Annotated in this window: 55 protein-coding genes and 3 pseudogenes (2 of these 58 cut by a window edge); 38 read left to right on the plus strand and 20 right to left on the minus strand. The window is 70.6% G+C overall.

The features are described 5' to 3' along the window. From ACFHW1_RS03070 to ACFHW1_RS03105, 8 genes and pseudogenes are all read left to right on the plus strand, one after another. On the plus strand, nt 1-125 hold the end of the coding sequence (locus ACFHW1_RS03070) for an acetyl-CoA carboxylase biotin carboxylase subunit (protein WP_416552363.1). 1,246 nt of this gene lie to the left of the window's left edge; 125 of the gene's 1,371 nt are visible here — the last part of the coding sequence; its start codon lies off the left edge, out of view; the stop codon is at nt 123-125. A gap of 24 nt (nt 126-149) precedes the next feature. Next, on the plus strand, nt 150-944 hold the full coding sequence (locus ACFHW1_RS03075; RefSeq protein WP_416568522.1) for an SRPBCC family protein: 795 nt from the start codon (nt 150-152) through the stop codon (nt 942-944). Continuing rightward, nucleotides 941-1,312 (plus strand): annotated as a pseudogene (locus tag ACFHW1_RS03080) (cupin domain-containing protein); the annotation flags it as partial. The gene ACFHW1_RS03075 and the pseudogene ACFHW1_RS03080, both read left to right, overlap by 4 nt. 116 nt (nt 1,313-1,428) lie before the next feature. Then, on the plus strand, nt 1,429-2,712 hold the full coding sequence (locus tag ACFHW1_RS03085; RefSeq protein WP_416568523.1) for a beta-ketoacyl-[acyl-carrier-protein] synthase family protein: 1,284 nt from the start codon (nt 1,429-1,431) through the stop codon (nt 2,710-2,712). A 44-nt stretch (nt 2,713-2,756) separates the two neighbouring features. Next, nucleotides 2,757-3,998, plus strand: a complete 1,242-nt coding sequence (locus tag ACFHW1_RS03090) for a beta-ketoacyl synthase N-terminal-like domain-containing protein (protein ID WP_416552362.1) — start codon at nt 2,757-2,759, stop codon at nt 3,996-3,998. A gap of 82 nt (nt 3,999-4,080) precedes the next feature. Then, nucleotides 4,081-4,500, plus strand: a complete 420-nt coding sequence (locus tag ACFHW1_RS03095) for a hypothetical protein (RefSeq protein WP_416614747.1) — start codon at nt 4,081-4,083, stop codon at nt 4,498-4,500. Further along, the gene (locus ACFHW1_RS03100; RefSeq protein WP_416552138.1) at nt 4,497-7,211 is read left to right on the plus strand and encodes a KGGVGR-motif variant AAA ATPase; all 2,715 of its coding nucleotides are present in this window, start codon (nt 4,497-4,499) and stop codon (nt 7,209-7,211) included. Before ACFHW1_RS03095 ends, ACFHW1_RS03100 begins: the two co-directional genes overlap by 4 nt. A 139-nt stretch (nt 7,212-7,350) precedes the next feature. Further along, nucleotides 7,351-8,313 (plus strand): TIGR03557 family F420-dependent LLM class oxidoreductase, encoded by a 963-nt coding sequence (locus ACFHW1_RS03105; RefSeq protein WP_416552137.1) that lies wholly within the window; start codon nt 7,351-7,353, stop codon nt 8,311-8,313. Between the two features lie 33 nt (nt 8,314-8,346). On the opposite strand, the gene ACFHW1_RS03110 is transcribed toward ACFHW1_RS03105, so the two are convergent. The 4 genes and pseudogenes from ACFHW1_RS03110 to ACFHW1_RS03125 all read right to left on the minus strand — a co-directional run. Then, nucleotides 8,347-8,565, minus strand: a complete 219-nt coding sequence (locus ACFHW1_RS03110; RefSeq protein ID WP_278174201.1) for a hypothetical protein — start codon at nt 8,563-8,565, stop codon at nt 8,347-8,349. Nucleotides 8,566-8,701: 136 nt separating this feature from the next. Further along, complete coding sequence (locus ACFHW1_RS03115; RefSeq protein ID WP_416552136.1) at nt 8,702-9,466, minus strand: enoyl-CoA hydratase-related protein; 765 nt, start codon at nt 9,464-9,466, stop codon at nt 8,702-8,704. A 50-nt stretch (nt 9,467-9,516) separates the two neighbouring features. Then, nucleotides 9,517-10,854 (minus strand): hypothetical protein, encoded by a 1,338-nt coding sequence (locus ACFHW1_RS03120; protein ID WP_416552361.1) that lies wholly within the window; start codon nt 10,852-10,854, stop codon nt 9,517-9,519. Beyond that, nucleotides 10,840-12,453 (minus strand): annotated as a pseudogene (locus ACFHW1_RS03125) (amino acid adenylation domain-containing protein); the annotation flags it as partial. The gene ACFHW1_RS03120 and the pseudogene ACFHW1_RS03125, both read right to left, overlap by 15 nt. A gap of 238 nt (nt 12,454-12,691) precedes the next feature. Here ACFHW1_RS03125 and cobF point away from each other — a divergent pair. Genes cobF through ACFHW1_RS03140 form a run of 3 tightly spaced genes read left to right on the plus strand, consistent with a single transcriptional unit; the run spans nt 12,692 to nt 15,322 of the window. Continuing rightward, complete coding sequence (gene cobF / locus ACFHW1_RS03130) at nt 12,692-13,519, plus strand: precorrin-6A synthase (deacetylating) (protein ID WP_416552135.1); 828 nt, start codon at nt 12,692-12,694, stop codon at nt 13,517-13,519. Then, entirely contained in the window at nt 13,512-14,300 is a 789-nt protein-coding gene (locus ACFHW1_RS03135; RefSeq protein WP_416552134.1) for a GntR family transcriptional regulator, read from the plus strand. Before cobF ends, ACFHW1_RS03135 begins: the two co-directional genes overlap by 8 nt. 2 nt (nt 14,301-14,302) lie before the next feature. Continuing rightward, a complete protein-coding gene (locus ACFHW1_RS03140) occupies nt 14,303-15,322 on the plus strand; it encodes a helix-turn-helix transcriptional regulator (protein WP_416552133.1) in 1,020 nt (339 codons plus the stop codon). Here ACFHW1_RS03140 and ACFHW1_RS03145 read toward each other — a convergent pair. After that, nucleotides 15,313-16,227: an SDR family oxidoreductase gene (locus tag ACFHW1_RS03145; protein ID WP_416552132.1), complete on the minus strand. Its 915-nt coding sequence runs from the start codon at nt 16,225-16,227 to the stop codon at nt 15,313-15,315. The two genes, ACFHW1_RS03140 and ACFHW1_RS03145, sit on opposite strands and share 10 nt — an antisense overlap. A 272-nt stretch (nt 16,228-16,499) precedes the next feature. Between ACFHW1_RS03145 and ACFHW1_RS03150 the strand changes: the two genes are divergently transcribed. Continuing rightward, nucleotides 16,500-18,092 carry an RICIN domain-containing protein gene (locus tag ACFHW1_RS03150; RefSeq protein ID WP_416552131.1) on the plus strand — a complete coding sequence of 531 codons (1,593 nt, stop codon included), beginning with the start codon at nt 16,500-16,502 and terminating at the stop codon, nt 18,090-18,092. Between the two features lie 45 nt (nt 18,093-18,137). Here ACFHW1_RS03150 and ACFHW1_RS03155 read toward each other — a convergent pair whose 3' ends face one another. The 3 genes from ACFHW1_RS03155 to ACFHW1_RS03165 all read right to left on the minus strand — a co-directional run bounded on the left by ACFHW1_RS03155 (nt 18,138) and on the right by ACFHW1_RS03165 (nt 21,653). Next, nucleotides 18,138-19,025, minus strand: coding sequence for a hypothetical protein (locus tag ACFHW1_RS03155; RefSeq protein ID WP_416552130.1), 888 nt, complete (start codon nt 19,023-19,025; stop codon nt 18,138-18,140). Further along, nucleotides 19,022-20,044 carry a WxL protein peptidoglycan domain-containing protein gene (locus ACFHW1_RS03160; protein ID WP_416552129.1) on the minus strand — a complete coding sequence of 341 codons (1,023 nt, stop codon included), beginning with the start codon at nt 20,042-20,044 and terminating at the stop codon, nt 19,022-19,024. Before ACFHW1_RS03160 ends, ACFHW1_RS03155 begins: the two co-directional genes overlap by 4 nt. A gap of 100 nt (nt 20,045-20,144) precedes the next feature. Continuing rightward, a complete protein-coding gene (locus ACFHW1_RS03165; protein WP_416552128.1) occupies nt 20,145-21,653 on the minus strand; it encodes an HtaA domain-containing protein in 1,509 nt (502 codons plus the stop codon). Nucleotides 21,654-21,870: 217 nt separating this feature from the next. Between ACFHW1_RS03165 and ACFHW1_RS03170 the strand changes: the two genes are divergently transcribed. Genes ACFHW1_RS03170 through ACFHW1_RS03200 form a run of 7 tightly spaced genes read left to right on the plus strand, consistent with a single transcriptional unit; the run spans nt 21,871 to nt 27,241 of the window. Continuing rightward, entirely contained in the window at nt 21,871-22,779 is a 909-nt protein-coding gene (locus ACFHW1_RS03170) for a hypothetical protein (protein WP_416552127.1), read from the plus strand. Further along, on the plus strand, nt 22,776-23,819 hold the full coding sequence (locus ACFHW1_RS03175; RefSeq protein ID WP_416552126.1) for a heme/hemin ABC transporter substrate-binding protein: 1,044 nt from the start codon (nt 22,776-22,778) through the stop codon (nt 23,817-23,819). The genes ACFHW1_RS03170 and ACFHW1_RS03175 overlap by 4 nt, the downstream gene beginning before the upstream one ends. Before the next feature lie 4 nt (nt 23,820-23,823). Then, the gene (locus ACFHW1_RS03180) at nt 23,824-24,873 is read left to right on the plus strand and encodes a FecCD family ABC transporter permease (protein WP_416552125.1); all 1,050 of its coding nucleotides are present in this window, start codon (nt 23,824-23,826) and stop codon (nt 24,871-24,873) included. After that, entirely contained in the window at nt 24,870-25,748 is an 879-nt protein-coding gene (locus ACFHW1_RS03185) for a heme ABC transporter ATP-binding protein (RefSeq protein ID WP_416552124.1), read from the plus strand. The genes ACFHW1_RS03180 and ACFHW1_RS03185 overlap by 4 nt, the downstream gene beginning before the upstream one ends. Further along, on the plus strand, nt 25,741-26,418 hold the full coding sequence (locus ACFHW1_RS03190) for a heme oxygenase (biliverdin-producing) (RefSeq protein ID WP_416552123.1): 678 nt from the start codon (nt 25,741-25,743) through the stop codon (nt 26,416-26,418). Before ACFHW1_RS03185 ends, ACFHW1_RS03190 begins: the two co-directional genes overlap by 8 nt. After that, nucleotides 26,415-26,723, plus strand: a complete 309-nt coding sequence (locus ACFHW1_RS03195; RefSeq protein ID WP_416552122.1) for a DUF2470 domain-containing protein — start codon at nt 26,415-26,417, stop codon at nt 26,721-26,723. The genes ACFHW1_RS03190 and ACFHW1_RS03195 overlap by 4 nt, the downstream gene beginning before the upstream one ends. Nucleotides 26,724-26,767: 44 nt before the next feature. Then, nucleotides 26,768-27,241 carry a hypothetical protein gene (locus ACFHW1_RS03200; RefSeq protein ID WP_278174184.1) on the plus strand — a complete coding sequence of 158 codons (474 nt, stop codon included), beginning with the start codon at nt 26,768-26,770 and terminating at the stop codon, nt 27,239-27,241. A gap of 164 nt (nt 27,242-27,405) precedes the next feature. Here ACFHW1_RS03200 and ACFHW1_RS03205 read toward each other — a convergent pair whose 3' ends face one another. After that, entirely contained in the window at nt 27,406-29,034 is a 1,629-nt protein-coding gene (locus ACFHW1_RS03205; protein ID WP_416614749.1) for a PQQ-dependent sugar dehydrogenase, read from the minus strand. Nucleotides 29,035-29,149: 115 nt separating this feature from the next. Between ACFHW1_RS03205 and ACFHW1_RS03210 the strand changes: the two genes are divergently transcribed. Then, entirely contained in the window at nt 29,150-30,307 is a 1,158-nt protein-coding gene (locus ACFHW1_RS03210; RefSeq protein WP_416552120.1) for a tetratricopeptide repeat protein, read from the plus strand. Between the two features lie 33 nt (nt 30,308-30,340). On the opposite strand, the gene ACFHW1_RS03215 is transcribed toward ACFHW1_RS03210, so the two are convergent. Beyond that, entirely contained in the window at nt 30,341-30,607 is a 267-nt protein-coding gene (locus ACFHW1_RS03215) for a GlsB/YeaQ/YmgE family stress response membrane protein (protein ID WP_416552119.1), read from the minus strand. 238 nt (nt 30,608-30,845) lie between these two features. On the opposite strand from ACFHW1_RS03215, the gene ACFHW1_RS03220 reads away from it, so the two are divergent. The 5 genes from ACFHW1_RS03220 to ACFHW1_RS03240 all read left to right on the plus strand — a co-directional run bounded on the left by ACFHW1_RS03220 (nt 30,846) and on the right by ACFHW1_RS03240 (nt 36,821). Further along, nucleotides 30,846-31,976, plus strand: a complete 1,131-nt coding sequence (locus tag ACFHW1_RS03220; protein ID WP_416552118.1) for an LCP family protein — start codon at nt 30,846-30,848, stop codon at nt 31,974-31,976. An 86-nt stretch (nt 31,977-32,062) separates the two neighbouring features. Then, on the plus strand, nt 32,063-32,767 hold the full coding sequence (locus ACFHW1_RS03225; protein ID WP_416552117.1) for a Crp/Fnr family transcriptional regulator: 705 nt from the start codon (nt 32,063-32,065) through the stop codon (nt 32,765-32,767). Between the two features lie 216 nt (nt 32,768-32,983). Then, nucleotides 32,984-33,853, plus strand: a complete 870-nt coding sequence (locus ACFHW1_RS03230) for a hypothetical protein (protein WP_416552116.1) — start codon at nt 32,984-32,986, stop codon at nt 33,851-33,853. Beyond that, complete coding sequence (locus ACFHW1_RS03235; RefSeq protein WP_416552115.1) at nt 33,850-36,111, plus strand: hypothetical protein; 2,262 nt, start codon at nt 33,850-33,852, stop codon at nt 36,109-36,111. Before ACFHW1_RS03230 ends, ACFHW1_RS03235 begins: the two co-directional genes overlap by 4 nt. Continuing rightward, a complete protein-coding gene (locus ACFHW1_RS03240) occupies nt 36,111-36,821 on the plus strand; it encodes a hypothetical protein (RefSeq protein ID WP_416552114.1) in 711 nt (236 codons plus the stop codon). The genes ACFHW1_RS03235 and ACFHW1_RS03240 overlap by 1 nt, the downstream gene beginning before the upstream one ends. Nucleotides 36,822-36,836: 15 nt before the next feature. Here the strand turns inward: ACFHW1_RS03240 and ACFHW1_RS03245 are convergent, their stop codons facing one another. Together ACFHW1_RS03245 and ACFHW1_RS03250 are read right to left on the minus strand one after the other, a co-directional pair. After that, the gene (locus tag ACFHW1_RS03245) at nt 36,837-37,466 is read right to left on the minus strand and encodes a LuxR C-terminal-related transcriptional regulator (protein WP_416552360.1); all 630 of its coding nucleotides are present in this window, start codon (nt 37,464-37,466) and stop codon (nt 36,837-36,839) included. Continuing rightward, nucleotides 37,445-38,259 (minus strand): annotated as a pseudogene (locus tag ACFHW1_RS03250) (sensor histidine kinase); the annotation flags it as partial. The pseudogene ACFHW1_RS03250 and the gene ACFHW1_RS03245, both read right to left, overlap by 22 nt. Between ACFHW1_RS03250 and ACFHW1_RS03255 the strand changes: the two are divergent. The 3 genes from ACFHW1_RS03255 (at nt 38,225) to ACFHW1_RS03265 (ending at nt 39,449) form a co-directional block, all read left to right on the plus strand. Then, nucleotides 38,225-38,425 carry a hypothetical protein gene (locus ACFHW1_RS03255; protein ID WP_416552377.1) on the plus strand — a complete coding sequence of 67 codons (201 nt, stop codon included), beginning with the start codon at nt 38,225-38,227 and terminating at the stop codon, nt 38,423-38,425. The pseudogene ACFHW1_RS03250 and the gene ACFHW1_RS03255 sit on opposite strands and share 35 nt — an antisense overlap. Further along, entirely contained in the window at nt 38,412-39,128 is a 717-nt protein-coding gene (locus ACFHW1_RS03260; protein ID WP_416552113.1) for a hypothetical protein, read from the plus strand. Before ACFHW1_RS03255 ends, ACFHW1_RS03260 begins: the two co-directional genes overlap by 14 nt. A gap of 114 nt (nt 39,129-39,242) precedes the next feature. Next, complete coding sequence (locus tag ACFHW1_RS03265; protein WP_416552112.1) at nt 39,243-39,449, plus strand: hypothetical protein; 207 nt, start codon at nt 39,243-39,245, stop codon at nt 39,447-39,449. 13 nt (nt 39,450-39,462) lie between these two features. Here ACFHW1_RS03265 and ACFHW1_RS03270 read toward each other — a convergent pair whose 3' ends face one another. Further along, a complete protein-coding gene (locus ACFHW1_RS03270; RefSeq protein WP_416552111.1) occupies nt 39,463-39,930 on the minus strand; it encodes a PPOX class F420-dependent oxidoreductase in 468 nt (155 codons plus the stop codon). 69 nt (nt 39,931-39,999) lie between these two features. Between ACFHW1_RS03270 and ACFHW1_RS03275 the strand changes: the two genes are divergently transcribed. Further along, nucleotides 40,000-40,464 (plus strand): DUF2071 domain-containing protein, encoded by a 465-nt coding sequence (locus ACFHW1_RS03275; protein WP_416614750.1) that lies wholly within the window; start codon nt 40,000-40,002, stop codon nt 40,462-40,464. Here the strand turns inward: ACFHW1_RS03275 and ACFHW1_RS03280 are convergent. The 4 genes from ACFHW1_RS03280 to ACFHW1_RS03295 form a co-directional block, all read right to left on the minus strand. Further along, nucleotides 40,400-41,278 carry a helix-turn-helix domain-containing protein gene (locus tag ACFHW1_RS03280; RefSeq protein ID WP_416568533.1) on the minus strand — a complete coding sequence of 293 codons (879 nt, stop codon included), beginning with the start codon at nt 41,276-41,278 and terminating at the stop codon, nt 40,400-40,402. The genes ACFHW1_RS03275 and ACFHW1_RS03280 overlap by 65 nt on opposite strands. Nucleotides 41,279-41,282: 4 nt before the next feature. After that, the gene (locus tag ACFHW1_RS03285; RefSeq protein WP_416568534.1) at nt 41,283-42,092 is read right to left on the minus strand and encodes an SAM-dependent methyltransferase; all 810 of its coding nucleotides are present in this window, start codon (nt 42,090-42,092) and stop codon (nt 41,283-41,285) included. Between the two features lie 424 nt (nt 42,093-42,516). Further along, the gene (locus ACFHW1_RS03290; RefSeq protein ID WP_123603598.1) at nt 42,517-42,804 is read right to left on the minus strand and encodes a HesB/IscA family protein; all 288 of its coding nucleotides are present in this window, start codon (nt 42,802-42,804) and stop codon (nt 42,517-42,519) included. Nucleotides 42,805-43,004: 200 nt separating this feature from the next. Next, the gene (locus ACFHW1_RS03295) at nt 43,005-43,490 is read right to left on the minus strand and encodes a winged helix-turn-helix domain-containing protein (RefSeq protein ID WP_416614752.1); all 486 of its coding nucleotides are present in this window, start codon (nt 43,488-43,490) and stop codon (nt 43,005-43,007) included. A gap of 45 nt (nt 43,491-43,535) precedes the next feature. Here ACFHW1_RS03295 and ACFHW1_RS03300 point away from each other — a divergent pair, with 45 nt between their 5' ends. Further along, the gene (locus ACFHW1_RS03300) at nt 43,536-44,792 is read left to right on the plus strand and encodes a CobW family GTP-binding protein (protein WP_416552106.1); all 1,257 of its coding nucleotides are present in this window, start codon (nt 43,536-43,538) and stop codon (nt 44,790-44,792) included. Nucleotides 44,793-44,864: 72 nt separating this feature from the next. On the opposite strand, the gene ACFHW1_RS03305 is transcribed toward ACFHW1_RS03300, so the two are convergent. Next, nucleotides 44,865-45,446 (minus strand): hypothetical protein, encoded by a 582-nt coding sequence (locus ACFHW1_RS03305; RefSeq protein WP_416614780.1) that lies wholly within the window; start codon nt 45,444-45,446, stop codon nt 44,865-44,867. Nucleotides 45,447-46,123: 677 nt separating this feature from the next. Between ACFHW1_RS03305 and ACFHW1_RS03310 the strand changes: the two genes are divergently transcribed. After that, a complete protein-coding gene (locus ACFHW1_RS03310; RefSeq protein ID WP_416557338.1) occupies nt 46,124-46,741 on the plus strand; it encodes a hypothetical protein in 618 nt (205 codons plus the stop codon). A gap of 2,628 nt (nt 46,742-49,369) precedes the next feature. On the opposite strand, the gene ACFHW1_RS03315 is transcribed toward ACFHW1_RS03310, so the two are convergent. Then, nucleotides 49,370-49,915 (minus strand): GNAT family N-acetyltransferase, encoded by a 546-nt coding sequence (locus ACFHW1_RS03315; protein ID WP_416614754.1) that lies wholly within the window; start codon nt 49,913-49,915, stop codon nt 49,370-49,372. A 15-nt stretch (nt 49,916-49,930) separates the two neighbouring features. Next, nucleotides 49,931-51,247, minus strand: a complete 1,317-nt coding sequence (locus tag ACFHW1_RS03320) for a hypothetical protein (RefSeq protein ID WP_416614756.1) — start codon at nt 51,245-51,247, stop codon at nt 49,931-49,933. Between the two features lie 663 nt (nt 51,248-51,910). Here ACFHW1_RS03320 and ACFHW1_RS03325 point away from each other — a divergent pair. From ACFHW1_RS03325 to ACFHW1_RS03355, 7 genes are all read left to right on the plus strand, one after another. Further along, nucleotides 51,911-52,243: a hypothetical protein gene (locus ACFHW1_RS03325; protein WP_416614758.1), complete on the plus strand. Its 333-nt coding sequence runs from the start codon at nt 51,911-51,913 to the stop codon at nt 52,241-52,243. Beyond that, nucleotides 52,212-52,451, plus strand: a complete 240-nt coding sequence (locus tag ACFHW1_RS03330; RefSeq protein WP_199757671.1) for a hypothetical protein — start codon at nt 52,212-52,214, stop codon at nt 52,449-52,451. Before ACFHW1_RS03325 ends, ACFHW1_RS03330 begins: the two co-directional genes overlap by 32 nt. A 277-nt stretch (nt 52,452-52,728) precedes the next feature. Beyond that, complete coding sequence (locus tag ACFHW1_RS03335) at nt 52,729-53,460, plus strand: GntR family transcriptional regulator (protein ID WP_416614760.1); 732 nt, start codon at nt 52,729-52,731, stop codon at nt 53,458-53,460. A 137-nt stretch (nt 53,461-53,597) separates the two neighbouring features. Then, complete coding sequence (locus tag ACFHW1_RS03340; protein ID WP_416614761.1) at nt 53,598-54,023, plus strand: hypothetical protein; 426 nt, start codon at nt 53,598-53,600, stop codon at nt 54,021-54,023. Between the two features lie 100 nt (nt 54,024-54,123). Then, a complete protein-coding gene (locus tag ACFHW1_RS03345; RefSeq protein ID WP_416614762.1) occupies nt 54,124-54,297 on the plus strand; it encodes a hypothetical protein in 174 nt (57 codons plus the stop codon). After that, nucleotides 54,290-54,520, plus strand: coding sequence for a hypothetical protein (locus ACFHW1_RS03350; RefSeq protein WP_416614764.1), 231 nt, complete (start codon nt 54,290-54,292; stop codon nt 54,518-54,520). Before ACFHW1_RS03345 ends, ACFHW1_RS03350 begins: the two co-directional genes overlap by 8 nt. A gap of 222 nt (nt 54,521-54,742) precedes the next feature. Beyond that, nucleotides 54,743-56,051, plus strand: partial view of an FtsK/SpoIIIE domain-containing protein gene (locus ACFHW1_RS03355; RefSeq protein WP_416614766.1) — the 5' portion only. Its footprint extends 164 nt past the window's final position; 1,309 of the gene's 1,473 nt are visible here — the first part of the coding sequence; the start codon lies at nt 54,743-54,745; its stop codon lies off the right edge, out of view.

A 56,051-nucleotide genomic window follows, 5' to 3' on the forward strand; every position in this document is an offset into this window, starting at 1 on the left:
GCGTCCACACCACCGTCCCGTTCCTGCGCCGCGTGCTGGACGACGCCATGTTCCGCAAGGGACGGCTCTCGACCGGCCTGGTCGGCCGGCTGCTCGACGAGCCGTCGCAGACCCGTACGGCCTGACCACACACACCCGAGGAGGAGCGGATGAGCATCACCGATGATCAGCAGAAGGTCACCGCCGCGGACATCACCGCGATCCTGGTACGCAACTGCGGGCTCGACCCGGCCGGCGCCGCCGACGCGCCGACGGCGTCCCTGGCCGAACTCGGCCTGGACTCGCTGGCGTTGCTGGAACTTCAGGCCGTGGTGGCCGACCGGTACCAGGTGCGGATCCCGCCGGAGAGCGCGGACCTGACCATCGTCGAGATCGCCGAACTGGTCGCCGACGAAATCACCGGCGAAGCCAACTCGGCTACCGACGCCGATGCGGCCGCCGGGGTCGGCGCGACCACCACCGGGCCGCCCCCCGGACACACCGAGAACAGCGTGGTGATCGCCGCCCCGTTGGACCTCGTCTGGGCGGTCACCAACGACGTCGACCGGTGGCCCGACCTGTTCACCGAGTACGCGTCGGTGCAGATCGTGCACCGGCAAGGGGACACCGTGCGGTTCCGGTTGACCATGCACCCGGACGAGAACGGAACGGTCTGGAGCTGGGTCAGCGAACGCACCGCCGACCGGAGCCGCCGCCGGGTGCTTGCCCACCGGGTGGAGACCGGACCGTTCGAGTACATGCGGATCCGCTGGGACTACGCCGAGGTCCCCGGCGGCACCCGGATGACCTGGGTGCAGGACTTCGCCATGCGACCGACCGCGCCGCTCGACAACGCCGGCATGACCGAACGGATCAACACCAACAGCCGGATCCAGCTGGACATCATCCGCGACCGGATCGAAACCCTCGCCCGCACCGCAGACCCCGCCGGAGGCACCCGATGAACGATCCACGGCTCGTCGCCGCCCGCGACCTCGCCGCCGACCGGCGACGCGGCGGCGAACTGCGCGTCCTGCTCGGTCCACGGACGGTCGGCAGCACCTCCGGCTTCCTCGGCCTGGCGGTGCTGCGCCCCGGCGAACGCATCGCCGAGCACTACCACCCGTACAGCGAGGAGTTCCTCTACGTCGCGCGCGGTGAGATTGTCGTCGACCTGGACGACCTGCCGGTGGCGGTGCACCGCGCCGAAGGGCTGTTCGTGCCGATGAACACCCGGCACCGGCTGCGCAACGTCAGCAGAGGGCCGGCCGAAGTGGTCTTCCACCTCAGCCCGCTGGCGCCGCGTCCCGAACTCGGCCACGTCGACACCGAGGGACCGGCGGTGCTCGGCCCCGGTCCGGACACCGCCGGGGCGGGTCGGGACTCCGCCAGGTCCGGCCCCCGGCCGATGCCGCGCACCCGGACCACCACACCCAACGGGCACCGGCCGTGACCGCGGCCGGGTCGTCCCGGCGTACGGTCGTGACCGGTGTCGGGGTGGTCGCCCCGGGCGGCGCCACCCGGGAGGCGTTCTGGGCGACGATCACCGCCGGGCGTACCGCGACCCGCCGGATCACCGTCTTCGACCCGTCCCCGTTCCGGTCCCAGATCGCCGCCGAATGCGACTTCGACCCGACGGGCGCCGGGCTCGGCCCGCGCGAGCGGCGACGGGCCGACCGGTACGTCCAGTTCGCCCTCGCCTGCTCGATCGAGGCGGTCGCCGACGCCGGGCTGTGCCTCGACGACGCCGGCCGGCAGCGGGCCGGGGTGGCGCTCGGCTCGGCGGTCGGCGGCACCGTGGCTTTGGAGCAGGAGTACGTGGTGGCCAGCGACGCGGGCAGCCACTGGCTGGTCGACCCGGACTGCACCATGCCGTACCTCTATCAGGCGCTGGTGCCCAGCAGCCTGGCCGCCGACGTGGCCTGCCGGCACGGGCTGCACGGGCCGGCGCAGGTGATCTCCACCGGCTGCACCTCCGGCATCGACGCGATCGGCTACGCCCACCAGTTGATCGTCGACGGGGACGCGGACGTGATGCTCGCCGGTGCCGCCGACTCGCCGATCTCCCCGGTCACCGTCGCGTCGTTCGACGCGATCGGGGCGACCAGCCCGGACAACGACGACCCGGCGCACGCCAGCCGGCCGTTCGACAACGACCGGCACGGGTTCGTGCTCGCCGAGGGGGCCGCCGTGCTGGTGCTGGAGGAGCTGGGCCACGCGCGGCGGCGCGGCGCGCGGATCTACTGCGAGATCGGCGGGTACGCCACCCGCAGCAACGGCTACCACATGACCGGGCTGCGGCCGGACGGCGCGGAGATGGCACTGGCCATCGTGGACGCGATGGACCAGGCCCGGCTCAACCCGGACGACGTGTCGTACGTCAGCGCACACGGCTCCGGCACCCGGCAGAACGACCGGCACGAGACAGCCGCGTTCAAACGGGCGCTCGGGGACGCGGCGTACCGGGTGCCGGTCAGCTCGATCAAATCGATGATCGGGCATTCGCTCGGCGCGATCGGCTCGATCGAGATGGCGGCCTGCGCGCTCGCCATGGCGCACGGGATGGTCCCGCCAACCGCGAACTGGCGCACCCGCGACCCGGAATGCGACCTGGACTACGTCCCGAACACCGCTCGTGAGCTACCGGTCGACGTCGCGTTGTCGGTCGGCAGCGGATTCGGCGGATTCCAGTCGGCGATGGTCTTCGCCCGACCGGACAGGACAGTACGGTGAGCGCCGACGGCCCCCCGGCCGCGCTGCCCGGTCAGCGGGCCGCGGTGCCCGGCCGCCGGGCGGTGGTCACCGGGATCGGCGTGGTGGCGCCGACCGGACTCGGTGCCGACGCGCACTGGAAGGCGACCCTGGCCGGGCAGGTCCGCACCGGGCGGATCACCCTGTTCGACCCGGCGCCGTACCCGGTCACCCTGGCCGGCGAGGTGACCGACTTCGACGCGCTGCAGTGGACCGACAACCGGCGGGCGGTGCAGACCGACCGGTGGACCCATCTCGGTTTCGCCGGCACCCGGCTGGCGCTGGCCGACGCCGGGCTGCCGGACACCGCCGACGACCCCGACCGGTACGCGGTGGCACTGGCCAGCTCGTCCGGGGGCAACCTGTTCGGCCAGCGGGAGCTGCAGCGGCTGTGGAGCCGGCCCGGCCGTACCGTCGGGGCGTACCAGTCGATCGCCTGGTTCTACGCCGCCAGTGTCGGCCAGCTCTCCATCGCCCACCAGTTCAAGGGTGCCTGCGGGGTGCTGGTCGCCGAGGCGGCCGGCGGGCTGGACAGCCTGGCGCACGCCGCCCGGACCATCCGGCGGGGCGCCGACGTGGTGCTGGCCGGTGCCACCGAATGCGCGCTGAGCCCGTACGCGCTGGCCTGCCAGCTGCGTAGCGGGCTGCTCAGCACCGGCACCGACCCGGAGTCGGCGTACCTGCCGTTCGACGTCGACGCCGCCGGCTACCTGCCGGGTGAGGGCGGTGCGGTGCTGGTCGTCGAGGAGCTGGGGCACGCGCTGGCCCGGGGTGCGCCGGTGATCTACGGCGAGGTCGCCGGCTGGGGGGCCAGCCACGACGCCCGGCACACCGACCGGCACACCGGCGGGGACGCCGACCAGTACGCCCGGGCGATGCGCCGGGCGTTGGCGACCGCCGGGGTGGCTCCGGCCCAGGTGGACGTCTGTCTGCCGGACGCGCTCGGCGTACCGCGTTTCGACCGGGCCGAGGCGCGGGCGGTGCGGGCGGTCTTCGGCCCGACGCCGCCGCCGGTGACCACGCCGAAGCCGTTGACCGGGCGGGCACACCAGGGCAGTGCGGCGCTGGACGTGGCGACCGCGCTGCTGGCGCTGCGGCACCGGCTGCTGCCGCCGACCGCCGCACCGCGCCGCCCGGCCCCCGGCTGCGACCTGGACTTCGTCCGTACGGCACGGGAGTGCACGGGGCACGCCGCGCTGGTCGCCGCCCGTGGCTTCGACGGCTTCAACAGCGCCCTGCTGCTGCGCCGCGACCCGGCCTGGCGCTGAAACTGTCCACGCTGTCGTCGTTCAACCGGGCCGACCGGATCGCGGGCCGACCATCTTGCGGCGACAGCAGTAGCATCGCTCGGTGCCCCTACACGTCACGCATCGTGATCTTGCGAACAGCTACGCCCGGCTCAGGGACGCCGCAGACAACAATCCCGGCACGGTTTCGCATCTGCTCCGCTTCTACTCGGTCGAGTGTGGGCTCAAAGCCGTCGCCCTGCGCCGCACGAACCTGCAGCGGACCGACCAGCTTCCCGATTACCTGCTCAGCCATGATCTTCGGCGGCTCGCCGCGCACTTCAGGCTGAACGCCGCCGAGTACCAGCAGTTGGTGGACTGCCGGAGGGCGGCGTCAGGCCAGCTGGCCGCCGCGCCGGTGACCGTTCCCCGACTGCACGAAGCGTGGCGATACGGCGCCGGCCTGGATCCCGAGGACGAGCAACGGTGTGTGGCAGGCTTGACCTCGCTCGGGAACTGGTGTCGAAAGGAGCTCGGTCGATGAACGATGATCAGGACGCCGTGCGGATCGCCCATCCCGACCACTTGTTCACTTGGATCGACGTCAATCGATACTTTGCGCGACTCGCGCGGCAAGGCCAATGGCCCGCCTGGTTACGCGAGGTCGACGCGTACTGGGACAGCGTTCGGTTCTTCATCGACCAGTCCACCCAGCCGGAGACGGTGTGGACCTGGCTTCGCGATGTGCTCGGCCCGCTGACGATCGAACCCGAACGTGGGTGCGTGCTGCTCGACGACGCAGGAGAAGAACGTCCGCTTCCGGTCACGCTCATCACCGGCACAGATGTCCCGCCACTTGACCGACGACCCCGATGGAGTGAACGTCGAGTCGTAGCGGAACTGGCCGAGCAGCTCCCTCCACCGACCTCACCGCTTCCCGCCGAGATGCCGGTGATCGCGTTCCACTCCTTCAAGGGGGGCGTGGGGCGCACCCTACACTGTGTCGCCGCCACCCAACGGCTCACCGCTGCCGGGCTACGGGTGCTGCTGGTCGACGCGGACCTGGAGGCACCGGGAATCACCTGGATGGTCGGCGACTCGATCAGGGTTGACTTCGCCTACGAGGACTTCCTCGCGCTGGTGCACGGTGCAGCCGGTTCCGAGTTCACCGAGGCGGTGACGATCGGACGAAAGTTCCTCGTCAATCAGGAACTCGACGGGGTGATCGTCATGCCGGCCCGCCGCGATCACAACCGTCTCTCCCCGCCGGACATCGAGCCCGTCCATCTGCTCACCGATGATCGTGACCCATATGTGCTCGCCAACTCGCTGGCGCAGCTCGGTGCTGCCCTGGGCGTTGACGCCGTTCTGGTCGATCTCCGCGCCGGCGCCAGTGAACTCAGCGCACCGCTGCTGCTCGATCCACGAGTCGCGCGAGTGTTCGCCACTACGATCAGTGATCAATCGGTACGAGGAACCGATCAGGTACTCCGCGAGCTGGCCCGGCTGGCACCGGCCCGGGAGGATGATCCGCTCTGCTCCCTGCTGATCACTCAGTTCAGTGATCAGGATCATGACGAACGGCTCGCAGAGGTAGCCACCGATCTGCTCCGCACCGCCCGTACGATCTCGTTGCGCGCCGACCAGCCCTCCGCCCAGATCAATGTCATGGTGGACGCGGACATCGCCATCCCGTTGATGACCAGTCGTTTCAGCCCTGGTCTCCTCAACCTGCCGGCTTCCTGGGCAGACGTCGCCGACCGTATCGGGCAGGCCCGGCTCACCGAATGCCTCGCGCCACTCATCGAGTCGCTCCAGCAGCGCCTTCCGGAGGATTCAACGACGGGCCGCCCGGCGACCGCGCCGGCAAACCTGGACGAGCTCAGGACCGGGCTGGGGCGCGCAGCGGGCAACCTGGTGTATGCGGAAACATCCCTGACAGACGATTTTCTGGTGACCGACTCGCTGCGCAATCTCGCCGCGGCGCACCGGACCGAGCTGCCGATCGCGATCGTGATCGGCAGAAAAGGCGCAGGCAAGACATTCACCTTTCTCCAACTGTGCCGCCGTCCTACCTGGGCGCAGTTCGCCCAGGCTGCCGGCGTCGACGACGTACCTCTACCGGCACCGACGATCCCGGTGCTGGCCTCGAGCAATCTCGACCATCCCGCACCGCTGATCAACGAGCGGCGAGACGAAGAGGCACGAAGACTCACTGGCGGAGAGGCTGCGAACTCACTGCAGATCCGGACGATGATAACCGACGCCTGGGCCAAGGAAATGAAACCCACCGAGTGGCGCCGAATCTGGCTGACCTGTTTTGCCCGGTCGCTCGGGCTGGACGCAACTCCGGAGTCTGCGGAGGAAAAACTGACCGAGTTCGCCAGACAACAATCGGCGATCTTCGTCGTAGACGGGTTGGAGGACGTCTTTCCGAACTTCGCCGACGACTGGCGGCAGCAACTCGGGCTACGGACTCTGCTCGTCGACTGTGCAGACTGGCTGCGGGCACTGCGAGGCCGCCCGCTCGGTATGGTCGCGTTCGTCCGGCGCGACTTGGTTCAGAAGGCGATCCACCAGAACGTCGGCCAGTTCGAGAAGCGGTACGAGAAGTACGAACTACACTGGAATCGCGAGGAGGCGCTACGGCTCGCCGCGTGGGTCTGCCAGCGCGCGGATGCCCTGAGCTCCTCAGACGACGAGGTCCGAACCGCCAGCGCCGACGAGCTGTCGAACCTCATGCTCGCGGTGTGGGGTGACAAGATGGGGACCCCGAAGTCGAAGGAAGCCCGTTCCGAGGTTTGGTTCTTCGCTGCATTGTCTGACTTCCAGGGCGACATCCAGGCTCGGGACATCGTCTTCTTTCTTGCCCAGTCCGCCAAATCGTCGGTCGGAGCTGAACGTTGGTCTGATCGTATACTCACGCCCAATGCGATGCGCGACTCGCTTCCCCTCTGCAGCGAGGAAAAGATCGCAGCGATCAGCAACGAAAACAAGCCGGTCGGCGATATCCTCAGCCACCTCAACCAGTTGGACGCCGACCAGAAGAAGCTCCCGATCACGTTGAGTTCGGCGCAGCTGAGCGTTGACCAGGTCCGGCTGCTGGAAGCAAACGGCGTGATCTTCCGCGAGGACGATCACTACTGGATCCCGGAGATCTTCCGGCACGGCCTCGGGTTCGGATTCGCCAGCGGCCGCAGGCCCCGGGTCCTCGCCGTGGCGAAACTGGCCCGACGACGCAACACCAGAGGGTGACCGGCGCTCGGCCGACCGGCGAAGCGATGTCCACCGGCTCCGTGTATGGCCCGGCTGGTAGTGGGTACTCCGGACGGGAGTGCCCGGACGGTGTCGGATCCGACCGGGCTGTCAGCGGCAGACAGGGGAGGGCAGACACATGCGGATCGGCTACAAGTTGGCTACCGAGGCGTTCGGACCGGCCGACCTGATTGCCCAGGCGGTGCGGGCCGAGCAGGCCGGGTTCGACTTCGTCGAGATGAGCGACCACTTCCACCCGTGGCTGGACTCCCAGGGCCACTCGCCGTTCACCTGGAGCGTGCTCGGTGCGGTCGCCGCCCGTACCGAACGGATCGGGCTGGCCACCGGCGTGACCTGCCCGAGCCTGCGCTACCACCCGGCGATCGTCGCCCAGGCCGCGGCGACCGTGGCGCTGCTGTCCGACGGCCGGTTCACCCTCGGCGTGGGTGCCGGCGAACGCCTCAACGAACACGTCACCGGGGAGCCGTTCCCGAGTGTGCACGGGCGGCACGAGCGGCTCCGCGAAGCGCTGGAGATCATCCGGCTGCTCTGGTCCGGCGGCTACCACACGTACCAGGGAAAGCACCTGCAGCTCGACGACGCGCGAGTGTTCGACCTGCCGCCGACCCCGCCGGTGATCGCGGTGGCCGCCAGCGGCTCGGAGTCCGCCCGGCTGGCCGCCGAACTCGGCGACGGACTGTTCGCCACCGAGCCGAAGGGCTCGATCGTCGAACACTACCGGCGGGCCGGCGGCGCCGGGCCGCGCTACGCCGAGGTGCCGATGGCCTGGGCGGTGGACGAGAATCAGGCGGTCAAGGCGGCCTGGGAGTCCAGCCGTTGGGCACTGACCGGCTGGAAGGTGATGAGCGAGTTGCCCAACCCGGTGAACTTCGAGGCGGCCTCGGCGATGGTCGACGCCGACGACATCGCCGCGCATTTCAGCGTAGGGCCGGACCCGGCGGTGCACCTCGAGGCGGTCAAACCGTACGTCGACGCCGGTTTCGACCACATCGTGCTGCAGAACGCCGGGCCCGACCCGGACGGTTTCCTGGACTTCTTCGAGCGGGAGCTGGCCGACCGGTTGCGGGGGCTCGACCGGTGACGGCGGCCGGCTCGGGCGTCGGCGCCGCCCTTGTCAGGCGCGGGCCGGGCCGGAATAGTCGGGGGCGACGTAGACCGGCAGCCGCTCGCCCTGACTGCGGGCGTAACGGCGGGTGTAGGTGACGGGCTTGACCCCGGGTCGGAGCGGCACCGTGTACTGCGTTGGCAAGGTGTCCGCGGCAGCGGCGAGGCGGCGGGGCGTCACCTCGCGACGTTGGTCATGCCACGGGCCACCCAGGAAGAGAACCTTCATATGCCGATCCTTGCCGGTTCAGCCAGCCCGCGCCTCATCCGTACGCACAATAACTATCAAATCCCGCCGGATCCCTCCGCCGCAGCTGGCTGGCCGGCCGGTGACAGCCCGGCCGGCCAAGTGAAGCCCGGTCGGCTCAGCTGCCGGTGAACCGTGCCGGCCGTCTTTCCAGGAACGCGGACATCCCCTCCGCTCGGTCGGCGGTGGCGAACAATCCGTGAAAGACCCTCCGTTCGAACAGCAGCCCCTCACGCAGTCCGACCTCCTGCGACCGCTGGACCGCCTCGCGGGCGGCGGTGACCGCGAGCCGGCTGTGCCCGGCAATCACCGCCGCCGCCGACCGGGCCTCGACGAGCAACTGATCGGCGGGCACGATCCGGGACACCAGGCCGCACTGCTCCGCCTCCCGGGCCGGCATCATCCGCCCGGTGAGAATCAGATCCATCGCCTTCGCCGTGCCGACCAGCCGGGTCAGCCGCTGGGTGCCGCCGATGCCGGGAATCACCCCGAGGGTGATCTCGGGCTGACCGAACCGGGCATCCTCGGCGGCGAACACCAAATCGCACATCATGGCCAGTTCGCAGCCACCGCCGAGCGCGTAGCCGGCGACCGCAGCGATCTTCGGTGTCCGGAACGCGGCGAACTCCTCCCAGCCGGCGAAGAGATCGGCCGTCATCGCCTGCACCGGGCTCATCGCCGCCATTTCCCGGATGTCGGCGCCGGCGGAGAAGAAGCCGTCGGACCCCGTGATCACGAAACAGCCGATGTCCGGGTCTCGGTCCAGTGGTCGCAGGGTAGCGACGAGTTCGTCGCAGAGCGCGGTGCTGAGTGCGTTGCGGGCCGCGGGCCGGTGCAGCCGTACGGTGACCACGGCACCGTCCCGCTCGGTCGTCAGATGCATGTCGGTTCCTCCAGTCGGTTCGCAGGATGGTGGGTCGGCCGGTCCCGGTTTCACGAGTCCCAGATAGCGCCGTAGGCGGGGATCCCCCGGCGCTCCAGCCCGTGGACCACCTGCCGGGTGAGCTTCTGGTTGGCGATACAGATCACCGCTTCGGCACTGGTGGCCCGCCACGCCTGGAGCGCCAGGGCCACCATGTCCGGCTTGCCGCGCCGCGCGGTGTCCCAGATGGTGGCGTCGGGCTGCACCCGCAGGATCTCGTCGATTAGTTCGTCGCCGTAGGTCGCCCGCGGGCTGCGGGTGGACCAGACCAGGTGCGCCGGCACCTTGCCGGCCAGCAGATGCGGCAGCACCGGCCCGATGCCGCTGCCGGTGGCGACGTACACCACCCGGGTGAACAGGGTCTCGATGTTGGCCACGCCGGCGGTGGTGATGCCCTTGACCCAGATCCGGTTCGGCGGCTCATCGATCAACGCACCGGTCCAGTCGCCGGCCCGGGAGACGGTCAGTCGGAAGCCGCGCTCACCGGGTGCCGGCACGTTGGCGAACGAGTGCCATTCGAGCAGCGGACGACGGCTGATCGCGGTGGACGAGCCGGCGAACGGGGTGGTGTGGCCGAACGTCAGCAGGGCCACGTGGCCCGACGGCCGGTCCACCTGCACCGGTACCCGGCGCAGTCGCAGCCACGGCAGGGCGACGCTCACGGTGAGCAGGGCAAGGGTCCACAGCGGCGGCGAGCCGAGCAGCGCGCCAGCCAGCGGCGTACCGTCGCGGGTACCGTCGACGACCAGCACCGTCTGGGCCCACAGGAGGATCAACGCGGCCCACCCGCCGAACCGGTGGACCCGCTCGAACAGGTCGTGCCGGCGGCCGCGGACCGGCGGCAGTGCGGTCGCCACCAATGCCAGCAGCAGCGCGATCAGCAGGTAGGACAGCACCAGTACAGCGGTGACGGCCCGGTCGGCCAGCGCCTGCCGGGTCAGTTCGGCGACGTACCCGGCGAACCAGGCGGTGCCGGCGAGTGCGCCACCGACGTGCAGCCCACCGAAGTGGTACACCTTGCCCAGCCCCCACCGCAGGCGCAGCGGCCACCGGGTCGGCGCCCGGGTGGCCAGCCAGAACAGCAGGTTGATCACGTACTGCTGGCGGATCACCACGGCCAGGGCGACGTTGGCCAGAGCGGCGTAGGACAGGTTCGCCAGGCCGCCGTCGGTCGCCCGCCACCAGCCACCGGTGGTCAGCGCGTAGTACAGCAGCGCGGCGTTGCCGACCAGGACCAGCGCGGCCAGCCGGTGGTACGGCGCCAGCCGGGGATGGCTGAGGATCCGGCGCGGCCACGGCAGCGGAGCCGGTATTTCGGACGGAGCCGGACGGTCCAGCAGCCGGCGCAGCGCCGTCTTGTCGATCTTGCCCCGGTCGGTCACCGGCAGCGACTCGAGGACGTGCACCTGCTGGGGCACACAGTAGTACGGCAGGGTCCGGGCGACCGCGTCCCGCGCCGCCGTCGGGTCCACGGTCGCCGGGGCGACGAACGACACGAGCGTACGGTTGTCGACCTTGATCGTCGCCGCCCGACGGCACCCCGGCACCGATTCCAGGACGGCGGAGATCGAATCCAGCTCGACCCGGAACCCACGGACCTTGACCTGGTCGTCGGTGCGGCCGAGATGCTCCAGCTCACCGTCGGGCGTCCAGCGCCCGAGATCCCGGGTACGAAACATCATCCGTCCACCGCCGAGGAACGGATCCGGGGCGTACCGCTGCCCGGTGAGCTCGGGATCGCCGAGGTAGCCGACCGACACGCAGTCACCCCCCGCCCACATCTCCCCCACCTCGCCGATCGGGCAGGGCCGGCGGTCGGCGTCCAGCACGTACACGGTGTTGTTCGGGGTCGGCCGGCCGATGGTGAGCCGTCCGGACGTGGGGTCGTGCCGGTGCATGGTGTTGACGATGGTGGTCTCGGTCGGTCCGCAGCCGTTGTAGAAGACCGCCTGCCGGGCCCACCGGTCGGCCAGCTCCCGTGGGCACGGTTCGCCCGCCACGGCGACCGTCTTGACCCGGCGGCACCGGTCCGGGTCGATGGTGCCCAGCACGCTCGGGGTGGCGATCACCACGTCCACCGTCTCGACCGTCGCCGCGATGTCCCGTCCCCGGACGACCAGGGTGCCGCCGTGGCTGAGGCATCCGAGGATCTCCCAGGCAGCCATGTCGAAGGCGATGTTGAGGATCTGCCCGACCCGCCATCCCGGCTGGATGCCCAGGTCGCCGGGGGCGGGCAGGAGCAGATTGCACACGTTGCGGTGGGTGACGGTGACCCCGTTGGGCCGGCCGGTGGTACCGGAGGTGAACAGCACGTAGCAGCCGTCGTCCGGGCTGGTCGGGCCGGCCGGGACGACCGGGTACGCCGGGTCCGTCAGCGGTTCGGTGAGCAGTTCGTCGACGGTGATCAGCGCCCGGCCCGGCAGGTGCGGCAGCTCACCGATCGTCTCGGTGCTGGTCAGCACGATCCGGATCTCGGCGGTCTCGGTGACGTGCCGCAGGTGGGCCTCGGTGGCCACCCCGGCGTGCTGGGGCACGTACGCGGCGCCGGCCTTCAGGGCGGCGAGGATGCCGACCACCATGGGGATCGACCGGCGCATGAACACGCCGACCCGGTCGCCCGGACGTGTCCCATCGGCGATCAGCCGGGCGGCGAGACGGTCCGCCTGCTGATTGAGTTGTCGGTAGGTGATGCGTTCGCCGAGGTGTTCGACGGCGACCGTGTCAGGAGTGCGGACGGCCCACTGTTCGATCGCGTGCTGGATGCGGGTGGAGCCGATCGGCTCGGTGGGACCGTAGCCGAATCGGCGGAACAGTTGTCTGTCCTGCTCGGACAGGCTGGCCAACGGTCCGGCGCCGGCCGCAGCAGCGGCGGTGCCGGGAATGCCGCGTTGCCGCACGGCGCTGGCCCGGGAGCGGGTCGCCGGGAGGGCGGAACCTCGCTGTGGCATGACTGCCCCTTTCTCGATGTCGAGCACCGGCCAAGGAGGACGGTGCGCTTCCCCTCCATCGAACCGCGCAAGTGGCTATTAGCCCACAGACAGTGATGATCGGTAATAAATTCGTAAGAGTCGTAAGAAATCGGTTAAGACGGGCGGATCTTGGCGGAAGTCCCGCCGGCACGGGTTGCCCTGTTCGCTGCTGCCCGCGACTACCTCCGCCCGGTCGAGGTGCGGCACACTCTCTCGGGTGCGAGAGATACTGATCATCGGGATCGGGGCCGGCGATCCCGACCACCTGACTGTGCAGGCGATCGAGGCGCTGCGTCGGGTCGACGTGTTCTTCCTGCTCGACAAGGGCGCGGTCAAGCAGGACCTGGCGGCGTTGCGGCAGGAGATTCTGCGCCGGCACACCACCGGGGCGTACCGGGCGGTTGAGATCGCCGACCCGGAGCGGGACCGGGCCGCGGCGGACTACCAGGCCGCGGTCGAGGACTGGCGCCGCCGCCGCGCCGACCGCTTCGCCCAGCTGATCCGCGACGAACTACCCGACGGCGGCTGCGGCGCCTTCTTGGTCTGGGGCGACCCCGCGCTGTACGACAGCACCCTCGCCATCCTCGACGACCTGCGGGATCGCGACGTCGTCGAGTTCGACCACCAGGTGGTCCCGGGGATCAGCAGCGTCGCCGTGCTGACCGCCCGGCACCGGATCGCGCTGAACCGGATCGGCCGCCCGGTGCTGATCACCACCGGCCGTCGGCTCGCCGACGAGGGCTTCCCGGCCGGCGTGGACGACCTGGTGGTGATGCTCGACGCGCAGTGCGCCTTCACCCGGTTCACCGCCGCAGACGGCATTGACATCTACTGGGGGGCGTACCTCGGCACCCCGGACGAGATCCTGATCGCCGGCCCGGTGCACCGGGTGGCCGACCGGGTCGTCACCGCACGCGCCGAGGCCCGCCGCCGCAAGGGCTGGATCATGGACACGTACCTGCTGCGGCGTAACCTTGTCCAGACAACCGGACAGCGCCAGAAGACCGGACAGCAGACGCGAGACGATCAGGCAGACGATGACTGACCAGGCCCAGCCGGTCGACCGGGACAGCCCAATGCCGCTGTGGGCCCAGCTGCACGACGACCTGGTCCGCCGGTTGACCGCCGGCGGGTTCGCCGCCGGCTTCCCCGGCGAGCACGAGCTGGTCGACGAGTACGGCGTCAGCCGGCACACGGTACGGGAGGCATTGCGCCGGCTACGCCAGGCCGGGGTGCTGGACTCGGCCCGGGGCCGACGTACCGCCGTCCATCAACAGCGGATCGAGCAGCCGCTCGGTGCTCTCTACTCGCTCTTCCAAGAGGTGCAGGCGCGGGGAATGCGCCAGCGCAACGAGGTACTCGCCCGCGACCTGCGGGGCGACGTCGCCGTCGCGGCCCGGCTCGGGCTGGACCCGGACACCCGCTTCGTACATCTGGAACGGCTCCGGTTCGCCGACGACGAACCGTTGGCCACCGACCGGGTCTGGCTGCTGGCCGAGCTGGCCCGGCCGCTGCTCACCACCGACCTGACCGGTACCGGCATCTACAGTGAGCTGGCCAGGCACGAGGTCCGGGTCACCGACGGCGAGGAACGCATCCACGCCATCGTGCCCACCGCCGAGCAGCGCCGGCGGCTGGACATCGGCCGGGGCGTCGGTCTGCTCGCCGTTGAACGGATCGGCCGGGCCGACGGGCGGCCCGTCGAATGGCGGGAGACCTTCGTCCGTGGCGACCGGTTCAGCCTGGTCGCCGGCTGGGCACCGCACCGGGCGTACCAGTTGCGGGTGGCCGACGGATCCCCCCTGCGCTCACCCGCCGGGCGCTGACCGTGCGGGTCGCCCGGTTGATCTCCCTGGTCCTGTTGCTGCAGTCCCGGGAGACGATGACCGCCGCGGAGCTGGCCCGCGAGCTGGAGGTTTCCGAGCGCACCATCTACCGCGACGTGCTGGCGCTGTCCGCCGCCGGGGTGCCGGTCTACGCCGACCAGGGCCGGGCCGGCGGGTACCGGCTGCTGGACGGCTACCGGACCCGGCTGACCGGGCTGAGCCGGGCCGAGGCGGAGACGCTCTTCCTGTCCGGGCTGCCCGGACCGGCCGATGAGATGGGCCTCGCCGACGTACTCGGGGTAGCCCAGCTCAAGGTGACCGCCGCGCTGCCGGTCGGGCTGCGCGACGCCGCCGGCCGAGCCCGGCAGCGGTTCCATCTGGACGCGCCCGGCTGGTTCCGGCAGGCCGATCCGCCGCCGGCGCTGGCCGACCTGGCCCGCGCGACCTGGCAGGACCAGGTGGTCCGACTCAACTACCGGCGGGGCGGCACCGAGGTGGTCAGAACGGTGCAGCCGTACGGTCTGGTGCTCAAGAACGGCACCTGGTACCTGGTCGGCAGAGTCCCCGAGGTCGGCCAGGTCAACGGCGTCGGCCAGGTCAACGACGGCTACCGGATCTACCGGGTGGACCGGATCGCCGCAGTCGAGGCCACCGGCGACGTCTTCGACCGCGACCACCGCTTCGATCTGGCCGAGGTGTGGGCGGCCGGCACCGCCGACTTCGTCCGCAGCATTCTGGTCGACGAGATCGTCGTACGGCTGAGTCCGGCCGGGCTGCGGGCGCTGCGCTGGGCGGTGGAGGCACCGGCCGCCCAGGCAGCGTATGAGGCGGCCGGGCCACCCGACGCTCAGGGCTGGGTGCACACCCGGCTGCCGGTCGAGTCGCCCGACGTGGCGTACAGCCAACTGCAGGCGCTCGGACCGGAGGTGGAGGTGCTCGCCCCACCCGTGCTACGGGACCGGATGCGCGACGCCGCCCGCCGGCTCGCCGCGCTGTACGGCGATACCGCCGGTCAGCGGTAACCGGTGGTGTCCGCCGGCCGGCCGGTCTCGACGACCTCGACGATGTAGCGGTACGCGTCCGGGCTGCTGCCGTCGACGTCGGTGAAGCCGTACTCGCGGGCCAGCTGCCCACTGGACAGTGACCGCCCGGTGAACCGGGACACCTGCGGATCGGCGGCGAGAGCGACCACTGCCCGGCCGACCAGCGCCGGTGTCTCGGAGATGGCGAAGTGCGGGTCCTTGGCGGTGCCGTCGCGCCAGTTCGCCTCGGTCACCCCGAAGTGATCCAGCATCGCCTCGGACCGGATCCAACCCGGGCTTAGCGCCACCGCTGTCGCGTCGTACGGCCGCAGCTCCTCGGCCTGGGCGAAGGCCAGCCGGATGACGGCGTTCTTGGCCGTGTCGTAGAAGACCGACTCGCGGTAGTGGGTGCCGTTGTAATCGGCGGTGCCGTCGGTCATCTCCACCACCAGCCCGCCCGGCTGGCGGATCAGCAGCGGCAGCGCGTAGTGGCTGGTGATCAGGTGGGTGTCGATGGCGAGCCGCAGCGTCCGCAGGCCGCGGTCCAGCGGCTGCTCCCAGATCGGCGACTCGAAGTCGGTCAGATGGTCGGCCCCCCAGATGTCGTTGATTAACACGTCGAGCCGGCCCTGTTCTCGGTCGATCCGCTGCACCAGGGCGCGGACCTGGTCCGGTTCCAGGTGGTCGGTCGGCACCGCGACTCCGGTGCCGCCGGCGGCGTCGACCAGTTCGGCGGTTTCCTCGATGGTTTCCGGGCGGTCCATCTCGGAACGTTGCCGTCGGGTGCTGCGACCGGTGACGTAGACGGTGGCGCCGGCGGCGCCGAGTTCGATGGCGATCCGCCGGCCGGCGCCCCGGGTCGCCCCGGCGACCAGTGCTGTCCTACCGTTCAGTGGTGTGGTCATGCCGCTGACGGTGCCAGCAAAACCTGACATCCGACGTCAGCTTTTTCAGATTCTTCCGACGGGCCCTCCCTGCAGAACCAGACCCTCCCGGCAAACCTCTCGACGGAACCTTCGCGGGATCACGGAGCAGCTTGCCGTGGCATGGAGGATATCGACAGTGTTGACTCTATTGAATGCGATCGATACATTGCCGTAACAGCAGGAAAGCCCTTTCCTCGTCGCGGTTGGGGCGCGACCAGACAGAAGCAGTCTCCGACAACCCAGGAGGTTCCATGACAACCACCAGATGGCGGCGCTGGCGCACCGGCGTCGTGGCGCTCGCTACGACCGCCATGGTCGCAACCGGCGCGGCGGTTGGCGTGCAGTACGCCGCAGCTGCCACCGTCGACACCGGCGCCTGGTACGTGATGCTCAGCCGGCACAGCGGCAAGGCAATCGATCTCTACGGCGGGGCAACCCATGACGGCGCACCGATCGTCCAGTGGACGCGCAACGACAGCGCGGCGCAGCAGTGGCAGTTCGTAGACGTCGGCAGCGGCTACTACAAGATCAGATCTCGGCACAGCGGCAAGTACCTGGAGCTGCCGAACGCAGTCGACGGCGCCCAGCTGATTCAGAACTACGACAACGGCAGCACCCGGCAGCACTTCCGGCTCGCCGACTCGGACAGCGGCTACGTCCGCTTCATCAGCCGGCACAGCAACAAGGCTCTCGACGTGTGGCAGTGGTCCACCGCCGACGGCGGGATCATCTCCCAGTACCGGGACCTCAACGGCTGGAACCAGCAGTGGCAGATGGTCCGGTTGGACAGCTCCGGCGGCTGCGGGTCCGGATCGTTCCACGCCGAAGCGGTACTCAACGGCTCGACCTGGACCGCCCGCAACGGCAGCAGCACGGTATACACCGGATCGAGCATGCTCTCGGCGATGCAGGCCGCTGTCAACAGCCTGTCGTCCGGCCGCAGCAGCAAGCAGAAGGTCGTGGTCCGCGGCTCCGGTTCGATCAGCGCCAACTCTCGGTTGTCCCTCCCGTCGTACACGACGCTCGAGGTCTGCGGCACGGTCAACGTCACCGGTTCCGGTTCCGGCGACCAGGCGGTGGTGTACGCCCGCGGCGTCACCGACGTCGAGGTGACCCGGCTCAACATCACCGGCAACCCGCAGTACGGAATCTTCGTCCGCAACGGAACCAACATCACCCTCGGCCAGATCGACATCCGGGTCACCGCCGGCCTGGGCATCCGGATCGACAACCACGGCGACCGCAGCCAACGGACCCGCAACGTACGCATCGACGACGTGTACGTCCAGGGCACCAGCAACCACGGCGTCGAGACGTACGGGGTCGACGGCCTGACCATCGGCACCGTCACCGCCCGCAACACCGGCTACTCCGGCCTGATACTCAACGACACCATCAACGCGACCGTCGGCACCGTCGATGCGCAGGGTGCCGGCACCGGCACCGGTTACGCCGGTTTCCGGATGGCCAACCGCAACGGCCGGGTCGGCAACAGCTACCCGACGAACATCCGGGTCGGCACAGTCGTCGCCCGGGGCGGCGGCCGGGGCATCTTCTGCGTGTCGGAGTCCGGCGGCGTGGTCATCGACCGGATCGACATCTCTGGCACCGGCAGCAACTCGATCCTGCTGGAGAACTGCTACAACGTGAACATCGCGGCGGTCTCCGGTTCGGTCAACGGCTCGGACGTACGGATCGCCTCGCGCACCGAGTTCCCGGTGTCGCGCGACATCACCCTGCAGAACCTGACGCTGACCAATTCGCAGATCAACGAAAACCCGTGCGGGCAGAACATCGTCATCCGCAACATCGCGCTGAACAACTCGACCATCAACCGCTGCTGACGACCGGCCGGCGCGGCGGCACCGCCAGCTGGCCGCCGCGCCGGCTCAGCCGCTCAGCTGACCGGCGCGCCGCCACCCGACGAACTGCCGTACCAGCAGCACCAGGATCAGCAGGCCGGCCACCGCCGCCCAGCCCCACGGGTACCGCTCGGTCTGCACCTCGAACTCCACCGCGGCGGAGCCGCCAACCATCTCCGCCGTGGTCAACCGCCCCAGCACGGCGTACCGGCCGTACAGCGGTCCGTCGACCGGCACCACGATCCGGACCGTTGTGCCATGCCCCGCCGGCAGCGGCGCGATGTCGGTGGCCTCGACCACTGATGTCGCGCGGCCGGGCCGGCCGGTCAGCAGGGACAGCTGCGCCGCACCGACCTCGGCGGTGCCGTCGTTGCGCAGGTCGACGTCGATGGTGATCTCGCCGCGTAGGGCGAACAGGGCCAACCAGTTCCGCTCGGCCGGTGCCACGCTCACCCCGGCCAGCCGGAGCCCCGCCAGATCGGGCCCGGCCGGGGCAACCGGTGCGGTCAGATCGGTGACGTCGATCGCGGCGATGCCGGCCACCGATACCACCACCGCGTCCTCCTCGTCCGAGGCGAGGGCCCGGGCGCGAACCACGCAGGGGCAGGCCACCGGCGGCGCGGCGACGGTGAGCTGGGCGGCGACCGGCTGCGGGTCGGCGACGTACAGCTGTCGGGCCGATCCGGTGGCGCAGTCGAGCGCGCCCCGGCGGGCCCGGTTGCCGCAGACCTCCAGCTGCACGGTGCCGGTCGGCCAGCCGGTCAGCGTGACGCTCACCGACTCACCAACGGGGGCGTCAGCCGGTGCGACGGCGACCTGGGGCGCGGTGGCGGTCGCGGGTGCCGACGGCAGGCCGCCGGCCCCGGCGACCAGGACCAGGGCCAGGGCGCACACCGAGGTTCGCCGGCCGATCACGGCGCGGTGCTGGTCGGGGCGGTGCCGGAGGCCGTGCGGCGGGTACGCCAGCGGCGTACCCCGAGCCACCCGGCGAGGGCGACGATCGCGGCGAGCAGCAACCACGGCGGCGCCCAGACCCCGGCGGTACGGGTGACCGGCGGCAACGCCTCGTCCACTGTGGTCGGGGCCAGATCGACGGTGGCGGTCAGCCGCAGCGCCGGCGGTACGCCGGTGATCCGCTCGGTCACCGTAAAGGTGCTGCCGGGCAGCAGTTCGGGCAGGTCGACCGGATCGGTGCGGGCCAGCTCCCAACCCAGCGGGCCGTCCAGCAGCACCGCACCCGTACCACCGACGCGGATGTTTCCGGTGTTGCGCACCTGGTAGCTGACCTCCACGTCACCGTCGCTCCACGGGCTGACCGGGTCGTCGTAGCTGATGCTCATCGATTCGACGTCGACCGACGGCCGGACCGGGCCGTCGACCCGCAGGTAGACCCGGGCGGCGACCCGCTGGTCGACGTTGACCTGCTGGCCACTGGCGTCGGTACGGAGCTGGGCGATGGAACCGATCACCCCGCCGGCGTGGTCGCCGGGTGTCGCGTTGGCCGGCACCGTCAGGCGGAACGGGATGTCCAGCCGGTCCCCGGCCGGCACTGCGTACTCTCGCTGGTCGAAGTGGATCCAGGTGCCGACGTCGGTGGCCGGTTCGTCGGCCGGGAGCAGGGCGAACGCCCCGTCTTCGGTGAGGAACCCGTCGGTGCCGTACACGGTGAACGTCCGGTCCTGGTCGCCGAGGTTGCGCACCGCGACATGGTCGGTGATCTCCGCGCCTGGGGCGAGGTCGTAGACGAAGTAGTTGCGTCCGGTCGGCCCGTCCGCGCTGGACGGCTGCACCGCCCAGGTGACCGCGTCGGCTGGAGCCGGACCGGCCGGCTGAGCGGCGGCCGGGGTGGCGCCGGGCAACGCGAGCAGTCCGGCCACCAGCAGGCCGATGGTGGCGCGGCGGCGGTTCGGGCGACGGGTGGGCGGGGCGGACATCGGGCGCTCCAGTCGGGCCGGTGGCCGGTGCGGGACCGTCGCGGCCCCGCACCGGCCGGTGTGGCTGATCCTCAGGACAGGATCAGCTGGGAGCTGATCCTCAGGACAAGGTCAGCGTCAGGGTCGCGGTGTAGTCGCCCGGCGCCGCCGCAGCGGGTACGCCGAGGTTGAGCTGCGCGCCGCAGGTGAAGCTGCCGGCGCTGGCGCCGGCTGCCGAGGTGCACAGGGCCCGGGCGGTGCCGAGTCCGGCACCCGGGTCGGCCACCGCGCCCGGGGTGACCGTGCCGCTCTGCCCGACCAGCGGGTCGTCCACCACAGATGCGGTGGGCGCCCAGCCGAGGTTGTCCGCCGCGATGACCGCGCCGCCGGCGGCGACGAAGTCACCCACCTGGCCGACCAGACTCCAGCCGGCGTTGGTGCCGCGCAGGTCGGACACGGTGGCGGTGTTCAGCTCGCCGCTGGTGACGGCGCCGTTGCCGGTCGGCGGCAGGGTGACCGACGAACCGGCCACGCTGAGCGTGAGCGGGCCGCCGCCCAGCACGGTCGCGGCAATCTGCTGGCTGGCGTCGCCGCCGCCGGCCGGGGCCGCGAAGCTGATCGGAGTGAAGGTGTCCTGACTGCGGTCGGCGGACCCGCGCGCAGCGAAGGTGATCACATAGCACTGGGTGACGGTGCAGTCGACCGCGTTGCCGTTGCGGTCGGTGTACTGGGCACTGATCGGCAGCGTGGTGCTGAACGAGCCGTCCGGGTTCATCGTGTCCCGGGCGTCGGTCGGCTCGTTGGTGCTGCTCACCCACTTGGTGACCTGCAGGACGCTGGCGTTGGTCCAGTGTTCGTCGACCTTCGGGCCGAACGACACGTAGATCCCGGCGGCGTCGTTGGCCTGCGGGTCGAAGCCGCTGCCGTCGACGGTGATGGTGGCGCCGGCCGAATCGACGTCGGTGTCCGGGTTGACGTCGACCGACGGAGCGGCCGGTCCACCGCCGCCGGAGGTGACCGCCTCGAACGACAGCGGATCGAGGACCTCACCGGCCGGGTAGAAGCCGGCGAATGCGGCGGCGCCCTCAGCGGTCAGAATGGCGGTCAGGTCGGTGCCGGTGATGCCGTCCGCACCAGCCGCCAGGTTGGCGTCGGTGGTGGTGAGGTCGGCGATGACCGCCTGGGTGACGTCGACCGACGGGAACGCGGTGCTTTCCAGTTCGACGTCGGCCTTGAGGACGCCGGTGCCGCCGGAGGTGGCCACCGTCGGGTTGGCCAGGGTGATGGTGAACGTGTGCGCCGGGAACGAGAAGACGACCGTGCCGCCGTACGTGGCGTTCGTCTCACCGGTCTCGGCGTCGTAGCTGCCGCCGGTGGACGGGAAGGCGAACGTGCCATCGGCGTTGATCGACGCACCGCCACTCACCGCGATCGGCGGGTTGCCGTCGCCGGACGACACGTAGTTGCGGAACGACTCCTTGAAGCCCCAGTTCAGGCTTCCCTCGGTGATGTCGGCAGGGGCAGCCACTGCGGGTGCGGCGCCGACGAGTGCGGTCGCGGTGCCCAGTACGGCCGCGGCCGCCCAGGTCGCCGACCGTCGCCCCAGAGCACCAGCTCTGGATGTGATCATCGACTGGTCCTTTCCGGATAGTTACTCACCGTGTTCCATTTCTGCTGTGGACACGGCATGTGATCGGGATTAGGTTAGCCATACCTAACAACGAACACCTCCGGCGGGGGTACCCGATCTTCGAACCGGTCGGACCCTTGCCCCGAACTGCGGCGATGACTTAGGTTAGGCAAACCTTCATTGATAACTCAACCGACAATCGTCGGAGGGATCATCCATGCCAACGCCGCTGCTCAGCGGCCGGGTCACCGCGACCTTGGCGGTCGTAACCGCCACCGCCGCGACCGCTGCCGTCGCGACCACCGCCGTACTCGCCGCACCACCGTTGGCGTCGCCGGCCCACGCGGACACCTCCGCGACCGGATCCGGCGGCCAGCGACTCACCGTCTCCGACTCCACCGGCATCAGTCGCTCCGGCGCGACCGTCACGGTTACCGGCACCGGGTACGACACCAACAAGGGCATCTACGTCGGATTCTGTGTGGACAACGGCGACGGGGCGCTGCCCACACCGTGCGGCGGCGGGGTTGACACCTCCGGCGGCAGCGGCAGCTCGCACTGGATCTCCAGCAACCCCCCGTTGTACGGCGAAGGACTTGCCGTGCCGTACGGCGAAGACGGCTCGTTCCAGGTCCGAATCCCGCTGACCAGGAGAATCGGCGACGTCGACTGCACCGTTCGCACCTGCTCGGTGGTCACCCGCGCCGACCACACCCGGACCAGCGACCGCAGTCAGGACGTACGCGTCCCGATCAGCTTCGCGGCCGCCGCCGCGCCCACCCGCACCAGCGCCGCCCCGGCGGCCGGTAGCCCGGACCGGACCACTGCGCCACCGGCCCCGGCGACCGGCGACGCCGCAGGCCCGTCCGACACCGACGGTACGGCCGGTGACCCCAGCGGCTCCGCACCAGCCGCCAGTGCCGCCACCGGCCAGCCGACCGACGACACCGCCGGCCCGACCGCCGTCGCCGGCACCGACCCGACCGGGTTGGCGGTCACCCGGGTCAGCACCGTCGGCCCGGCCGGCCGGTGGTGGAGCAGCACGCTGATCCTGCTGGCGCTCGGCGTACTGGCGCTGGCCGGGCTGTCCGCTGTCCGCCGCCGGCACCGCCGGGGCCGGTCGTGAACCGCCCGACGCTGGTGGTGAACCGCCCGACGCTGGTCGGGCTGTTCGCCGCCGCGCTGCTCGCCAACCCGGTGGCCGCCTGCGCGGACAGCGCCGCCAACCCCGGTGCTGCACCGGAACCGGCGACCTGCGGGCCGGTCACCGCCGTCGTCGCCGACGACGCGGTGACCCCGCTGGAACCGGCGCCGCAGCCGGCGCTGCCGGTCACCGTCACCGACGCCGCCGGCGACCGGGTCACGGTGACCGACGCCGACCGCATCCTCGCGGTCAACCTGTACGGCTCCATCGCCGAGATCGTCTTCAGCCTCGGCCTCGGTGACCGGGTCGTCGGGCGGGACACCTCCACCGACTTCCCAGCCGCCGCCGACCTGCCGCTGGTCACCCCCGGCGGACACGACCTGTCCACCGAGGCGGTCATGGCGCTGGACCCCAGCGTGGTGCTGCTCGACGACAGCATCGGCCCGCCCGAGGTGCTCGACCAGCTCCGCGCCGCCGGCATTCCGGTGGTACGGATCGGCGACGAGCAGAGCCTGGCCGCCGTACCGGTGCACATCCGTGAGGTGGCCACCGCGCTCGGCGTCGCCGACGCCGGCGAGGCACTCGTCGCCCGGGTCGAGGGCGAGATCGCCGCCGCCCGCGACGGCATCGCGGACGACGCCGAGCGACCCCGGGTCGCCTTCCTCTACCTGCGCGGCACCGCCGGCGTCTACCTGATGGGCGGCGAAGGCGCCGGCTCGGACGCGATGATCGCCGCAGCCGGCGGCGAGGACGCCGGCACCGCCATCGGACTGGCCCGGTTCCGGCCGCTGACCAGCGAGGGTCTGATCAACGCCGCACCGGACGTCATCCTGGTGATGTCCAAGGGCCTCGAATCGGTCGGCGGGGTGGACGGCCTGGTCGCCATGCCCGGCGTCGCCCAGACCCCGGCCGGCCAGCAGCGACGGATCATCGACATGGACGACACCGTGCTGCTCAACTTCGGCACCCGTACCGGCAAGGCGATCCAGGCTCTCGCCCGCGCCATCCACGAATGCCGGTGACGGCGTGACCGCCCCGGTACTCGCCAACCGCCGGCCGCTGCTGCTCACCGGCCTCGCCGGCACGCTGCTCGTCGTCGGCGTGGTCGCCGCCGGCTCCGGACAGGTGCAGATCGCCCCGGCCGAGGTGGTCGCCTCGGTACTGCACCGGCTCGGTCTGGAGATCGGCGCGCTGCCGGCCGCACCGCACGGCGAGAACGCGCTGTGGATCGTCCGGTTCCCCCGAGTCGTCCTGGCCGGAATCGTCGGCGCGTCGCTCGGCTGCGCCGGCGCCGTCATGCAGGGCATCTTCGGCAACCCGCTGGCCGAACCCGGGGTCATCGGGGTCTCCTCGGGTGCGGCGGTCGGCGCCGCGCTGGCCATCGTCACCGGAATCTCCACGCTCGGCGGCTGGACATTGGCCGCCGCCGCGTTCGCCGGCGGGCTGGCCACCACCTACCTGGTGTACGCGTTGTCCCGCGCCGACGGACGTACCGAGGTGGTCACCCTGGTACTCACCGGCATCGCGGTCAACGCCGTCGCCGGTGCCGCGATCGGTCTGCTGATGTTCGTCACCGACGCGGCAGGGGTGCAGGCGATCGCCTTCTGGAACCTCGGCAGCCTGGCCCAGGCCAACTGGAACGCGGTGACGGTCGCCTTGCCCTGCCTGGTCGTCGGGCTGACCGCCGCACTCGCCTCGGCCAGCAAGCTGGACCTGCTCGCCCTCGGCGAACGCTCCGCACGTCACCTCGGGGTGGACGTGGAACGGCTCCGGGTACGCATGATCGTCGTCACCGCACTGCTCGGTGCCGCCGCGGTGGCCTTCACCGGCGTGATCAGCTTCATCGGTCTGGTGGTGCCACACCTGGTCCGGATGGTCGCCGGACCCGGGCACCGGGTGCTGCTACCGGCCAGCGCGCTCGGCGGGGCGGTGGTGGTGATCGCCGCCGATCTGGCCGCCCGGACCCTGGTCGAGTACCAGGAACTGCCGCTCGGGGTGCTCACCGCAGTGGTCGGTGGACCGGCCTTCTTCTGGCTGCTGCGCCGTACCCGGCGCCAGGCCGGAGGTTGGGGATGAGCCCGCCGTCGGCACGGCTGCTCGGCCGGCGCAGGCCCGTCCGGGTGCCGGCCACCCGGCCGGCCGGCGCCGCGCTGATCGAGATCGACCGGCTGCGGGTCGAACTCGGCGGGCGGGCGGTGCTCGACCAGGTCGACCTGGTGGTTCACACTGGCGAGGTGGTCGCCCTGGTCGGTCCCAACGGTGCCGGCAAGTCGACTCTGCTCGCCGCCATCGGCGGCGACGTCGCGGCGGCCGGCGGCACGATCAGGGTCGACGGCGCGCCGCAGTCCGCCTGGACCTCGACCGAGCTGGCGCTGCGTCGGGCGGTGCTGACCCAGCGCAGCGTGCTGTCCTTCCCGTTCACCGTCGCCGAGGTGGTCCGGATGGGCCGGGCGCCCTGGGCCGGACTGCCCGCCGAGGAATCCGACGATCCGATCGTCGACGAGTGCCTGGCCGCCACCGACGTGGCGCAGTTCGCAGGCCGTACCTTCACCTCGCTGTCCGGCGGTGAGCAGGCCCGCGCCGCGTTGGCCCGGGTGCTGGCCCAGCGGGCCGCCGCGCTGCTGCTCGACGAACCGACCGCCGCGCTCGACCTGCACCACCAGGAGCTGGTGCTGCGGCTCGCCCGGCAGCGGGCCGCCGCCGGTGACGCCGTCGTGGTGGTGCTGCACGACCTCGGTCTGGCCGGCGCGTACGCGGACCGGATCGCGTTGCTGTCGGCCGGTCGGCTGCGGGCCGTCGGACCACCCGACCAGGTCCTCACCGGTGCGCTGCTCAGCGAGGTGTACCGGCACGACATCGAGGTGTTGCCGCACCCCGAGACCCGACTCCCGCTGGTCGTCCCGCGACGGCCGCACCCGACCCGGCAAGGAAAGGAACCCCGACATGAGTGACACCTTCTCTGCCCGGCTGCGGGCGGCAAGTTGGCAGGACCACCAGGCGGCCGAGTCCCAGCGGTACGTCTCCGCGCTGGTTGCCGGGGAGCTGCCCCGGCGGCGGTACGCCGACCTGGTCGCCCAGCACTATTTCATCTACCAGGTGCTGGAGGAGGCGGCCGAAGCGATGCGCGATGATCCGCTGGCCGGCGGTTTCGTCGACGACCGGTTGACCCGGTTGCCGGCGTTGGAGGCCGACCTGGCGTACCTGCTCGGCCTGGACTGGGCCGGCTGGATCGCCCCGAGCCTGGCGACCCGCCGCTACGTCGCCCGGATGCAGGAGGTCTGTTTCACCTTCGCGCCAGCGTTCATCGCCCACCACTACACCCGGTACCTCGGTGACCTGTCCGGCGGGTTGTTCATCGGCCGTCAGGTGGCGCAGACGTACGAGCTGACCGAGGAGGGTGGCGTGGCGTTCTACCACTTCGCCGGCATTGACGATCCGCGCGGATACAAGAACGCGTACCGGGCCCGGCTGGACGCCCTGCCGCTGGACGTCACCGCCGAAGCGGCTCTGGTCGGCGAGGTGGCGGTGGCCTACCGGCACAACTCCGCGGTCCTCGCCGAGCTGGGCCAGGAGCAGGAGCCGAAGCCGGTGGCGCCGGAGTCGATGGAGTCGGCGGCGTGACCGGCCCGTTCACCGCCGAGGTGGTCGCCCAGGTGGCGCGGCACATGAACGACGACCACGCGGCCGACTCGTTGCTGATCTGCCGGTCGCTGGGTGGCGCCCCGCAGGCGACGGCGGCCCGGATGACCGGCCTGGACGCCGACGGCATCGAGTTCGCCGCCACCGTGGCCGGCGTCGAGGTGCCGGTCCGGGTGCCGTTCGCGTACCGGCTCACCGAACGGGGCCAGGTCCGCCACGAAGTGGTCCGGATGTACCAGGAGGCCTGCGCCCAACTGGGCGTTAGGCCCCGGCCGGCGGGCGGCTGACCGGCAAGCGAGCGGGGCCCGCTGGCGTGTGCGACGATCACGAAATGGTTGCCAAACGGCATCACGGGCATATCGCGCATGGCGCCGTCGCGGTGCGGCTCGCCGCCTGGCTGGCGACGGCCGTCGCCGTGCTGTCGATCGCCGGGTGCACCGGGATCGGGATCGGCGAAGCGCCCGAGTCCGGCAGCGCGACGTACTCGGCGTGGGGGCTGAACGAGGCGTCCAGCGCGCTGACCGGCTCCGACCGGATGATCGTCCTCAACGGTGACGTGCAGCGCAGCGAGCAGGAGTTCTTCCAGGTGCGTGGGGTGTGGGGACCGGACGGCTTCACCCTCGACGAGACGTCCGCGACCAAGGTACGGGCGTTGGCCGGCCAGTTGCCGGACCGCACCGGTGACCCGGACTGTCACCGGCTGGTCCTGGTCAACCATGGCTTTTTCGGCGGCGGGGCGATCGCCGTGGTCGACCCGGAGGAGTTCCCGCCCGGCGAGCCGGTAGTCGCCCGGCCACTGAACTGACCGCACCTGCCAGGACTGATGCCGCAGATGCAGCAGGATGCACCTGCGGCATCAAGCCCGACCGGTACCCCCACCCCGGGACGGTGTAGTCCGCCAATCGGCTTCAATCGGCTCCTGCCGGTCACGACTGGTTACGACTGGTTACGACCGGCAGTCAGCCGGTGCTAGCCGGTGGCCACCGTCGGCGCCGGGTCGCAGGGCAGGCCGTTGAGGGTGAACCCGGCCGGTGCCGGTCCGGCACCTGCGCCGCCGCTGCCGAGGAAGCCGAACTCGACCCGGCCGCCGGCGGGCAGCGACGCGTTCCAGGCGGCGTTGGTGGCGGTCACCGTCGCCGCGTCCTGGGTGATCACCGCGTTCCAGGCGACCGCTACCTGCTGTGCGCCGGCGAACGACCAACCGAGCGACCAGCCGTTGATCGGCTCGTCACCGGTGTTGCTGACGCCGACCGTCACGGTGAAGCCCGACCCCCAGTCGCTGTCCACCCGGTAGTCGACCAGACACTCGGCGACCGGCTCCGGTTCGTCGGCCTCGAAGGTGATCCGGTGCAGCTGGCCGGGCAGGTCGTTGGCGAGGTAGAACTCGCCGTCCGCAGCCACCGCGAGGGTGGTCGGTTGGATCGGCAGCTCGCCGATGACCGCCGTGTCGTACCCACCGTCCACGTCGGGCCGGATCGCGTACGCGGTCGCCGAGCAGTAGTCGGTGGCCAGGTAGGTGCCGGTAGCGGCGGATTCGCTACCCCGGTAGACGTGGCCGCCGATCACCGCGCAGCCGCCGACCGAGGTCTGGTAGTGGAACACCGGGTCGACGTACTCGGCCGCCGGGTCGCACCGCTGCGGGTCGAACTCGACCGGACCTTCCCGGCAGGACCAGCCGAGGTTGGCCCCGGCCACCCCGCGCAGGTGGTTGACCTCCTCGTAGCTGCCCTGTCCGACGTCGGCGATCCACAGCGAGCCGTCCGCCGAGTCGAACGAGAACCTCCACGGGTTGCGCAGGCCGTACGCCCAGATTTCGGCACGAGCGCCGGCTTCGCCGACGAACGGGTTGTCCGCCGGTACGCAGTACGCAAGGTCGCCGCAGGCGGCCGAAACGTCCAGTCGGAGGATCTTGCCGAGCAGGGTACCGAGGTCCTGGCCGGTGCCGAGCACGTCGTCGGCGCCGCCGCCGTCGCCGATGCTCCAGTAGAGGTGGCCGTCCGGGCCGAAGACAAGCTGCCCGCCATTGTGGTTGGCGTACTCGGCGTGCGGCTGGCTGAGCAGGATCTCCTCCCGGTCGGCCGGCACCGGCTGCTGGTCGGCGGCGTTTAGCGGCAGCCGGGACAGGGTGACCGCGCCGTCGGGCAGCGCGGTGTATGCCAGGTAGATCGCCGGGTCGGCGGCGAATCCCGGGGACGTGGCGATGCCCAGCAGGCCACGTTCGTTGCCGGAGGTGTCGACCCGGTCACCGATGTCCAGCAGAGCCGTCTCGGCCAGGCCGGAGGCCGGATGGTAGACCCGCACCCGGCCGGCCTTCTCGGTGATGAACAGCCGGCCGCTGCCGTCGTCCGGAGCCACCATTGCGGTCGGTCGTCGCAGCCCGAAGGCGACCTGGGTGCTGGTGACGGAGAGTTGGTCGAGCGGCACCTCGGCGGCCGCCGAGGTCGCCGCCGAGGCGAGGTCGGCGGGCTCGGCGTGTGGGTCGGTGTACGGCGCGGCATGGGCCATGGTTGTGGAAAGCACCAGCGCGGTAGCGGCGAGCGTCGTCGCGGCGACCCGCCGACCAGCCAACGCAGAAGATCGATAAAATTTCATATCCATGATGATCAGCTTATGACCAGGGTGACCCGATCGCCACGCCCACACCATCCAACCGAGACAGATTCCCACCACTCAGTGTAGTCAAATGGGCACACAGGGCGGTTACTCTGGGTACATGGAGCCGGACTCCCCCGACCCGATCCAGATCGCCGAACTGGTGATCGCCTGGTCCGGTGGGATAATCGCGGCTTTTGCCCTTTTGGTCACTGCGTTGACGGTGGTCTTCGTCTTCGCGGGTTTCGTCGGTGTCCGTGAACTGCGCACCATCCGGCGCACCGGTGCCCGCGCCCGGCTGGAACTCGACCGCCAACGGGTGGTCGCCGAGGAGATCGTCGCACAGGCCGACCGGGCCATAGACCAGGCGGAGACCCTCTCCGAGCAGGCCGACACGCTGGTCGGCCGGGTGGAGACGGCGGTCGGCCGGGCCGAACGCCAGTCCGAGCAGGTACACCTGCTGATCGAGGACATGCGGTCCCGGCTCAGCGACTTCGATCACCGGCTGACCACCCAGGTCGAGGTCTCCTACCTGTTCAACCAGGGAGAGGCCGCGTACTGGGAGGGCTACTACGAGAAGGCGGTGGAGTGCCTGCGCCGGGCGGTCGAACTCGATCCGCGCAACCCCCGGGTGCGCTACCGGCTGGGCCGATCGCTGACCAACCTCGGCGAGGACGCCGCCGCCGAGCAGGAGCTGACCACCGCCATGTCGCACCGGTTGCCGACCGACGCCGCCGACCGGGCGTTGGCTCTGCTGCACCGCTACGCGCGGCCGGACCGGGCGCTGGCCTACGCCCGCAACTCGACGAAGCACGGCCCGCACGACGCGCAGAACTGGAACTGCCTCGGGCTGCTGCTGCGCGACAATGGTGACTTCACCGCTGCCCGGGATGCCCATCAGCAGGCCAACCGGTTGGACCAGGAACTCGTCTCAACCCCGTTCTTCCTGGCGCTGCTCGCCGCCCACGGCCAGGCGCTGCCACATGCCCGGGACCGTTCTGCCGAAGCCATCAGCCGGCTCGACTCCAGCGAACGACGGGCCAAGATCAAGCCCATGTGGGCGTCGTTGATCCGGTGGACCGACGAGGTACTGCGCGGCAACTACGCCGAGGCCGACCTGCACGCCGCGGTGCTCTACCAAACCTGCCAGTCGGTCCGGCGGGCGCGGGAAATCTGCGACCACATGGACTTCCTGTTGCGGTCACTGGCTCGCGAGGAGCACCGGGACCGCTATCTCGGGGCCATCGAACGCACCTGGCTGACCGGCCGGCCCTGCTGACTTTCCGCCCGCTGACTTGCCACCTGCCGACTGCTACCCCTGCTTGCCGGCCGCTCCGGAGATGGCCGCCACGCCGAGTGCGGCGAGCGCCACCTGCAACGCGAGCTCGATCCAGTCGACACCCCGGGTCTCGGCCACCCCGAACAGGCTGGCGACCAGAGTGCCGAGCAACGCCGCCACCACACCGATCAGCAGGGTGACCCAGATCTTCAGCTTCTGTTTGCCCGGAACGACCAGCCGCCCGAGCGCTCCGACGATGAGACCGATGATAAGCGCCGAGAAAACTCCGTCGATTTCCACCCTATACCCCCTGTACCGGTCAGTCGGCCGCCCTACCGCGCTGTAGGCCCTCTCCCAACCACCATGCCAGAACCAGGCAACGACGCCCATCGCGTCAAGCACCGGGCAGCCATCGATGAGTCATAGTGGATAGTCGCGCTGAGCTGGATCTTCTCAGCAGTTTCGCAGCATGACGCGATAATCTCTCGGGTAAGACAAAGCTGTCCTCCCTTCGTCACCCCTCGACTGGAGCCTCGGCATGTCGGCACCGGACGCACCCGCCCAGACAGCCTCCCGACCGGGCCGCCGCACCCCGATCTGGGCGGTGCTGACCATCGCCGTCGGCGCACTGCTGATGGCGACCAGCGCGACTGCGGTTGCCGGCGGCAAACTGCTGATCGACCGGTACACGAGTCGGATTCAGCAGCAGGACCTGCTGGCCGGTGCCGCGAAGGTCCCACAGGAGCCCGACGGCGAGGCACTGGACGGCCCGATCACCATGCTGCTGCTCGGCGTGGACGAACGGGGCAGCCGGCCTGGCGAGATGCGTTCCGATACGATCATCATCCTGCACGTGCCGGCCACCCACGACCAGGCGTACCTGGTGTCGGTCCCCCGGGACACCTGGGTCGAGGCACCGGCGTTCGAGCCAAGCGGATACCCCGGCGGCGAGTCAAAGATCACCGACGTGTTCCGGGCCGGCTCGCGCGACGGAGTCGGCCGGGCCGGCGGCGCGCAACTCGTCGCACTCACCCTCAACGACCTGACCGGCATCGAGTTCGACGGCGCGGCGATCATCGACTTCGGCGGTTTCCGGGACGTCATCGACGCGCTCGGCGGGGTCCGGATGTGCGTCGACCAGCGGGTGAGGTCGCAGCACATGCGGCTGGTCGACGGCGAGCCCACCTGGCTGGCCGAGGCCCGCGAGGTCGGTGGCGGCGAGGAACTGTGGCATGAGGAGGGCTGCAAGCGGATGGCCGGCTGGGAGGCGCTGGACTACTCCCGCCAGCGCTACGGCCTGCCGAACGGGGACTACGACCGGCAGCGTCACCAGCGGCAGCTACTGAAGGCCATGGTGCAGGAGGCGAGCAGTACCGGCGTACTGACCAACCCGGCGAAGATCGACCGGGTAATCACCGCGGCCGGCGAGGCCTTCGTACTGGACACCGGGGGCGTCCCGATCGCCGATTTCGTATTCACCCTGCGCGGGATCACCTCGAACGACCTCATCATGGTGAAGACCAACGGCGGCGAGTTCAATCCGGCCGGATTCAGCAGTACGGCGGCCGAACGGCTCACGCCGGAGAGCCTGGAGATGTTCGACGCGGTACGGACCGGCACACTGGACGACTACCTGTTGGCCAACCCGGACGCCGTCCAGCGGGATTGACCGCTCAGCGGCATTGACCGACCGGCGCATCGGAACATCCGTCACCGTGATTCCCACCGCTCGGTCCACATCGGTACGGTGTCCCCATGACCGCTGCGTACCCGGTCCGGGTCAGCTTCACCAATCACGTCACCGCCGCCGACTGGCAGGCACTGCAACAGGCCGGACAGCCGGTCCAGCTGGGCCGCAAGCATGGGCTCTTCCTTCAGGACGAGCAGAGCCGCGACGTGTTCGTGCTGCTCAACGGTGCGGTCAAGGTGTACCGGACCGAGGCCACCGGCAGCGAAACAATGCTGACCGTACGGTCTACTGGGGATCTGCTCGGTGACATCGCGGCGCTGGACGGCACGCCCCGGTCGGCCAGCGTCTCGGTACTGCGCCCGGTCACCGCCCGGAAGCTGACCACCGAACAGTTCCTCAAGCTGGTCGACGACCGCGACCTGCACCCCGCGCTGCGCCGCTACACCAACGCCCGGCTGCGCGAATCCGACGAACAGCGGGTGGAGATCGCCTCGCTGCCGGTGCCGCAACGGCTCGCCCGGGCGCTGCTCCGGCTCGCCAGGGCCACACCGGACGGACCTAACCAGGCCTCGCTCGACCTCGGCCTCTCTCAGGACGGCCTGGCCCAGCTGATCGGGGCGTCCCGCAACGCGGTGGTGACCGCGATCACCCGGTTCCGCGACGACCGGTTGATCGCGACCGCACCCCGCCGGTTCGTGCTGCTCGACCTCGGCCGGCTCGCCCGGATCGGATACAGCGGACCACGGTCCGGCAGCCACTCGTCGACCTGAGCATCCGCTGGCCTGAATGCCTGTCGACCGAACAGCAGACGGCGGGAAACCGATTGTCGGGCCGGGACCGCGATCAGTTCGGTCCGGGTCGCGAACCGGCCATCCGACGACCGCCTTGGTCCATTGATGGCAGCGTTGCCCACTGGTTGGCAGAAAACGCCGGGTAACCAGGGCACGATGCGGAGCCGACGAAACTCGACCTCGACAGGAGCACCGGTGGTCGTCTCACCTCCGCCATTCACCGTGACCCGGGAGTTGCCGCCGTACACGGGCATCCTCGCCGTCGACGCCAAAGGTTTCACCGCCGAGCCCGGCGGCACCCATCAGGACATCAACCAGCTCATTCCCCAATTGGTCCGGCAGGCCTTCGAGGCGGCGGCGATCGGCGAAGCCTGGCAGAACCCACTGTTCTACGGCGACAGCGGCGACGGGCTCGCGATCGGCGTACCGACCCAGCTGCTCCCCGCCCTGGTGCACCCGTTCCTGACAGTGCTGCAGCACGTGCTGGCCGAGCACAACGCCGGTGTCCCACGTGGCCAGCCGGTCATCCGACTGCGTGTCAGCCTGCATGTCGGGCCGCTGCCGGTCGACCCCGACCGGCCGGAGCGGGCCGGCAACGGCACCGCCCGCAACGAGACGCACCGGCTGCTCGACTCCGACGCTGTCCGGATCATGCTCGACTCGGCCCAGCCGACGATCACCCACGTCGCGGCGATCCTGTCCGACCGGGTCTTCACCGACGTCGTCCGGGCCGGCTACACCAGCCGGCATCCGGACCATTTCATCGAGGTCGCGGCGACCGTGCCGGGCAAGAGCTTCAGCCAGCAGGCCTGGCTGTACGTGCCGGAGCCGTCCGGCAGCCTACTGGCGGTGCCACGGTTCGCGCCGCAGCCGACGACGGCCGAACCAGCTGCCGGGTCAGCGGCCAACCCGGCGACACCGGACAGCGGGCGCACACCCACCGGCAACGCTGGCGGCCGACAGCCCGCGCAGACCGGCGAGCTGCGGATCCGCAGCAACTCCGGGCAGGCGGCCAACCAGGTCAACGGTGGGATGTGGCAGTCCCGGGGGGGACGTCACGGATGATCCGTACCGACCGGGACCTGCCGGACCTCGACGACCTCGACGCGCTGGACGACCTCGACGGCGGCGGCGGTCCCGACCTGCCGGCCGGCGGCACCGGTGCCGCCGTGACCATCGACCACAACGACGGGCAGGTCGCCAACGTCGTCTACGGCGGTCTGCACCAGTACGTCCAGCGGGTACGGGACTACCACGAGCTCAGTGCGGAGTACGTGCGGGACCGGCTCGCCGGATTCGTCGACCCCGGCTACCGCACCCTCGCAGGCGACCGGCTGACCGCCGAGACCGCGGTCGCCCGGGTCCGCCGCAGCGGCGGGGTGATCCTGATCGGCGGCCCCGGGACCGGGCGGTACACGGCCGCGCTGCGGCTGCTGCACGGCACCGGGCTACGGCTGCGGGAGATCAGGCCGACCTTCGACCCCGCCCGCGGCGAACAGCTGACCATCGCGGAGCTGCCGGTCGCGCCGGGCTACGCGTACCTGCTCGAACTGCCCGAACACGCGCCGCACATCCAGTACGGCTTCGCCCGGGACATCGGTGCCTACTGCGACAGCCTGGCCCGGCGGAGTTCGGCCATCGCGGTCACCGTCACCGGTACGACCTGGGAGCAGCTCGGCGCGGTCCGCGACGGTCCGGTGCTGCAGGTGGCGGCGCCACCCGCCGACCTGGTCCTCGGCCGGCGGCTGCGTCAGCTCCGGCCGGATCTGGCGCTCGACTGGCTGGCCGGTCAGCCGCAGATCGCCGAGCTGCTGGTCGACGCGTCACCCGCCGAAGCGGTCCGGCTGGCCCAGCTCGCCGCCGACGTGCTGACCACCCAGCCCGGCCCGGCCGGACCGCCGGTCACCGCCGAATCCAACGCCGGCCGGCAGCTGATCGAGGCGCTGGTCTCGGCGTACCACAACTGGGAGGTGGAGCTGACCGCCTGGTTCCACCACCATCCCGACCCGCGCCACCGGGCGTTCCTGGTCGCCGCCGCAGCGTTGGAGGGTGCCCCGGCGGGACGGGTACTCGACGCCGCCGAGGCGCTCGACGCCCGGCTCGCCGGCACCGACGCGCCACCGGCCGGCCTCGGACACGCCGGCGTCCGCACCCTCGTCGAGGCCGTCGACGCCTACCTCGACGACGACCTCACGGTCCGCTACCGCCGGGCCCGGTACGCCGAGGCGGTGCTCGACTTCGTCATCACCGACCGGGCCGACACGTTCCAACGCGAACTGTGGCGGTGGGTGTCCGAGCTGCCGCTGCGGGGCGGACAGCGGCGCGGTCCCGTCGACCGCGCGTTCGCCACCCGCAGCGCCGAGCTGGTGCTGCACACCGCGCTCCGGCGGCGTACCCCCGAGATTCTCAGCCAGGTGGCACCGGCCTGGAGCCGACGCGCCGGGCTGCGCGGCGCGCTGGTGCACGTGCTGGGCATCGCCGCGCTCAGCCCCGAGATCGGTGCCGCCGTCCGCCAGCAGCTCTACCGCTGGGCGCAGGGCAGCAGCAACCCGGCCGTGCTGATCGCGGTGGCCGAGGTCTGCGGTGGCGAGTTCGCCGACTTCTACGTCGAACAGGCGATGGTCCGGCTGGGCCACCTGGCCCGGCACGACATCGCCGAGGTCGACGAGGCGGTGCTCACCGCGCTGGCGGCACTGTGGCGGCGGCCGGCGCTGCGCCAGCCGGTGCTGCTGCGGTTGGCGTACTGGCTGGCCGACGACCAGCCCCGGCGGGCCGCGCTCGCCGCCGTCGCGCTGAATCTACTCGGCCGGCCGGACCAGCCTCGGGCCGGCGACGGTTCGGCAAACGGCCCGGTCGACCCGGCCGACGACCCGGCTCACCGCCCGGCCGACCAGCTAGCCGGGCCGCAGACGCTGGTCCGGCAGCCCGACCGGGTGCTCGCCGAGCTTGTCGCGGCCACTCCGGTGGTCCAGGACGCGATCGGGGTGGCGCTGGGCCGCGCGCTGGACGTCCGGCAGCTGCCGGGCGGCGTCGAAACCCTGCTGCACCGGTGGTTCGACGACGCGGCGGCCGACCCCGGGCTGGTCGACGCGCTCACCCACGTCCTCGGCCGCACCGTCACCGCCGGTCCCGCCGCCGCCCGGCGGGTGGCCCGGCTGCGCGCGCTGCTGACCGCCTGGCCGGCCACCGACGACCCGGCACGTCAGGCGGAACTCCGCCGGTACCTCGTCGACCAGCTGCGCCGCGCGGACCCGATCGCGGCCCGCCTGCGGTCCGCGCCGCTGCTGTCGTCTCTGCTTCCCAGTGCCGCCGAGGAGTTGTGATGCCCGGTTTCTTCGACGTGTTCCGTAGCAACCCCGTACCGGTGCTGCCCGGTCCGGACCAGGACGTGTTCACCGACCGGCTGCCGGCAGCGCTGTCCGGCACCGAGTTCGTCGCCACGTTCGCCACGGCGTGGCAGCCGTTGCGCCAGCATGACCGGGCCGCCGCCACGGTCCGCTGGTGCATGTTGGACGCGGCCCGCCGGATCGCCGCCACTCGCAAGGTCACCGAGCGGACCATGCTGGAGGCCGAGCTGAACACCCGGCTGCCGCAGATGGATCTGGCTGCCTCGCACCTGCGGCTGCTGAGCTGCACGGTCAGCCTGACGGTGGACGCCCAGGCCGAGCAGGACACGAAGACGGTCGACAAGCTCACCCGGGAGCTGCGGATGCAGCGGCTGCGGCAGCAGTTGGAGCAGGAGCAGATGGGCTACCTGCGGGACAAGGTGCTCACCGACCCGGCAACCGCCCGGTCCTACTGGTTCATGCACCACCCGGACGCGTTGACCTCGCTGCTCGACGACACCTTCGAACAGGTCGCCGCGAAGCTGACCGGTGGCGGCGACCAGCAGACCGCGGTGATCGCCGAGACGGTGCAGGACTTCGTCGGTGGTCTCACCGCCGACGAACGGCGGTACCTGCTGGACCGGCTCGGCGACGTGTTCGTCTCCTTCGACCGGGGTGACCTCGCCGGCCGGGTCCTCGACGCATGACCGCCGACCCCGTACTCAGGTCAGGTCGGCGTCGTGCACCAGAACGGCGATCTGCACCCGGTTGTTCAGCTCCAGCCGGGACAGCAGCCGCGACACGTACGCCTTGACGGTCGCGACGCTCATGAACAGCTCGGCGGCGATCTCCGCGTTCGACCGCCCCTGGCCGACCGCGACGGCCACGTCGCGTTCCCGCGGGCTCAGCCCGTCGAGGACCCGGCGGGCGCGGTCCCGGCGCCTGACCTGGTCCGCGCCCGGTCCCGGCCGCACGTCGGCCGGGGCCGGCGGCTGGCCCGCCACGTGGGTGATCAACCGTCGGATGACCGCCGGGGAGAGGATCGGCTCACCGGCATGCACCCGACGGACCGCGGTGACGATCTCCATCGGCGGGGTGTCCTTGAGCAGGAAACCGCTGGCGCCCGCCCGCAGCGCGCGCAGCACGTACTCGTCGGCGTCGAACGTGGTCAGCACGACCACGTGCGGCGCGCACGCGGCGACCGCCGCCGGCACCTCACCGCCATCGCCGGCCTCGCCGACCACCAGCAGGTCGGCCGCACCGCCGAGGATCATCGACAGGCCGGCCCGGACCAGCGGGTCGTCGTCCACGATCAGGACCCGCACCGGGGTCACGTCGGCCACGGCAGCCAGGCGGCGAGCCGGTAGTCGCCGGACTCGGTCGGGCCGTGGCTCAACCGCCCACCGGCCAGGCTGGCACGTTCGGCCAGTCCGACCAGGCCGGTCCCCGCTCCCGGGATCGCCGCCGCGCCCGGCGCATGCTTGCGGGCGTTCGTCAGACCCTCCTGCACGATCCGGTACGCGGCCCGGCCGAGCCCGGCCGGCAGGTCGGCCAGGGTCGGCTGGGGTGGTTCGGCCGGTCGGTCGCCCGGCCCCGGGCCGGTGCCGACGACGCCGGTCGTCGGCGGCTCGGACCGCAGCACGCCGATCACCTCACGCAGCTCCTGCAACGCCTGATGTGCGGTCACCCGGATCACCCCGGCGGCCCGGGCGATCTCCTCCGGGAGGCGTCCGGACGGAACTCCAGCGCCCCGGCGTGCAGGCTGAGCAACGACATCCGGTGGGCCAGCACGTCGTGCATCTCCCGGGCGATCCGGGTGCGTTCCAGCTGCCGGGCCTGGCCGACCCGCAGCTGCTGCTCCGCCTCCGCCCGGTGGGCCCGGTCCCGCAGCGACACGATCAGCTGCCGGCGGGCCCGGACGAACATCGCCCAGGCCAGCACGGTGCCGAGGATGATCCCGGTGAACAGCACCGCGCCCGGCAATTTCAGGTCCGGGTCCGGGTCCGGGTAGAGCAGGTAGTACCCGGGCGCAACGGCGACGTGCGCAGCGTTCACCGCCGCCGCGACCGGGAACGGGCGATGCACCGCAACGCTGAACAGCAGGATCACGATGGCGATCCCGGCGGGCAGCGCGACCAGGGCGACGGCGGTCGCGATCGTGCTGCTCCTGCTGTTGCCGACGGCCTGGACGGTCCTCGGCGGCGTCGTCGAGCGGCTGCGACCGGTGGCGCAGTGGCTGGACCTGTCGTTGACCACCGAGCTGCCGCTGGTCGCCGGGATACTGCGGATCGAGCGCCGTGACATCGCCTGATCCGTTCGGCGGCGGCCGGGTGGTCGTCGGTCCGGGCGCGATCGAGCGGTACGGCGTGCCGGCCCTGTTGGTCGCGGCCGGTGCCGGGCTCGGCGCGGCGCTGAAGCCGTTCGCCGGTTGGGCGTTGGGCCTCGCCTGGGTGCCGCTGGCCGGCCCACTGCGGCTGATCGACGCGTTGCCGTGGCTACCGGCCCTGATCGGTGGTACGGCGGTCGGCCTGCTCGCCGGGCTGGTGCTGGCCGGGATGGCCGCTGACGAGCAACTGTTCGTCACGGTCGACCGCGACGAGTTGACCGTACGGCAGGAGCAGCGCCGGGTGGCCATTGCGCGTACCGCCGTCGGCGCGGTCTTCCTGGGCGGCGCCCGCCTGGTGGTGCTTGGTCACCGCAGCGAGGAGCTCTGCTCCCGGTCCGGTGACCTGCCGGCCGGGCGGCTCGGCGCGGCGTTGCGCCGGCACGGCTACCCGTGGCGGCCCGACGGCGACCCGTACCGGGCGGCGTACCGACTGTGGGTGCCGGGCCTGCCCGACCTGCCGGACGGCGCGGATCCGCTGTTGTCGGCCCGGCAGCGGGCGGTCGAGCGCGGTGACCGGGCAGAGGCCGGACTGCTCCGCGCCGAACTGGGCAGACTCGACGTGGTGATCCGCGACGAGCGGGTGCCGCAGGCCGGACGCCGGCAGTTCTGGCGGCGGGCCGGGCCGTGAGGACGGTTACCTCGGCGACGTCACTGGGTACCTGGTTGCCCATCCGCCGACCGGATCCCGCCACCGGCAGGTGCGGCGGGGCCGGTACGGCGTCGACGAGTTGAGGAGGCAGTGATGCGTGGCGGTTCGATCTCCGGCGTGATCGTGCTCATCTGGCTGATCATCGGGGTGGTCGCGGCGGTGCAACGCGGCTACTTCGAGCGCGACGACACCAACTGTGCCCATGCCGGCACCACGATCGTGACGGTGATCGCCGGACCGTTGAACTACATCGGCGTCAACCCGAAGATCGACTGCGACCTCCCCGAACCGTCCGAGTGACCGGGCTGCGCTGTCAGTCGTCGGCGAGGCGCGGCGGGAAGCCGCCGGTGGCGATCGGCCCCCAGCGGTCCACGACCATCCGGATCAACGACTTGTCCTGCCGGCGCATCGCCGCGCGGTACTCGTCCCAGTCCGGATGCTCGCCGGCGACGCAACGGTAGTAGTCGACGAGACCGTCCAGCGCGTCCGGCATGTCGATCACCGCCGCCACCCCGTCGAGCTGCACCCACGGTCCGTTCCAGTCGTCAGAGACGATGCAGGCGGACACCGTCGGGTCACGGCGGATGTTGACCGCTTTCGCCCGGTCCGGGTAGGTGGCGACCAGCAGCCGGCCGTCGGTGTCGACCCCGCAGGTGACCGGGGACGCCTGCGGGCGGCCGTCGGCGCGGGTGGTGATCAGGACCGCCCGGTGCCGGGTCCGCAGGAAGTCGACCAGGCCGGCCCGGTCGACGCGGGTGTTCGTCGCGATGGCACGTGCCACGTGTACGGCTCCTCAGGTTCGCCGCAGTCGGCTGCGGCCACGGGTGTGCTGGGCTGTCACGATGATCGTATGAGCCGTACCGAGATGCCGCCGCCGGAGCCGGTCACCGTCACCGCACCGCGCCCGGTCCTGGTGCAGGGCTGGCACGACCTGGCGTTCCTGCACTGGCCGGTGGACCCGGCGGTGGTCGCTCCGCTGCTGCCGCCGGGCACCCGGGTCGGCGTACCGATCGCCGAGCCGACCCCGTTGGAGCATTTCCTCACCGCCCGGTGGGGGCTGCACGAACGGGTCCACGGCGCGACCCGCTACCTGCCAAACGAGCACCCGCAGTGGCCTTCGCACCGGGCCGAGCTGGTCGACCTGGCCGACGACCTGGTCGCCGCCGGCGGGCTACCGGCACCGGACGGCCCACCGGTGAGTGTCCTCTACTCCCCGGGTGTGCCGGTCCGGTCCGGGCGGCCGGTGACCGTCACAGGTCACGCAACGCGCGATGCAGCACGTCCCGGGTCCGGTCCGGCGGGTCGGCTTCGATGAACAGCCGCCCGACGGCGGCCGCGTACCGGTCGACCTCTTCCCGTTTGTCCAGGTAGAGCGCACTGGTCAGATGCTCCAGGTAGACCACATCGGGCAGTTCCTGCTCCGGGAAGCGCAGGATGCTGAAGGCCCCACCTGCGGCGGCGTGCCCGCCACTGCGGAACCGGACCACCTGCAGCCGTACGCCCGGCTGCTCGCTCGCCTCGGCGAGCGCCTCGATCTGCTCGCGCAGCACCCGCGTCCCGCCGATCGGCCGGCACAGCACCGCCTCGTCGACCACCGCCCAGATGCGGGGTGCGCCGGCCCGGTCCAGCACCCGCTTACGGGCCATCCGCAGCTCGACCCGCCGGTCCATCTCACGGACACCGGACTCGCTGAACCCGATGTCGATGACCGCGCGGGCGTACTCCTCGGTCTGCAGCAGCCCCGGCACGAACTGGATCTCGTAGGTGCGAATCAGGCTGGCCGCCGACTCCAGGTCCAGGTAGTACTGGAACCAGGTGGGCAGCAGGTCGCCGTACGGATGCCACCAGCCCGGCTGGTTGGTCTCCCGGGCGAGGGTGATCAGTTCGCCGCGTTCCATGTGGTCGACGACGCCGTAGAGGGTGAGCAGGTCGTCCACGTCGCGTTCCTTGAATCCGACCCGGCCCAGCTCCATCCGACTGATCTTCGACTCGGAGGCCCGGATGGTCCAGCCGGCGTCCTCCCGGCTGATCCCCTTGGCCTCGCGTAGTCGGCGCAGCCGGGCACCGAGCTGCATCCGGCGGACCGTCGGTCCGCTGGCGGCGTACTCCTGGTGCCCGACGACGCTCATCGGCTCACGGCTTGCGGCCGACGCCGCAGTACTGGTCGATGACGGGCACGTGTGCCTGCCCCGACTCCGGCCGCCACCGGGTCACCGACACCACCCCCGGCTCCACCAGAGTAAGCCCGTCAAAGAACCGTTCAATCCGATCCGGGCTGCGCAGATGGTACTGCGGGTTTGCGGACTGGTTCCAGATCCGGGCAGCCTCGACCACCCCGGGGCTGGTGTCGCCACCGTCGTAGAGCGCGAGGTGGCTGCCGGACGGCAGGACATCGAGCAGGCTGCGCACGACGTCGCGGGCCTCGTCGTCGGAGGCGATGTGCCCGAGGATGCCCATCAGCATCAGACCGATCGGCTGGCTGAAATCGAGGGTACGGCCGGCTTCGCGCAGGATCGACGCGGGGTCGCGCAGGTCGGCGTCGACGTAGTCGGTTGCGCCTTGCGGCGTGCTGGTCAGCAACGCCCGGGCGTGTACCAGGACCAGCGGGTCGTTGTCGACGTAGACGATCCGGGTCTCCGGAGCCACCGCCTGGGCTACCTCGTGGGTGTTGTCGGCGGTCGGCAGGCCGGTGCCGATGTCCAGGAACTGCCGGATCCCGACCTGCCCGGTCAGGTAACGCACCGACCGGACCAGGAAGCCCCGGGAGAGCCGGGCATTTTCCACGATCTGCGGGAACGCCGCCCTGATCTGGTCACCAACCGCACGGTCGACGGCGTAGTTGTCCTTGCCGCCCAGCCAATGATTCCAGATCCGGGCCGTCTGCGGCACCGAGGTGTCCAACCTGGGCACCGGGCGCGAGCTGCCAGCGGATTCATCGACCATCTGTAGTATCCCTCACGGATCGGGCGTATTCGACGGCTTGCCAGCATAGCCACGGCAGATCAACATGACCATGCTCGCATGTGGAAGTTCCAGCCACCGTGCGATGATCAGCTCGCGGAGCTGGGCCACCGGCTGCGGTCGGCCATACCGGTAGCCCTGTGCCTGCGGGCAGCCAATCGCCGCGACCGCACCAGACCGGTCTCCTCGGCCAGCGGCTGGAGCCTGGCGGGGCTGAGCAGCCCGAACTGGCCGCCGTCGTCGACCGCCCGGCGCAGGTTCATCGTCCGTGACGGATACCGCGAGGCAGGCTGTCGGCGAGTTTACAAGGGACCTGACCGGGTGGACCTTCCATCACGGCCGGTCAGCCGTTGGCGGACACCCGTCGGCACGGTGCCCGCCAACGGCTCTGCGACGTCCTGGTCGCTCAGCCGGCCGGCTGCTCGGCGATCCCGAAACGCACGCCGCCGTCGTCGTCCACTGCGGCGTCGAGCGACTTGTCCTGCAGCAGGTTGGCTGCTTCGGCGTCGAGGAAGACTCGGGCACCGGACGAATCCACCACCTGGTCGCCCGCGATCGGCTGCTCGGCGACGGTCAGAGTGAGCGATCCGGCGGTCGGGTCGGCCGAGATCCGCAGGCCGGCGCTCTCCGGTGCCTGCTGCTGAGTGGTGATCTCGCGAATCACGAAGACCGCGTTGTCGGTCATGGTCAGCATGACAACTCCCTGATAAAAAGTTGGAATTACCGGAAACAGGTGATGGCTGTCGCGGCGAGGCTGCTCAGCGGCAATCTCGGGTTTGGGGCTGACGGCGCGGCGGACAGTGCGCGGCGGGCGGTCAGGGCGGGCGGCGGAAGCTCCAGGGACTGGGTCGGTCAGCGGCCGTCTACCGCCCCACCGTGCCGGACATCCACCAATCAGTCAAATCTCCACGTTACCCGACTGTCGCCGATGTGACCGCCGATCGCGCCGTCGGCGCCGGCCAGCCGGGCGACGGTGACCGGTAAAGCACCGTCCAGGCGGTATCCCACTCCGTGGACGGTCCGCACCACCGGGAGGTCGTCGCCGAGCTTGACTCGCAACCGGCGGATGTGCACATCGATACTTCGTGGCCCGGAGCGGCGGTGCCCGCAGACCCGGTCGAGCAGCTGGTCCCGGGTGAACACCTGCCGAGGGTAGCTGGCGAAGCAGTGCAGCAGGTCGAACTCGCGACGGGTCAATCGGATCTCGTCGGCTCCGAGCAGCACCGTCCTGGCCTCCGGGTAGATCCGTAGTGCGGGGTGCCCGACGGGATGGCCGGCCGGCGGTCCCGCGACCGGGCGGCGGTCGGCACCGGTTGGCACCTGCTCGCCGGCCAGGTGCTCCAGCAGGTCCGTGAGGTGGGCTCGAAGGGTGGCGTCCATTCGATTATAATGACAACCGTTTTCATTTCAGTCGAGGGGGCGTGCATGCCGTCACCGTCAGCTCCGGCCGGCCGTACCACCCACCGGGCCGCCACCACCCGCCCGGCGGTCACCGTACTGTCCGGTTTCTGGCCCGCCGCCACGATGGCCGTCGCCCGGACCCTGCTCGCCGCCGACCCGGCCCTGCTCGTCGTCCGCTACGACGTCGGCCCCGCGCACGACGGTGCCCCGCACCGGGTGCTCCGCGACGGCACCGGCTCGGTCGAGGACGTCCGCCTCGACCTCGTCGACGGCTGTGTCTGCTGCACGCTGCGGGCGGACGCGCCGACCGCGTTGGTCCGGCTCGCCGCCGCCCGACCCGGCCGGGACATCGTGCTGGTCCTGCCCGAAGTGGTCGAACCGGAGACGCTCGCCGCCGCCTGCGCGCACGGCCGGGTGGCCGGGCGACCGGTCTGCGACCTGGTCCGGTTCGACTCGTACGTCACGGTCGTCGCCGCCGACCACCTGCTCGACGGCCTGGCCAGCACCGACGACCTGGGTCGACTGGGTATCGCAGCCGCCCCCGGCGACCACCGTCGGCTCGCCGACGTGATTGCCCGGCAGATTGAGTACGCCGACACGGTCGTGCTGTGGGGCGGGTCGACCGACCAGGCATTCGAGACGCACCGGCTTGGTGTGCTGCTGTCCCGGATGGCCCCGTGGGCGGTGCACCTACGGGCCGGCGACCAGCCGACGATCGAGGCCACCCGGCTCGCCGGCCAACTGCGGCACACCGACCGGCACCGGCCGGAAACGCCGGCGGTCCTGGACCGTGGCGTCGAGGGTCACCTGATCGGGGTCCACGAGCCGGTCGCCGACTGCGGCGTCGTCTCCGCAGTGTTCCGGGCCCGCCGCCCGCTGCACCCCGCCCGGCTGTACGCCGCGTTGGCCGACGTCACGGCGGGTCCGCTGCGGTCCCGTGGGCACCTCTGGCTGGCCAACCGGCCGGAGACGGTGATCGGCTGGGAGTGCGCCGGCGGCGGCCTCACCCTGCACACTCTCGGCCGTTGGCTGGTCGACCTGCCGGACGAGCAATGGGAGCAGGCCAGCCCGCAGCGCCGGCTGGCCGCCGCGCTGGACTGGGACCCGTACTACGGCGACCGGCACAGCAACCTGGTCTTCGTCGGCGTCGACTTCGATCCGGTCGACCTGCACCGCCGGCTGGCGGCCTGTCTGCTCACCGACGCCGAGCTCGCCGACGGCGAGGCCGGCTGGCGCAACCTGCCGGATCCGTTCGCCGGTGGTGGGGTCGGCCCCGGCTGACCTGGCCTGGGCATACGTCGAAGGGCCGGACCCCGGGGTACGGGGTCCGGCCCTTCGACGCTGTGTCTGCGGTCAGCTGTTCCAGTGCTGGGCGACCAGCTCGGCGGCCTGGGTCTCCCACTGGGCGTAGTGGTCCGGGTACGCCGACACCTGCACGGTCTGGGCGGCCTCGGTCAGCGGCATGTCCTGCCAGCCGTCGACGGCCTTGAGCCCGTCGAGGAACGCGGTGGTGGAGTACTCCACGTCGGTGATCTGCTCCACGGTGCCCCAGCCCGACGACGGGCGCTGCTGGAACAGGCCCTGCGAGTCGTGGTCGTTGCGGTCACCGAGGTGGCCGAGGTTCTCCAGCTTGGACTCCTGCAGGGCGGTGGCGATGGCGACCACGGCGGCCCGCTCGTCCATGCCGGCCTTCTTGGTGGCGGCGATGATGCCCTTGACGTTGTCGGTCTGCTCGCCGGACAGGTCGATGCGGGACTGCTCGCCCTGCACGCCGTGCGGGGTCAGCGTGCCGGTGTCCACGCCGCCGGCGGCGGCCACGGGTGCGGCCAGGGCGGTGGGGGTGTGCTCGGCGGCCAGGGCGGGCGCGGCGACCGCGCCGCCGGCGAGGGTCAGCCCGGCGATACCGAGGGCGGTGTTACGCAGGCTGGTACGCAGGGTACGGGTGATGATCGTGGTCATGGGGGGTCCACCTTCCGTTTGCCGAGGGGGCACACCCGTCACGGACGGGCGGGTGCGCGGTAAACGGTCATCCGGGTGGTACGGGGGTCAGACGCGGTACGGGAGTGCGACACGGCATCGGCTCGCGGCGGCTCCGGCACGCCCACAAGCTGGTGGGGCGCGGGTGCGCTGCTGCGCGCCGTGACCATGTACAACCACGCCGGCCCGCCGACGATTCCCGACCGGGTCCACCGACCCGATCCACTGGCCGGGCCGGAGCCTGACTGCCGCCTGGCGGCTGCGGGCCGGAGTGGGTGGCGCGACCATGCACAACGACCCCGCCCAACGGATCATTCCGACCGGGGCGGCGGCGCTCCCGTGCTGCCAGCCAGCGGCGCCGACACATCGGTACCCCCGGCGCGGTCGGGAGGTCCGTTAGAGTGGTTTCAACCCCGGTGCCAGCCTCGGCGGGCCGGTGCCGGGCCCACCCCGCGAGACGCAGCGGCCGTCGGCGAGCCAATGCGTGACCCCACCGTCACCAGCAGTGGAGAGGCTCCACCATGCCGGCAGATCGCCGAAGCCGCAGCGCCCGTGACTCCGCCAGATCGTCCGCCCGGCCGGCCACCCGGGCAGCCTCGCCGGGGACGCCGTCGGTTCGTCGCCTGGCTCCACTGGTGATCGCATTCGCGCTGGGCGCACTACTCGCTGCGCCGATCGGAGCCGTGACCGCAGGCGACTCCACTGACGCAGCTGACTCCGAACCGCTCGACGACCGAGTCGCGCAGCTGCAGGCGCAGGAGGAGGAGCGGAACGCTGCCCAGATCGTGGAGCTGACCTCGCTTGCCCGCCGTACGCAGGAGAACCTCTTGCCAGTGCTCGACGGGCTGGCCGGTGCGGTGCCGGCGGGCCAACCGCCCGGTCCGGCAGCTCCCCAGTCAGACGTCGAAGGGTGGCGGGGCATCACCAGGGACGTGGTCGAGGACTTTGCCAACCCGCCGTCCGGTGGTACCGGCGTCAACATCGCCCGTTCCGGTCTGGCTGCGGCGGTACGGGCGCTCGATGCCGCGGTCGACACATACACGGCGGCGCTGGCCCTTCCACAGGATGACCGCGGAACTCTGCTGGAGCTCGCCGGCCGTCAGCGGGACATCGCGGTCACCACTTGGTCGGTCGCAGCGACACAACTCGACGTGCTCAACGTCGACGCTGGCAACGGGCACACCCACATCTTCCTCCCGGCCGCGCCGGGGCAGGGCGCCCTGACCGCCGACGGCGTACCGGAAGGGGAGTAGCGCCGCTGACCTGCGGCGGAGCTGATGGAGCGGGCGACGAGAATCGAACTCGCGTAATCAGTTTGGAAGATCGCCCACCCTGGGCGTGATCTTGCTGGTCGTCCTGGTCACGGCGCCGGTGGTGGTGTCCGCTCGTGCCCGCTGGTGACCCCCTGCGGCACCGGCTTATGGCACGCGGATGGCACGGCGGCCATGGCGCGGCCGGCCGGCGTCGTACGGATTACCGCCCCGGCCTTCGGGCCGGGGCGGCTCGCCGTGCCGGCGGCTCTCCGCGACCTGGACCACGTTGACCGGTGGCAAGCCGCGAAGCGGCGCGGCAGCCGATCGCCCCACCCTCGACGGCGGCCAACCACCCCCGCGATCGTCTCGCCCTGCTGAGTCTGCTGGCTGTTGATCATTGTGGTGGAGTAGCATCGTCGGGCGTTTGAGAGCACGCTCGGATGGTGCGAATGTTGACGCTGTGGGATGGTCTAAACCGGCGGTTTTCCTGCAGGTAGCTGCCTTCCTCGTCGACTTCGGTGGTCGGACAGATGAGCAATACAGAGGATCGGAATGAAAGTGAGGAGCAGCATTGTCAGGCGAGTCAAATGGATCTGGTCAGGGGAGCTCGAGTCCCGACAAGTCGGGTGCCGAATCCAAGCCGGTGAAGCCTCCAGCGGACACCTCCTGGATCAAGAACCAGCAGGTTCGAGAAGACCAGAATCCTCGGGAGACGAAGGAAACGCGGTAACGGATCAAGGGACGGTATACTCATCATTCATTGAATCTGAATTGCGAGTTGAACGGGATCGGCGGAGTTCTCTGGATGCTCGTGGCCAGGCTGTCGTAACGACTTCCGGTAGCTTTGTTGCGTTGGTTGCTGCCGCAAGTGCATTTGTTACTGGCGCATCCGGTTTTCGGTTCCCAGAATCCGCCCGTTGGTCATTGCTGGCCGCGATGGTCCTCCTGGTTGTTGCTGCAGGACTTGGTATATGGACTAATTGGAGCCGTAAGCACACTGTTGCCGATGTTGAAACGCTAAGAATGATGCGAATGGAGAGGTGGGGAGACGACTCGGTTGATGCCAGAAGCTGCGTTTCGCATGTCAACATCGACACGATAGAAACGTTACGGCGGAGCAACGAAACGAAGGCTGCCCTGTTATCCTCGGCGTTGATTCTTCAAGTTTTTGCGCTGTTGGCCCTAGGGGTGACGGCCGTACTAGTCGTATTGCTAGGATGACAGTTTGCTACGCCGCAGTGACTTGTGGTTCGGTCCTTGGCGTCGAGCGATGCCGGCCGGAGGCCGCCAGTAGCTCGACGCCAAGGACACGAGCGGCGGGCCGTTTGCGGGCCGCCTTGATCCAGAAGAGATCGTTTCGGCAGCAGGCTTAAGAGCCCTGACCCACCGGGGCTGGTTGGTGCACTCCCGTCGTCGGTCATGCTTGAAGCAGATCGACAGTGGCGCAGACCTACTACAGTTGCTCTATGTGTGGACTCCCGACCTCGGTGACCTGCCCGGATGGGGCCAGGCGATCTCAACTACTGCGGCTCTCTTCTACGCCTGGCGCGCATCGAGGACCGCCCGCCAGTTGTATGAGATCGAGCGCCAGCGGCAACATGAACAGGAGTTGCGAGCGGCGAGGTCTCAGCCCGAACGTGTCTGTGTCTGGATGGAGGAGGATCCGGAGAGTGAGGAGAGTTTCGTTCAGATCCCGTTGGGTGGCGGGCAAGCTACTCAAGCTCGGAGATGGGAGCCTCTCGCGATATTTCTGAACGGTTCGGAGCTTCCGGTTTTTGATGTATCTGTCTTCTTCTCGCGTACAGATGTAGCTGCCATTGATCGGGTGAGCATTCCGGTGATCCCTCCCAATGGCACCTTCAGAGTTAAGGCTCCAAGAGATGTGTGCGAGCCTCCTGCATTTGGCTCGGGAGAGTATTCCTACGAGATCTCAGCTACCTTCCGAGACGCTGCGGGTGTCGCTTGGCACCGAGACGCGAGAGGCATCCTCACCGAGGATCCGACCGCTCATTTCGTAGCGGAGAGAGCCAAACAGCGAGCTGCGGCAAAAGCGTAGGCAAGCGAGACAGCTGGCCGGCGCTGACTCGCTCCACGGGCGCTGAGGTGCGACGGCCGCCGCGCTCAGGCGGCGGCGCGTGCGGCCCGTTCAGGGCGACCTTGAAGTCTTACGGAGACCCCTTACGGCATTCGCGGCCGGTTTGACATGCTGCTGCGTACGACGGTTGCTGACAAGCGTTCTGCGGCAGCGTGAATTGCCTGTTGGGGTCCTGGGCGGCTGGGGAGCCAGACGGCCCATGCGGGCCGGACTGTCGCGGCCATGGCGGCGAGGTGGTCTGGCGTTCCGGGGTCGGGTAGCGCGTCGAGCTGTGCGCAGGCTTCGACGGTTCTGCGGTAGCGGTGTTGGTTGGTAGGGGTGTCTTGCCAGTGTGGGGAGTTGCGCCATTCGGTCACGCGGGCGAGGAGTTCGGCGGCTGCGGCGCGGATGGCTGCGGCGTGGGTGGCGAGGCGTTCGGGGTCCGGGTGGGGCTCCGGGGTGGGGTCGTCTCGCATGCCGTGATGGTACCGGCGTGGGGACTGCGGGTGATCTTGCGGCGGTGGTCCTGGTCCTGTTGCCCGACCGGCCTGCGGCTACTGAGCTGGAGTTGTCCATTCTGGGGCGAGGATGGAGTAGAGCAGGGAGTCTCGCCATGCGCCGTTGGTGTGGACGTGGTCGCGTAGGCGGCCTTCGTAGGTCATGCCGAGGCGCTTGACGACGGCGACGGAGGCCGCGTTGTCGGGTCCGATGGCGGCGGTGATCCGGTGCAACCCGAGCGGTCCGAAGCCGTAGGTGATGAGGGTGTGCGCGGCGTCGGTGGCGTAGCCGTTGCCCCAGTGGTCGGCGTGGATGGCGTAGCCGAGTTTGGCGGCCTGGACGCCGCTGAGTCCGAGGCGGCCGAACCCGATCATCCGGTCCTGCTTGTCGACAACGGCTAGGTAGTACTCGGTGCGCGGCTCCGCCTGGGCTCGGCTGATCGCGCCTTCGATCATGGCGGCGGTCTGGTCCTGGTCGCGGGCGTCGAAGGACAGCCAGCGGGTGACGCGTTCGTCTCCGACGATGCCGACCGCGTCGGGGATGTCGCTGGCGCGGAAGTCGCGTAGATCGACGAGTCGGCCGGTGAGGTGGATCGGGTCCATGGCGCTGATGGTGCCTTACCGGGGGAGGGCGTTGGCGGGGGTGTGGGTGAAGTGTTCGATGCTGTCGACCAGTTCGCGGGCGTCGGTGGCGTATCCGGCGCGGGTGATGGCCTGGTGCACGCGGCGGACGGAGTGCACGATGCCGTTGATGCGTTGTTCGGCGGGCAGCTCGAGCACGGGGGCGATGGCGTCGGCGGCGGCGTCGAGGTCCCGGCCGGCGACGCGGGCAATCGCGAGGTCGGCATGGCTGCCGGCCTGGTCGCCAAAAGCCCATGCGGGGTCGTGGGGGTCTGCGTAGGCGGCGACGGCCTGGGCGGCGTACTCCTCGGCGGTGGCGGCTTCCTCGGGTAGCCAGGCGAGTGCGTCGGCGGCGTAGTAGAGGGTGCGCGGGTGGGAGAAGGTGCAGATGCCGCCCATCTCGTCCATCTCGTCGGGTTGGACGCGTGCCCATGCCTGTTCGGCTTCGGTGATGGCGGCCTTGGCCTGTTCGGCGTTGCCGAGGGCGGCGTAGGCGCGGGCGGCGCTGATCGGGAGCCACACGGAGGTGGTGCCGCCGGTCTGCTGGGCGTAGTGGGTGCCGGTGTTGGCGTAGCGGACGGCTTCGGCGTAGCGGCCGGCCCAGTAGGCGACCAACGATTGGAGGCCGCGGAGCCAGGCTTGCAGTCCGGGGTGTCCGGCCTGGTCGGCGCAGAGCACGGCGGTACGGGCTTGCAGCATCGCTGAGTGCGGGTCAGCGAGGTCGTGGGAGACCTTGGCGAGCAGGCCGCTGGTGATGCCGGCGAGGAAGTGCAGGTCCCGTGATTGGGCGGGGGGTTGGCGGCGTTCCAGGAGCGTGAACAGGGTGTCCTGGGTTTCGGTGAGGTCGCCGATGATGTGGCTGACGGGCTGTTGCGGGTAGGCCAGGGCGAGGCGTTGTACGTCTTCGGCGAGGCTGGTGATGGCGGCGGGGGTGGTGGCTTCGGCGGCGAGCAGGGCGTAGCGGCGGGCGCGTTCGGCGGCCATGGCGAGCAGGTTCCTTTCGGTTCCGGTGCCGGGCAGCGGCTGAGGGGTGATCGGGGTGCGCTGCGCGGGCGGTACGGGGTGGTTGCCGGTCCAGGGGCGTTGGAGTTCGTCGACGGGGCGGCCGAACATGGCTTGTAGGGCGCGGCGGGTGGCGGGGTTGGCGCCGGTGAGGTCGCGTTCGCCTCGGGCGAGGCGGGCGAGGTGGCGGGCGCTGATCACGGCGTGTGGGTCGTGGCGGGTGAACTCGTCGGCGAGTTCTTCGTAGGTGCGGTCGCTGTGCTGGATGAGGTACTCCAGCACGGTTCGGGGTTCGCGCCGTGGTGGTGCCATCCGGTGTGCCTTCCTGGACGGTGGGGCTCTGCTGTCAAGGCTGGTCCGGTTGATGTCCGGACGGCAAGACAGGTCCTGATGCGGTCCTGTTGAGGTCCGTCTGATGTGCCGGGCCGGGTCCTCGATCTGTCCTGTTAGACCGGTACACGATTCTTGTCGTGAACCGGCTACGGATTGCTACGCCTGATGACGTGAGGCTATCTCGGACGGGAGCGGGTGCGGTCTGCCCGACCGGCGGCGGGCTGTTGATCGCGCCTCGGCTGGTGGGTGTCGGCGCGGCGGCGTTCGCCGGGGGCCGGGTCCCGATCGTGCGTTGCCAGTCCGACGCGGGCGCACCCGGCCCTGCCGTGTCCGATCCGGCCGGCGCAGGGTGTCCGGCGTGTGAGGGGCGGGGCTGGAAGCTGGCTTCTCCGCGTCGGGCGCTGCGGGCTCCGGGCGATCCGCATCGGTTGCAGCGGCGGACCTGTCCGGACTGCGGCGGGCAGGGCACGGCCGGCGGCACACCTGGGAGCGCTCTGGCCACCAGGTGATTCCAGACAGGGCGCCGGGCTGGGTGCCGGGTAGGTGGTTCCTTGCCCGACCGGCAGAACGACACGGGCTGCCGGGGACTGCTGATCCCCGCCCGGCTCGGCGCCCATCCAATCCGGGAGCGGGGACACATCGATGGTGGATCCGGAGGTCGGGGACGTGGTGCACATCGCCGGGCGGGCGTCGGTGCAGTTCGCCGGTAGCCGGGCGGTGATTCTGCGGGTGACGGCGGTGTGCCGGAAACCGACGTATGAGGGCTGGTGTTGGTTGACCGGCTATGTCCTGGACCGGCACGGCGAGGCGGTGGAGCGGCGTGAGGTGTTCGTCCAGCGGGACGGGCTGCGCCTGCTGTCCGGCCGGGACCGGCGACCGGTGAAACAGGTGAGGAGGCCGGCGGCGGGATCGTCGCCGGTGGTGGCGAGGATGGAGGGCAACCGTGGCGTTCGATATCCGGGTCAAGCTCGGTGACACGATCCGGCTACAACCGAGGGATCGGTACCGGCCGGCGGACGGGCCGGTCGTGATGCGGCTGACCGGTGTACGGCTGATCACGAACCGGCCGGAGAGTGACGAGTGGATCTGGCTGGAAGGCGTGAAGCTCAACCGTGACGGCACGTGGGGTGACCACGCGTTGGTGATGGCGCGGGCGGCGCTGCTGGCACCCGGGCCGCGCTGACCGATGGTGCGACCGGCGTCCGTCCGCGACCAGCTTCGGGCGGCGCAACGGCTGCTCGACCGGCACCCCGGATCTGGCCGTGATGGTCGGTGTCCGGGGTGCGGCATGTTCGGCTGCGATCGGCGGCGGATTGCACTGCGGGTGTTCGGCCGGCATGGTCACCTGCCGCGACGATGGCCGAATGGCCGGATGTGAGGCACCCGGCGGTGATGGACAGATCATCGCCTACCTGGATAGCCTCTTGACAAGCTGAGTTGTCGTCTTGGGGGTGGGTTGGGTGCCGATCGAAGTCGCGCAACCCAAGTACGTGGTGATCGTCAACGCGATGCAGCAACGCATCGGCGACGGCACCTACCCGCCCGGTGCGATGCTCCCGAGTGAAACCGAACTGGTCCGGGAGTTTGGCGCGTCCCGGCCGGTCGTCGTGCGGGCGCTGGACCTGCTGCGTCAGGACGGGTGGATCGAGTCCCGTCAGGGCAAAGGTCGGTTCGTCATCGGCCGTCCCGGTGGCGCGTCGACCAGAGCGGCCCGTGAGCGGTACGCCGCGCTCGATCAGCCGGAACCGGCCGGCTCCACCGTCCTGGCGGCTGAGGTCATCGCGGCGCCACCTCGGGCGGCGTCCGCACTCGACATCGAACCGGGAACGCCGGTTGTCGCCCGTCGTCGGCTGGTCACGGTTGACGACCTGGGGCCGGTGGAGCTGGCCACCGCGTACCTTCCCGTTGATCTCGCTGCGGGTACGGACGTGGGCGGAACGGCTCCGCTGTCCGATGGGCTGCTGCGGCACCTGACGGCACGCAAGGGCGTCAAGTTCGATCACGTCGCCGAGCGGATCTCGGCCCGGCTGCCTCGCGACGACGAAGCATCCCTGTTGAAGGTCAGTCCGACCGATCCCGTGGTAACCGCGCTGCTGTCCATCTGCGACCGGACGGCAACCCCGCTGCTCGCGGTCGACGTGCTGTTTCCTGCTTCCCGTCACGACCTGGAAGACGTCTACCCCCTCGACTGACCACAGTCGAGCGTAAGGCGTCGCGCGCGCTGGATCACTTGACAAGTCGAGTTGGCGGGAGCTACCTTCGATCTACTTAACAAGTCAACTTGCTGGCTTGTTGGGTTCGGTCTCTCTTCCCCTCGGAGGTATCTGCTGTGGTTCCTGCGTCGATCAAGGTCCCCGTCCCGTTCGAGTACGTGTTCCCCGCCGGTGCGCTGTTCCTGGGCGTCGATGCTCAGATCGACTTCGACCGGCGTGGCGAGGCGGACAACCAGGCGCGGGACAAGGAGACCGGCGAGCGGGTCTGGGTGGTCCGGGTGCTGGACCTGGACGCTGAGGCGGGCAAGTTCGGCCGGTCCACTGAGGTCAAGGTGAAGATCGTTGCCGGGCAGCGTCCGGTGCCGCCGCCGTCGACCGTGCCGGGATATCCGCCGGCGGTGGAGTTCGACGGGTTGACCCTGACCCCGTACGTGGACTCCAACCGGTGCCGGGCCTCGGGTCAGTGCCGTGCACGGATGGCGTACTCCCTGCGGGCCACCGGCATGCAGCCGGCCTCGGCCCACGCTCCTGCCGCTGCCTGACCGCTCCCTCACTCACGCGGGGCGGGCCGATTCCCCGCCAAGAGTCCCGGCCCGTCCCGCGCTCCCAACCCTTCAACCCCTCGTGAAAGGGGGCCGGGCTGTGACGCCCATGCTAATGAACCTCGACCCGGACAAACCGCGCCGCCGTGAGGTCTGGCGGCACTGCGAGATCTGCGACGACCTGGCCGCGATGCCGCCGCACGTGTTCATCTGCGACGCCTGCGCGCTCGTCGTCTTCCTCGACCAGCCGGCGGGCGGTGATGACCGTGGCTGACGGAACGCGATCGTTCGCCGCTGAGCTGGCGACACTGCTCAACAGCCGGCCGACCTGGCAGGCGTCCGCCGAGGAACGCGCCGCCTGGTACGACCGGAAGGCCGACCTGTTCAACCGGGCTGCGGCCGAGTCATCGTCGCCGGATGTCGCCGGTGAGGCGTCCGACCTGGCCGAGATCGCCCGCGAGCAGGCCAACCGCATCCGGCGGGGGTGGTCGGCGTGAGGTGGCGTCGTCGTCTGCTCGCTGGTGTGTTGTGGTCCTGGCTGGCGGTGGCCCGCCGGGTCGTGGGGCTGCGGGATCTGCCGGCGTTGGTGGATGAGATCCGGTGTCCGCGTTGCGGGCGGTGGGTGCGTCCGCGTCGGTTCGATCTGCTGCACATGGCGTGCCGTACCTGTATGGCGACGCTGGGCCGTCCGGTCCGCTGGTCGGGGCGGTGACGACGTCATGCCGTTGATCAACATCATTCCGGGGGAGAAGGTCCCGGTCGTGCCGATGAATGTGCGGCTGCCGTCGTGGCGGTTGCCGGGCTGGCTGCTCCTGTTGTGGTGGCTGGCCCGTGGCCTGGTCCGGCTGACGGTGTTGGCGGTTCGCTACTGGTGGATCTCCGGCCCGACCGTCGCGGTCGCGTGGGTCCATCTGGAGTACGGGCCGCTGGTCCTGGCCGTCGTCGTCGCCGGCCTCGCCGGGATGTGCGCGGTGTGGTGGCGGGCGCATCCGGGGTCCTGGTGGCGGTTCGGCTGGTACCCGATCGTTGGGCGGTGGCGTCGGTTGTGGGTGTACCGGCGTCGCTGGGTCGCGGTCACCGCCACCTGCGGACTGGCTGTCATCTTCGACGGGGTCCGGTATGTGCCGCGTCTGGTCCGGGTCGTGTCGGACCGGTTCGGGGACACGGTGACGGTGCGGATGCTACCGGGTCAGGTGCCGGATGACTGGGCGCGCAACGCGGACCGGTTGGCGCACGGCTTCCACCAACGCGAAGCGCGGGCGTCGGAGTGCCTACGGCCGGATCTGGTGGCGGTGCGGTTCACCCGTCGCGATCCGCTCGCCGGGGTGGTGGCGCCGCTGCCGGTCCCGGCCGTACCCGATCTGACCGGCCTGCCGCTGGGTGTGCAGGAGGGCGGCGAGGTGTATCGGCTGCGGCTGTCCGGTTCGCATGTGCTGGTGGCGGGGGCGACGAACTCCGGCAAGGGGTCGGTGATCTGGTCGCTGATCTCCGCGTTGGCCGGTGGCGTCCGTTCCGGTCTGGTGGAGCTGTGGGTGTTCGATCCGAAGGGCGGCATGGAGTTGGCGGCGGGGCTGCCGTTGTTCGCCCGGTTCTGCTACCAGGACCCGGACACCATGGCCGGTGTCCTGGAAGAGGCCGTGAAACGGATGCGGGTGCGGGCGGACCGGCTGCGCGGGGTGACCCGTCAGCACACGCCGAGTCGGGATGAGCCGTTGATCGTGGTGGTGGTCGACGAGTTGGCGGCGTTGACCGCCTATCTGACTGACCGCAAGGTCCGCGACCGCATCAAGGAAGCGCTGGGTCTGTTGTTGTCGCAGGGCCGGGCGGTGGGTGTGCATGTGGTGGCGGCGTTGCAGGACCCGCGTAAGGACGTGCTGCCGTTCCGGGATCTGTTCCCGACGCGGATCGCGTTGCGGATGACCGAACCGGAGCAGGCTGACATGGTCCTCGGCGACGGTGCCCGCGATCGGGGCGCGGCCTGCGACCGGATTCCGGAGACGCTGCCGGGGGTCGGCTACGTCGTCCTCG

It is taken from the genome of Micromonospora sp. LOL_014, from assembly GCF_048060245.1.
Classification (GTDB): Bacteria; Actinomycetota; Actinomycetes; order Mycobacteriales; family Micromonosporaceae; genus Micromonospora_E.

Bases quoted from the DNA above. Each gene is read 5' to 3' on its own strand.
- ACFHW1_RS03075 (WP_416568522.1), top strand. From the start codon at position 150: ATGAGCATCACCGATGATCAGCAGAAGGTCACCGCCGCGGACATCACC.
- ACFHW1_RS03100 (WP_416552138.1), top strand. From the start codon at position 4,497: ATGAACGATGATCAGGACGCCGTGCGGATCGCCCATCCCGACCACTTG.
- ACFHW1_RS03105 (WP_416552137.1), top strand. From the start codon at position 7,351: ATGCGGATCGGCTACAAGTTGGCTACCGAGGCGTTCGGACCGGCCGAC.
- ACFHW1_RS03110 (WP_278174201.1), bottom strand. From the start codon at position 8,565: ATGAAGGTTCTCTTCCTGGGTGGCCCGTGGCATGACCAACGTCGCGAG.
- ACFHW1_RS03115 (WP_416552136.1), bottom strand. From the start codon at position 9,466: ATGCATCTGACGACCGAGCGGGACGGTGCCGTGGTCACCGTACGGCTG.
- ACFHW1_RS03135 (WP_416552134.1), top strand. From the start codon at position 13,512: ATGACTGACCAGGCCCAGCCGGTCGACCGGGACAGCCCAATGCCGCTG.
- ACFHW1_RS03145 (WP_416552132.1), bottom strand. From the start codon at position 16,227: ATGACCACACCACTGAACGGTAGGACAGCACTGGTCGCCGGGGCGACC.
- ACFHW1_RS03150 (WP_416552131.1), top strand. From the start codon at position 16,500: ATGACAACCACCAGATGGCGGCGCTGGCGCACCGGCGTCGTGGCGCTC.
- ACFHW1_RS03160 (WP_416552129.1), bottom strand. From the start codon at position 20,044: ATGTCCGCCCCGCCCACCCGTCGCCCGAACCGCCGCCGCGCCACCATC.
- ACFHW1_RS03165 (WP_416552128.1), bottom strand. From the start codon at position 21,653: ATGATCACATCCAGAGCTGGTGCTCTGGGGCGACGGTCGGCGACCTGG.
- ACFHW1_RS03170 (WP_416552127.1), top strand. From the start codon at position 21,871: ATGCCAACGCCGCTGCTCAGCGGCCGGGTCACCGCGACCTTGGCGGTC.
- ACFHW1_RS03185 (WP_416552124.1), top strand. From the start codon at position 24,870: ATGAGCCCGCCGTCGGCACGGCTGCTCGGCCGGCGCAGGCCCGTCCGG.
- ACFHW1_RS03190 (WP_416552123.1), top strand. From the start codon at position 25,741: ATGAGTGACACCTTCTCTGCCCGGCTGCGGGCGGCAAGTTGGCAGGAC.
- ACFHW1_RS03200 (WP_278174184.1), top strand. From the start codon at position 26,768: ATGGTTGCCAAACGGCATCACGGGCATATCGCGCATGGCGCCGTCGCG.
- ACFHW1_RS03205 (WP_416614749.1), bottom strand. From the start codon at position 29,034: ATGGATATGAAATTTTATCGATCTTCTGCGTTGGCTGGTCGGCGGGTC.
- ACFHW1_RS03210 (WP_416552120.1), top strand. From the start codon at position 29,150: ATGGAGCCGGACTCCCCCGACCCGATCCAGATCGCCGAACTGGTGATC.
- ACFHW1_RS03220 (WP_416552118.1), top strand. From the start codon at position 30,846: ATGTCGGCACCGGACGCACCCGCCCAGACAGCCTCCCGACCGGGCCGC.
- ACFHW1_RS03225 (WP_416552117.1), top strand. From the start codon at position 32,063: ATGACCGCTGCGTACCCGGTCCGGGTCAGCTTCACCAATCACGTCACC.
- ACFHW1_RS03235 (WP_416552115.1), top strand. From the start codon at position 33,850: ATGATCCGTACCGACCGGGACCTGCCGGACCTCGACGACCTCGACGCG.
- ACFHW1_RS03240 (WP_416552114.1), top strand. From the start codon at position 36,111: ATGCCCGGTTTCTTCGACGTGTTCCGTAGCAACCCCGTACCGGTGCTG.
- ACFHW1_RS03255 (WP_416552377.1), top strand. From the start codon at position 38,225: ATGGCGATCCCGGCGGGCAGCGCGACCAGGGCGACGGCGGTCGCGATC.
- ACFHW1_RS03265 (WP_416552112.1), top strand. From the start codon at position 39,243: ATGCGTGGCGGTTCGATCTCCGGCGTGATCGTGCTCATCTGGCTGATC.
- ACFHW1_RS03275 (WP_416614750.1), top strand. From the start codon at position 40,000: ATGAGCCGTACCGAGATGCCGCCGCCGGAGCCGGTCACCGTCACCGCA.
- ACFHW1_RS03280 (WP_416568533.1), bottom strand. From the start codon at position 41,278: ATGAGCGTCGTCGGGCACCAGGAGTACGCCGCCAGCGGACCGACGGTC.
- ACFHW1_RS03285 (WP_416568534.1), bottom strand. From the start codon at position 42,092: ATGGTCGATGAATCCGCTGGCAGCTCGCGCCCGGTGCCCAGGTTGGAC.
- ACFHW1_RS03290 (WP_123603598.1), bottom strand. From the start codon at position 42,804: ATGCTGACCATGACCGACAACGCGGTCTTCGTGATTCGCGAGATCACC.
- ACFHW1_RS03295 (WP_416614752.1), bottom strand. From the start codon at position 43,490: ATGGACGCCACCCTTCGAGCCCACCTCACGGACCTGCTGGAGCACCTG.
- ACFHW1_RS03300 (WP_416552106.1), top strand. From the start codon at position 43,536: ATGCCGTCACCGTCAGCTCCGGCCGGCCGTACCACCCACCGGGCCGCC.
- ACFHW1_RS03315 (WP_416614754.1), bottom strand. From the start codon at position 49,915: ATGGACCCGATCCACCTCACCGGCCGACTCGTCGATCTACGCGACTTC.
- ACFHW1_RS03320 (WP_416614756.1), bottom strand. From the start codon at position 51,247: ATGGCACCACCACGGCGCGAACCCCGAACCGTGCTGGAGTACCTCATC.
- ACFHW1_RS03325 (WP_416614758.1), top strand. From the start codon at position 51,911: ATGGTGGATCCGGAGGTCGGGGACGTGGTGCACATCGCCGGGCGGGCG.